The sequence below is a fragment of the Ectorhizobium quercum genome (assembly GCF_026552795.1).
GTDB lineage: Bacteria > Pseudomonadota > Alphaproteobacteria > Rhizobiales > Rhizobiaceae > Ectorhizobium > Ectorhizobium quercum.
This window is the reverse complement of record NZ_JANFPI010000005.1, coordinates 55720-110327: the sequence shown is the minus strand read 5'-3', so window position 1 is coordinate 110327 and position 54608 is coordinate 55720. Positions and strand designations below refer to the sequence as shown.

Below are 54608 nucleotides of genomic sequence, written 5' to 3'. Positions count from 1 at the left end.
TGCGAGGCGCGCCGCCGACAGGGGCTTCCGGCCATGCCGCCCGGCCGCGTGATGGGACATAACCGTCATGTTGGCAAGGAAGGCAAGGACGTTGCCCATCTCAGCGTCGGCGATATGCTGGGCGCACACAATCCGGGCACGGCACACGGCTGACCCGTACAAACCTTGTCATAAAAGTTTCATTTAAGCCTAAGAGATTTTTGAGAAATCGATCTCTACTCTCCGTTCGCGCCCGTCGACGAAGAGGTTTTCGCATATGCCTGTCCATACTGTTCCACAGCGTGTTCCTGCGTCCACGCCTGGAGCAGCGGATGACGGTCTGTTCCAGCGTCTCGCCCATGTGACGCTCGAAACGGCCTTCCAGCCGATCGTCGAGGCGACGTCGGGACGTCTTGCCGCGTGGGAAGCCCTGATGCGCAATCATGAGCGCGCAGGCTTCGCCTCGCCGCTGGCGCTTCTCGACTTCGCCGACTCGATCGGCGCCCTGCTGCCGCTGGAAAAGCTGATGGTGCGCACGGCGCTGGAAAAATTCGTCGCGCAGCCGGATCGCGGCGGCCTCCAGCTCTTTCTCAACCTCGACTCGCGCCTGATCGGCGAGGGCGAGGGCCTCGTCCCGCGCCTTTGTGATCATCTGGACGATGCGGGGCTGGCACCATCCTTTCTCTGTTTCGAACTGTCGGAACGCTTCGACCTGACGCAGCATCCCGATTTCCGCCCGCTGATGGAGCGGATGCGGCAGGCCGGCTTCCGCTTCGCCATCGACGATTTCGGCGCCGGCGTCGGCGAAATGAAGCTGCTGTGCGACTATCCGGTCGATTACGTCAAGATCGACCGCTACTTCGTCTCGGGCATCGGTGGCTCCGCCCCGCGCCGCCATATCGTCGGGAATCTGGTCGCCACCGCGCACCGGCTCGGCGTCGCGGTCGTGGCCGAGGGCGTGGAAACCGCCGAGGAAGCCGAGGCGTGCCGCGATCTCGGCGTCGATTTCCTGCAAGGCTGGTTCATCGGCCGGCCGGAGATCGAGGTGCCGCAGGCCCGGACCTTCTCCCACCTGCGCCGCCGCGAGCCGCCGGCGTCGCCGACTGCCGGCTTCGATCGCGGCCTGATCCTCGCGCGCATCGAGCATCCGCAAAGCCTCGTCGAGGACGAGGGCGTCGAGCGCGCCTTCGACATCTTCCGCGCCAGCCCGGGGCAGGGCTACCTGCCGATTCTGGGCCGCGACGGCGCGCCGCGCGGCATCCTGAAGGAAGAGCGGCTCAAGGAATACATCTACCAGCCCTTCGGGCGCGATCTCCTGAAAAACCGGATCTACAGCCGCACCGTGTCGCATTTCACCGACCGCGCGCCGGTGGCGGAGCTGGACATGGCCTCGGAAACCATGCTCGGCGCCTTCGCCGGCGTCGAGGACAGCCCCTGCCTGATCCTGACGGACGGCGGCGCCTATGCGGGGGTCGTCTCGGCGGCCTCGCTGCTGCGCGTCATGCACGAGAAGAGCCTGCGCGCGGCACAGGACCAGAACCCGCTGACGGGGCTGCCCGGCAACCGCGCCATCAGCGACTATCTGGCCGCCGCCGCCGGCGAGGCGGGCGGGGCGCGGTATTTCTGCTATTGCGATTTCGATCACTTCAAGCCGTTCAACGACATTTACGGCTTCCAGAAGGGCGACCACGCGATCATGCTCTTCGCGGCCCTGATGCGCCGCTATTTCTTCGTCGAGGGAACGTTTCTCGGCCATGTCGGCGGCGACGACTTCTTCATCGGCCTCAGCCAGCTGCCGCGCGAGGACGTGCTGGACATGCTTTCGCGCCTGAGCCGCGATTTCCACAACGAGGTGGCGGGCCTTTATTCGCCGCAGGCGCGCCTGGCCGGTTCGGTGAAGGGTCGCGACCGGTCGGGCGCGGAAAAGGACTATCCGCTGATGCGCTGCTCGGTCGGCATCCTCGAGCTTCCCGCAGGCCGCAAGGCTGCCTCGGTGGACGACCTGGCCGTGGAAATCACAGCCCTCAAGGCCGACGCCAAGAAAAGCGAAACGGGCCTCGTCCTGCGCCGGTTCTGAACATCGGCTTGCCGGCGGCGGCAGGCGACAAAGCCCGCTCAGGATCGCGGCCGGCTGCGGCGCGCGCGGCCCCGCGTCAACACACCTCCTTTTCAAAGCCGGGCGGCTGTTCTATCCCTTGGCCCGAAGTCGTCTGATCACGCTCAAGGGAGATCGCCCATGTCTTTGCCCGCCGCAATGCGTTTCGTGGACCTGCCGTCCTTCGGGGCACCGGACGTCATGACGGTTTCCAGCGGACCGCTGCCGGCCGTCGGGCCGGGCGAGATTCTCGTTCGCGTCGAAGCTGCCGGCATCAACCGCCCGGACGTTGCCCAGCGCGAAGGCTCCTATCCGCCGCCGAAGGATGCGAGCCCGATCCTCGGCCTTGAAATCGCCGGCGAGGTCGCGGCCCTCGGCGCGGGCGTGAGCGACCACAAGGTCGGCGACAAGGTGTGCGCGCTGGCCAATGGCGGCGGCTATGCCGAGTATTGCGCCGTGCCCGCCGGTCAGGCATTGCCCTGGCCGAAGGGTTATGACTCCGTGCGCGCCGCCGCCCTGCCGGAAACCTTCTTCACCGTCTGGGCCAACCTCTTCCAGATGGCCGGCCTGACGGAAGGCGAAACCGTGCTGATCCACGGCGGAACCTCCGGCATCGGCACGACCGCCATCCAGCTCGCCAGCGCCTTCGGCGCCCGGGTCTTCGCCACCGCCGGCTCGAAGGAGAAATGCGAGGCCTGCGTGAAGCTCGGCGCAGCGCGCGCCATCAACTATCGCGAGGAGGATTTCGTCTCCGTCATCAAGGAGGAGACGGGCAAGAAAGGCGTCGATGCGATCCTCGACATGATCGGCGCCGCCTATTTCGAGAAGAACCTCGCGGCGCTCGCAAAGGACGGCTGCCTGTCGATCATCGCCTTCCTCGGCGGCTTCCGGGCCGAGAATGTCAACCTGACGCCGATCATGGTCAAGCGCCTGACGGTGACGGGCTCGACGATGCGTCCGCGCACCGCCGAGGAAAAGCGCGGCATCCGCGACGAACTTCTGGCCGAGGTCTGGCCGCTGCTCGAAAGCGGCAAGGTCGCGCCGGTCATTCACACGGTTCTGCCGCTGGAAGAGGTCGTCGAGGCGCACCGCCTGATGGAATCGAGCAGCCACATCGGCAAGATCGTCCTGACGCTCCGAAGCAATTCCAGGAAAAGTGCGTAGCGGTTTTCCGTCCGGAATTGCATGAGAACAAAGAGCTGGAGCATTTTCGCCGTTCGGAGAAAAGCGGAAACGCTCTGAGCCGGGTCACAACGTGTCGTCCTGCGCCATGCCGATACGGCCGACGCCCGGCACCTTCAGCGCCGGGCGCAGGATGTCGACGCCCGCCACGAGGCCGAGCAGGTTGATCTCCAGGCCGCTGCGCTCGCCCGCCGAAAGCCCGGCAAAGCCGCCGAGCGACAGATGCAGGTCGCGCCCGTCGGGATCGATGCTGAACAGGCCGCCATTGGCCAGATAGTCGCGCCCCACGGCGTCCGGCGGCAGGACCGCGCCGATCTCCGGCACTTCCCGCAGCACATGGGCGACGAAGGTGTTGGAGTTCGGCCCCGGCCAGATGCGATAGCCGCCGGGCTGCGAATAGGGATAGGCGGCGATCGCCTGCTCGATTTTCGGGATCAGCCGCTCCGCCTCCGCGCCGTGCAGGCTGCGGACGAGGCGCGGCGGGTTCGAATACCAGAAGGCGTCGGCCGGGCGGTGGTTCTTGCGGATCGGGCTGCCCCAGCCGACCTTGTCGTAGCGGTTGTAGTGCGCCGCACCTTTCTCCTTGGTGACGATCCAGGCATGGCTGGCGATCGCGCCCTTCATGCCGCCGGTCATCGCCGAGAAGATGTAGACGGCGGCCTCGGGGTCGCCGGCCGCCTGCGGCAGAAGCCCGGAGGACGACCAGCGCGCCTGGTTCCAGTTGCGGGGCCGCTCCTCCAGCAGCCAGACGCCGACTGCGCCGGCGACCGGCAGCAGGAAGACGAGGAGAAAGGCGATCAGCAGGCGTTTCAAAATTCGCATTCGCTACCGTGCATCTTGGTGAGTGTTGTGATTTAAAACGCAAAACAGAATGTCTTCTTTGAGGTTGCCAATGCACAATCCCGTTACCGTCGAAGTGACCCGCGGGCCGCTCGTCGAAAGCCGCCATCGCGGCCTGATCGCCGTCGTCGATGCCGATGGCTCGCTGGTCTGGTCGGCGGGCGATGTCGAGGCCGCCGTTTTCCCGCGTTCGGCCTGCAAGGCGATGCAGGCGCTGCCGCTGGTCGAGAGCGGCGCGGCAGAGGCCTACGGCTTCGGCGACAGGGAACTGGCGCTCGCCTGCTCCTCCCATAACGGCGAGGAAGGCCACGCCGACCTTGCCGCCGCCATGCTGGCGCGGGCCGGGCGCGATGTCGAGACGCTGGAATGCGGCGCCCACTGGTCCTTCGACCAGGCGACGCTCATTCAACAGGCCCGCGCGATGGCGAAGCCGACGGCGCTTCACAATAACTGTTCGGGCAAGCATGCCGGCTTCGTCTGCGCCTGCTGCCATCAGGGCATCGAGCCGGCCGGCTATGTCGGCCACGGCCACGACTTGCAGCGCCAGATCCGCGCGGCGATGGAGGACCTGACCGGAGCCGTGCTCGGCACGGACAATTGCGGCACCGACGGCTGCTCCATTCCCACCTATGCGGTGCCGCTGAAAGGGCTCGCCCACGGCTTCGCCAAGATGGCGACGGGCATCGGCCTCGCCCCCGGCCGGGCCCGGGCGGCCCGCCGTCTGGTCGACGCCTGCATGGCCGAGCCGTGGTATGTCGCCGGCACCGGGCGCGCCTGCACGCGGCTGATGGAAATCGCGCCGGGCCGCATTTTCGTGAAGACCGGGGCGGAAGGCGTGTTCTGCGCCGCCATTCCCGAACGCGGTCTCGGCATCGCGCTGAAATGCGAGGATGGCACGACGCGCGCGGCCGAAGCGATGGTAGCGGCCGTCCTTGCCCGTTTCCTCGGGGACGAGCCCGAAGTGGCGGCGATGCTGGCGGCCTTTTCCCGCCGTTCGATGCGCAACTGGAACGGCATTCATGTCGGTGACGTCCGCGTCACCGACGCGCTTTTTACGTAACCGGCAGGAAATGCCACGGGAGGACTGACCATGCTGACGCTTTACACCGCACCGGGAAGCTGCGGCCGCGCGAGCCACATCGCCCTCGAGGAAAGCGGGCTGCCCTTCGAGGTCCGGCTGCTCGACCTTTCGGCCGGCGACCAGCGCAGGCCGGATTATATCCGCATCAATCCGAAAGGCCGCGTGCCGGCGCTGATCACCGCCAGCGGCGTGTTGACGGAAAGCCCGGCGATCCTCTCCTATATCGCCAGCATGGCCACCGCCGTCCAGCTCGCCCCGTGCGACGATCCGTTCGCGCTTGCCGCCCTGCATGCCTTCAATGCCTATCTCGCCTCGACCGTCCACGTCGCCCATGCCCACGGCCGCCGTGCTTCGCGCTGGGCCGATGCGCCGGACGCCATCGCCGCCATGCAGGCGAAAGTCGCCGAAAACATGCGCGCCTGCTTCTTGCTGATCGAGGAGGAATATCTCAGGGGCGAATGGGCGATGGGCTCGGCCTACACCATTGCCGATCCGTATCTTTTTACCATGACGGGCTGGTTGCAGGGCGACGGCGTCGATCTCGCCGACTTTCCGAAGGTGGCGGACCATTATGGCCGCATGCTGGAGCGGCCCGCCGTCCGCCGGGCGCTGGCGGCGGAAAAGGGATAAGGCGTTCCGCCACCCGCCGATGTTCCCGCTTCAATCGGTGGTTTTGCGACTGGATAAATACCATTATCCGGCGTGTTGTCGGGTTGTATTTTCTTTTCGCTAAAATTCATTGAAAACAAGGAGTTGTTTCAATGTTTCTCGCATTTTGCGCGCGCGGCAATCCTTAGCTGCGCGTTAACTGCCGCACATTATTAATGTGATCCATTCACAACCGTGCGGGAACCGACCCCGTACATTTTCCGATAATGATGGGGCACAGATGTTCGCAATCGAAGAGAAGATAAAGCCGTGGCATGGTGAGCAGAAAGCGGTGGGCGAAATCGTCTACCAGCGCATCGTGAAGCACCTCGACGACGTTCTTCTGAAGGCTTACCAGAGCCTCGATCCTTCCACGGTTTCCATGCCCCCGGATGCGCTGGCCGCGGAACGGAAGAAGTTCACCTGCGTGGCGAAGGGCGAGTTTTCGCCGGATTACTTCGAATCGCAGGCGAGGGTCATCGCCGAGATCAGCAGGAAGTCCGACTTCTGCGACTACCTGACCGCCGGTTATGCGCCCTATGCCGCGGGGCTGGTGTCCGCGCTGGTCAAGGAAACCGGCTGGATGGGCAGCAAGCAGCGGGACCGGCTGATCTTCAGCCTGATGAAGTCCGTGTTCTCCGAGGCGAGCGTCGTGATGTATTACTACTTCGACGGGCTCAACAAGATCGCCGAGGCGGAGCGCGCGAAGGCCGAGGCCGAGCGCGAGAAGGTCGCCGCGGAAGACAAGGCCGTCGTCGACGTGCTTGCGCAGGCGCTGGAGGCGCTTGCGAACGGCGACCTGACCTATCGGATCACCACCGATGTTCCGGCCAAGAGCGAGATGCTCAGGCAGAACTTCAACGACGCGCTCGCCCGGTTGCAGGGCACGATGAACGAGGTTTCCGACAGCACCGCGACGATCCGCTCCGGCACCGCCGAGATTTCGGCGGCATCCGACGATCTCTCGCGCCGCACCGAACAGCAGGCGGCCAGCCTCGAGCAAACCGCCGCCGCGCTCAACGAAATCACCTCGACGGTCAAGAGCACCGCCGATTCCGCCCGTCATGCCCGCGAGGTCGTTTCGAACGCCAAGCAGGATGCGGAACATTCCGGCAAGATCATGCAGCAGGCCGAGCAGGCGATGGGCGCGATCGAGACATCGTCCGGCCAGATCAGCCAGATCATCGGCGTCATCGACGAAATCGCCTTCCAGACCAATCTTCTGGCACTCAACGCGGGCGTCGAGGCGGCGCGGGCCGGTGACGCAGGCAAGGGCTTCGCCGTCGTCGCCCAGGAAGTCCGCGAACTGGCGCAGCGCTCGGCAAAGGCCGCCAAGGAGATCAAGGGATTGATCCAGGCATCCGAGGAGCAGGTCGGGCAGGGCGTCGATCTGGTCGCGGACACCGGCAAGGCGCTGGCGCGGATCGTTTCGCGGGTCGCGGAGATCGATGCGATCGTCTCCGACATCGCCGCCTCCGCGCAGGAACAGTCGGTCGGCATCAACGAGGTCAACACGGCGGTGAACCAGATGGACCAGTTCACCCAGCAGAACGCCGCGATGGTGGAGGAATCCACCGCCGCCAGCCATAATCTCTCGAAGGAGACCGAGGAGTTGAACCGGCTCGTCAGCCGTTTCCGCACCGGCAGCGCCGATGCCGCCGGCCGGAGCGTCGATCCGGCAGCCTCCAGGCGGCGTCTTTCCTCCGGCAGGGCGGCCGCCTGACCGGGCGGCGATCCCGAAGCGGATCGTCTGAAACCGCAGCCCGCTTCCGTTGCGAAGCGGGCTTGCGTCTCGTCGGGGCCTCAGGCCGCTTCGGCGGCCCGCACCTCCCACATTTTCCGGAAGGCTGGGCGCGCCTGCGCGGCGTCCAGCCATGCCGTGATGTTCGGGAACGCGTCGAAAAGCGCGGTCGCCGGCTGCGCGTAGCGGACGATTTCCGCGACGTTGATATCGGCGACGGTGAAGCGGTCGGCGGCGATGAAGCCGGCCTTGCCGAGATGGGCGTCGAGAACCTTGAACGGCCGTTCCAGAAGCCGGCTGGCCGCGGCGATGACGGCCTTGCCGTCGTCGGTGTCGAGCGTGCCGGAAGCTGCCGCCGAGGAGATGCGCAGGGCCTCGGTTTCGATCGAGGTGACGGCGAAGAAGGACCACATGGTCGCCAGCGTGTCTTCCTCCAGCGTTGCCGGAGCCAGCGGCCCGCCATGCTTTTTGGCGAGGTGAAGATTGATGGCGAGCGATTCGAACACCACGAAACCGTCGTCGTCGATGGCCGGAATCTGGCCCATCGGATTCACCTTCAGGAAGTCCGGCGACAGCGTGTTGACCGGCGCATCCGCGGCCAGCGGATTGTCGAGGCGGCGGGCCTGGAGCACCGGCACCGATTTGAAATCGAGGCCAAGCTCGTAAGCGAGCCAGTAGGTGCGGGTGGCGCGCGAGCGATAGGCGCCGTAGATCGTCAGCATGGCAGGTTCTCCTCATATGGACCGGAGCATGTCGCCTGAACGCGCAAGGCGGTTTTGCGATGCGACATGCGAAAGCTCGATGCGCGGCAGCCACCCCGAAGGGGCGGGCGGCGCCTCGAAGGCGAAGGCTTCAACGATTCGCGAGGAAAGGGAAAGCCGTTTCAGACGGAACGGTTGCCGGAGACGGTGATGTGGCGGTATGGGCCGGCGTTCTCCAGCAGGTCGCCGCTCGCCTGCCTGTTCCACAGGAAGCCGGCGATCGCGCCGCCGGGCGTCGCCTCGAACATGTTGTTGGTGATGGCGGCGGCCCCGGCACCCTCCGCGACGGACACGGCGATGCCGACCGGCGCCTTGCGGACCATGTTGCCGATGGCGGTCACGTTGCGCAGGTAGGGGCCCCAGCCGATCAGCATGCCCCATTTCGGCACGTTCTCGACCACGTTTCCCGAAATGACCGCGTCGGCCTCCGCCGAAATGCCGGTGCCGAAACCGTTCTCGGCCGCATAGGGACCGTCGGCGACGAGGTTGCGGACGATGTTGTTGGAAATCGTCGCCAGCCGCCCGCCCTCGTTGAAATTGACGACGGCGATGCCGTTGGCGGCCCCGTCGACGATGTTTCCGGAAATGACCGCGCCCTCGAAGCCGAACTCGGCATAGATCGCCATCTCTCCCAGGTTCAGGCACTGGTTGCCGGTGACGAGCACGTTGGAGGACGCATTGGCCCGCATGGCCGAGAAGGCGCAATCGCTGACATGGTTGCCGGAAACGAGCGCCCCGTCCGCCCGGAAGAGATTGATGCCGTTGCCGTATTGGCCGGTGCCGCCGCTGCGCGCGCGGATGCGCTCGATGCGGTTCGACTGCACCATCGTATTGTCGGCTCCCTTGGTCCAGCGATGGACGAGAATGCCGCCGTCGCCGCAGTCGGACACCGTATTGCCGGTGATGGAAAGCCCGGTGCTTTCAACGGCATAGAGCCCGTAGGACAGGGCGCCGGACAGGCGTGAACGCTCGATGCGGCCGCCGCAGCGCTCCATCTGCACGCCGCTCCGGCGCGAGCCGGCGATGTCGCAATTGTCGATGGATACGTTCTTCACGGCCCGCAGATGGACGAGAGCCGGGGCGTCGTCGGCCAGCCAGCCGTTGGCGCCGTCGATGGAGAGGTTGGACAGGGTTATGGTATCGACCGTGTCGGCGCGGAACAGGAAGCCGCCGCCGTCGTAGAGGATGCGGGATGCGCCCGGCACGCCGGTGACATGCGCGCCGGCGGGCAGGGTGATGTTGGACACGCGGTAGGTGCCCGGCGGCAGGAACACAGGCACCCTCGCTTCCGCCGCCCTGTCGATGATCGATTGCAGCGTGCGGCTCTGGCTGCCGGTCGCTTCCGGGGCCATGCCGAGCTTGCCCGCGTCGAGCGAGCCGCGCAGGTCGACCGGCGTAATGACGGCGCGTTCCGGCGCGGCGAAAGGCCGTCCGGCCGCAGCGGTTGCCGTCATGCCGGCAAGCAGACCCAGTGTGCGCCGTCTCGAAATCATCCACGTCTCCGTCTTGCCGGAAGGATAAAGCAGGTTCCGTGCCATCCTCGACCCCCTTGAAACACGGGGCTTTACGATAAGCTTTCGGGATTCCATTAAAAGGAAATAAGGATTCGTATCTTAATATTGCGACTTCGAACGGATTGACTGTCGCCGTTGAAAAGTAACGGTGGGGCTGGGCGCACATGGACGACTTCAAGAAGCAGGCGGGCGAGCTTTCGCATACCGGCGGGCCTGTGCCGGAGGCGGATGCCGTGGCGGTGCGCCTGCGCGCGATTCTGGAGGGCGCCTGCCGCCCGGATTTCAGGCCGGGCAGCCCGGTGCTGGCGTTTATCGACCAGATTCCCTTCGCTTTTTTCGTCAAGGACCGGTTCGGGCGCATCCTTCTCGCCAACCGCAAGACGCTGGACATGGTCGGGGTGGCGGACAGGAGCGATCTCGACGGCAAGACGACCGAGGCCTTCTTCTCGGGCGAGAACCTGAGGAAGATCAACGCGCTGGAAGAAACCATCCTGGAGGGCAGGGCGCCGGTCGTCGAAGCCGAGGTGGAAAAGCCGGAAACCGGCAACAGTCCGGGCTGGATGATGGTCGCCTATTCGCCGCTGCTCGACGAGAACGGCGCGATTGCCGGCGTCATTTGCTTCGGCCGTGACATTACGACGCACAAGCGCGCCGAGTTCATGAGAAAGGGACATGCCGTCCTTCTGGAACAGATCGCCCGCGGCTATCCACTGGGCGGCATTCTCGACGGGCTGGTGCATCTGGTCGAAGCGCAGCTCACCGATATACAGGCCTCGATCCTGTTCTACGAGGAGGAGACCGGCCAGTTGCTGCACGGCGCCGCCCCGACGCTGCCGCGTGAATATTCGGCGCTGATCGACGGCGTGACCATCGGCGAGAATGTCGGCTCCTGCGGCACCGCGGCCTGGCGCCGCGCGCCGGTCATGGTGTCCGACACGCTGACCGACCGCCGGTGGACCGATTTTGCCGCCATCGCCCGCCGGTTCAATCTGCGCTCGTGCTGGTCGACGCCGATCATCGATGCCTCCGGCACCTTGTACGGCACGTTCGCGCTCTACTCGCCGACGGTGCGCGAGCCGAGCGGGCTGGAAATGGAAATCACGGCGATGGCCACCGACCTCGCCGCCATCGCCATCAACCGCGCCCGGGCCGAGGAGCGGATATGGCGCCTTGCCAATCACGATGCCCTGACCGGCCTGCCGAACCGCCGGCATTTCCTCGAGCGCTTCGCCGCGGTTATCGAGGAAACGCAGCGCAGCGGCCATCATCTGGTCATCGCCTATTTCGATCTCGACAATTTCAAGCAGATCAACGACACGATGGGCCACGGCGTCGGCGACGACGTGCTGCGCGAGGTGGCCGACCGCCTCAGGCAGCGGGTGAGGGAGACCGACCTTTCCGTGCGGCTTGGCGGCGACGAGTTCGCCGTCGTGATGGTCTGCGAGCCGGGCGAGGGCGACTACCTGACCGCCCGGCTGGAGGAACTGCGCCGGGCGCTTTCCGAGCCGATGCGGATCGGCGGGCGCACGATCGCCTGTAGCGGCAGCATGGGGGTGGCCGTCTTCCCGCGTGACGGCGACACGCCGGATGCGCTGCTCGCCCGTGCCGACACCGGCATGTATGCCGCCAAGAAGCGGGTGCGCAGCGAAGTGCCGGCCGATCCGCGCCGGATGTGAGATCCCGCCTGCGTCAAAATGCGCAGTCTCGCCGCCGAGGCGGTTTGTTCCAGATCAATGAGGGCCGCCCCACCGCGGCTAGACTGCCCCTCGAAAGCAAATCGGAGGGTTCGATGCTTCGTCTCGCTGCGGTCATCTACGTCCTTGTCGCCACGGTTCTGGCCGGGTCGGCGGTCACGGCCATGCTGGCGTTGAAGCTTTCGGAAGGCTGGCAGATCGCCGCCGCCTTCGCGGTGGGGCTGGTCGTCGCGGCGCCGGTGGCGCTCCTGCTCGGCAGGAAGATCTACACGGCCATCGCCGCGCCGGCTGCCGGAAGCACGATCCGTCACGCCTGACGGAAGCGGAGGCGGGGGCACGAACCGCCCGAGGAAACGAGGCCGGCGCGAACACGGGGTTGGCGCGCCGGTTTTCAAAGCGGATTCCCTGCCGCGCGGCATGGCGGGGAGGGGAATGCGGGTGCCGCAGACTTTGCGATGGCGGACGTTTTGGCGGGGTCCGAACATCGGTATCGGTTTGCGCATCCGATCTGGCCGTCCGGTGAACGATCCAAACGTTCCCGGACGGTCTTTTTTTATGAGCAATTCCAGGAAAAGTGCGCAGCGGTTTTCCGTCCGGAATTGCGTGAAAAAAATGATATAGAACGGTTCCGCGGTTCCGTGAAACGCGGAACCGTTCTATGGAGCCGGCCCGCCTTTGGAGCGGCAGCCTTCGGCGCGGCGCTGGTTGTCGGTCAGAAGCGCGTCGAAACGGCACACGAAACGGGCATAGAGCGCGGCGAAGACCTCGATGTCCTCTTCCGGCCAGTCGGCCACCGCCTGCCGGATGACGCTGTCCTTGATGTCGCGCATTTCCTTCAGCAGCCGTTCGCCCAGTTCGGTGAGTTCGATGACCGACCGGCGCCCGTCCTCCTGCGAGGCGAGGCGGTAGAGAACGCCGCCGGCGACCATGTCCGCCACCAGGCGGCTGCCCCGCGAGGGATCGATCCGCAACTGCTCGGCAATGGCGCCGACAGTCGCTTCGCCGTCGATGCGGCGAATCGCGTCCAGAACGTCCACGTGGCTGAGTTCAAGACCGGGCGTGACGTTGGCAAGCGCCAGCCGGCTGATGATCCGCCGGCCGATCAGAACGCGCAGGCGAGATATGGTCCGGCTGATCGCCTCGATCGCCGCCTCCGTGGCCTGCCCGTCGTCGTCGCACCGTTTCGTCATTCCCGCATCCCGATCTCCGTTGAGCGTATGCTTTAGCGCAATCCTAGTTTTGTGTCATTGACATTTATATGCTAAAAGCACATGAATTGCCCGATCTCATACGGAACCCGCCTCATGGATATGAAAAACACCGATGCCGGCCCCCTCGTTGCGGACAAGGGGCGCAGGATCGTCGTTTTCCTTTTTCTTCTGACGGCGATGTTCATGGCGACGCTCGACAACCAGATCGTTTCCACGGCATTGCCCACCATCGTTGCCGAATTCGGCGAGATGGAGCGTTTCGGCTGGATCGGCTCGTCCTACCTGCTGGCCACCAGCGCCGTCATGCCGGTCTATGGCAAGCTGGGCGACCTGTTCGGGCGCAAATATGTGATGATCGCGGCGATTTCGATCTTCGTGGCCGGGTCGCTGGCCTGCGGCGTCGCGTCGTCGATGAACCTGCTGATTGCCGCCCGCGTGCTTCAGGGGCTGGGCGGCGGCGGCATCATGGTGTCGATCTTCTCCATCAATGCCGACCTGTTCGAGCCGCGCGAGCGCGCCCGCTACCAGAGCTATTCCAGTCTCGTCATCATGGCGTCGGGCGCCGTCGGCCCGATCCTCGGCGGCACGATCAGCGATCTTTTCGGCTGGCGGGCGATCTTCCTCATCAACCTGCCGATCGGCATCGCGGTCGTCACGGCGCTGATGGTGCTGCTGCCCTATCGCCGTCCGCACCGGCAGCCGAAGATCGACTATGCGGGCGCGGCTCTGCTGGCTGCCTTCGTGTCGAGCATCGTGCTGTGGACGGATTCGATCTCCATCTTCGGCTCGCTGGCCGCACCGCCGGCGCTCGCCATCGTCGCTGCGGGCTTCATCTGCCTTGCGCTGTGGGTCCGGGTGGAGCGCCGCGCGCAGGAGCCCGTCATGCCGATCTATCTGTTCCGCGATCCGGCCTTTCCGCTGCTGCTGGCCGTCTCCACCCTCAGCGGCGCGCTCGGCATCGGCCTCGTCAACTATTTCGCGCTGTTCCTCCAGACGACCACCGGCCTTGCGCCGGTCGAGGCCGGGGCCTTCTTCATTCCGCTGACCGTCGGCATCGTCTTCGGCGCGCTGCTCGCGGGCCGGCTGATTTCCCGCACCGGGCGTTACCGCATCTTCGCGATCATCGGCCTCGGCATCGGCATCTGCGTCTTCCTGGCCTTCGCCTTCGTCACGCCGCAGACGCCGCTGGCGCTGATCGCGGTCCTGTTCGCCCTGCACGGCATCGGGGTCGGCCTCGGCCAGCAGGTGCCGATCACCGGCGTCCAGAACGCCGTTCCGAAGCGCGATATCGGCACCGCGACCGGCGCCGTCACGCTGACGCGCATGTCCGGTGCCGCCATCGGCATCTCGATCTACGGGGCGATCGTTTCCTACGGCATCGCCCATCATCCGCCGAAGATCGACGGGGTCGCCGATCCGGCGGCGCTGTCGCCGTCCGAGATCGCCGCGCTGCCGGATGCCGCCCGCGAGGCCGTCGCCGCTGCCTACAGCGCCGCCTTCATGCCGCTGTTCCTCACCTGCATGGCAACCGCCGCCCTCGGCCTCCTGGCCGCGCTGCTGCTCAAGCCCGTGGCGCTGCCGGTCGCGAGCCGTGTGCAGACGGAAAAACAGGCCTGATCCGCCGCCGGCCTCTGGCCGGGTGTGGAGTCGGGGGATGCCGGCGCCGAACCCTCTTGCGGCTTGGCCGTATCGGATGGTTTGGTATCTTCGCAACAGTAGCCTTGGAGCATGGGAGTTCGCCGCACGTGCTGAAGCTCGACCACCTTACCGTCATAGCCCCGACGTTGATCGAGGGTGTTTCCCATGTCCGGAATTGCCTCGACCTCGACGTGCCTTTCGGGACCCGTCACGATTATATGGGTACGCACAATCACCGGCTTCAGCTCGGCAACTCTGTCTATCTGGAGATTGTGGCGCTCGACCCGGAGGGCGAAGAACCGGGACGGCCGCGTTGGTTCGGTCTCGACAATCAGGAGAAAGTCAGGTCGGACTGGAACGAGGGACGCCGATTGAGAGGCTGGGTTGCCAACACGGATGCGATTGATTCCGTTGTTTCAGCCCACGGCGCAATCGTCGGCAACAAGGTTTCCCTTCCGGCCGGAAGCCCCACTTTCGACTTTGCCATCCCCGAGGATGGTTCGCTTCCCCTGGATGGAGTGGCGCCTTCCATCATCGATCACCGGGGCGACTCGGCCTATGTGAAATCGATTCCCGATCTGGGTGCGCGCCTCCGGTCGCTCATTCTCGACCATCCGAACCCGTCAGCAATCGAGGCGCTTTATCGTGAACTTGCCGTCGAGCATCCGCCTGTGATCGTTCAGGCGCCTGAAATCCGCTACCGGGCGCTCATCGAAACACCAGCCGGATTGAAAGAGCTGACCTGAACCAGAAACAATGTCCGGTTCAGAATCCGCCGTCTTTTCTTTCGCGGCGGCAGACTTATCTATGGGGCATGAAACCTGAAGCACTGCTCCACCCGACCCCGGCGGGTCTTTATTGCCCGCCCGGCGATTTTTACATCGATCCGGTGCGTCCGGTGGAGCGGGCGCTCATCACCCACGGCCATTCGGACCATGCCCGCCCCGGCCACGGCAGCGTGCTCGCCACGCGCCGCACGCTCGATATCATGCGCATTCGCATGGGCGAGGGCTTCTGCGGCGCGGAACAGGCGGCCGCTTTCGGCGAGGTGCTTGAGGTGGGCGGCGTTCGCGTCTCCTATCATCCGGCGGGCCATGTGCTGGGCTCGGCCCAGATCGCCGTCGAGGCGGGCGGCCTGCGGATCGTCGTTTCGGGCGATTACAAGCGCGGACGCGATGCCACCGCCGAGCCTTTCGAGCCGGTGCCCTGTGACGTCTTCATCACCGAGGCGACCTTCGGCCTGCCGGTGTTCAAGCATCCCGCCGCCGCGCAGGAGATCGGCAAGGTGCTGGAATCGCTGACGGTCTTTCCCGAGCGCACGCATATGATCGGCGCCTATTCGCTCGGCAAGGCGCAGCGGGTGATACGGCTTCTGCGCGATGCGGGCTACGATCGCCCGATCTACCTGCACGGCGCGATGGAGTGGCTGTGCGCCTATTACGAGGCCGAGGGCGTGGTGCTGGGCGACCTGCGGCCGGCGACGGTGGAGAAGGCGAAGGCGCCCGATTTCCGCGGCGCGGTGGTGATCGCCCCGCCCGCGGCGCTTCAGGACCGCTGGACGCGGCGCTTCTTCGATCCGCTGCCGGCCTATGCGTCGGGCTGGATGACAGTGAGGAACCGCGCCCGCCAGATGGGCGCGGAACTGCCGCTCGTCATTTCCGACCATTGCGACTGGGGCGAACTGACCGGCACGATCCGCGAGCTTGCCCCCTCCGAGGTCTGGGTGACGCATGGCCGCGAGGAGGCGCTGGTGCGTTGGTGCGGCCTGAACGGCGTGGCCGCCAAGCCGCTGCATCTGGTGGGCTATGACGAGGAGGGCGAGTGATGCGCCGCTTCGCCCGCCTTCTCGACCGTCTTCTCGTCACCCCGTCGCGCAACGGCAAGCTGGCGCTGCTCGCCGATTACTTCCGCACCGCGCCCGATCCGGATCGCGGCTACGGCCTTGCGGCGCTCGCCGGAACGCTGACGCTGAAAAGCGTCAAGCCGGCGCTGATCCGTGAACTCGTCGCCGAGCGCATGGACCCGATCCTGTTCCAGTGGTCCTACGATTATGTCGGCGACCTTGCCGAAACCGTGTCTCTGGTCTGGGAGCCGCAGGGCGAGCTGTATGACGTGCATCTGGGCGAAACCGTCGAGGCGATGAACGCACTCGGCCGCACCGAGGTGCGCGGCTTCGTGCGCGCGACGCTCGACCGGCTCGACACCTCGGCCCGCTTCGCCTTCATCAAGCTCGTCACCGGGGGCTTGCGCATCGGCATTTCCGGACGGCTGGCGCGGCAGGCGCTGGCCGATGCCTTCGCCCGGCCCGTCGACGAGATCGAGGGCGTATGGCATGGCGTGAGCCCGCCCTATCGCGACCTCTTCGCGTGGCTGGAGGGACGCAGCCCGACGCTCGAATTCGCCAGCCCCGCCGTCTTCCGCTCGCCGATGCTGGCGACGCCGGTGGGCGAGGGCGATCTGGAAAAGCTCGACCCGGCCGATTTCGCCGCCGAATGGAAATGGGACGGCATCCGCATCCAGCTCGTGCGCGCCGGCGCCACCTGCCGGCTCTATTCCCGCTCGGGCGACGACATTTCCGCTGCCTTCCCGGAGGTGATCGCCGACGACACGTTCGAGGGCGTCATCGACGGCGAGCTGCTGGTCGGCGGCACGAGCCGCGGCAATGCCGCGACCCGCACCTTTTCCGATCTTCAGCAGCGGCTGAACCGCAAGACGGTGAACCGCAGGCTGATCGACGAATATCCGGCCTTCATCCGCGCCTACGACCTGTTGGACGAGGCCGGCGAGGACCGGCGCACCCTGCCGTTCGCGCAGCGGCGCATGCGGCTGGAAGAGGCCGTCCACCGCCTGCCGCACGACCGGTTCGACCTGTCGCCGCTCGTGCCCTTCTCGTCCTGGGAGGAACTGGACCGGCTGCGTTCTGTGCCGCCCGAGCCGGTGATCGAGGGCGTGATGATCAAGCGCCGCGACAGCGTCTATCAGGCGGGCCGCGCCAAGGGGCCGTGGTTCAAGTGGAAGCGCGATCCCTACAATGTCGATGCCGTGCTGCTCTACGCCCAGCGCGGCCACGGCAAGCGCTCCGGCTATTATTCGGATTTCACCTTCGGCCTGTGGCGCGACGGCGAGGCGGGACAGGAACTGGTGCCGGTCGGCAAGGCCTATTTCGGCTTCACCGATGCCGAGCTGGAGGTGCTGGACCGCTTCGTGCGCGAAAACACCATCGAGCGATTCGGGCCGGTCCGCTCCGTGCGGGCCGAAGCGGGCTTCGGCTTCGTGGTGGAACTCGCCTTCGAAGGCATCGCCCGCTCGGCCCGCCACCGCTCCGGCGTGGCGCTCCGCTTTCCGCGCATCGCCCGGCTGCGGCCCGACAAGCTCCCGGCGGACGCCGACCGGCTGGAGGTGCTGGAAGCGATGCTGCCGGTCTCGGCGGAGTGAGGGACGCGAAAGGCCAGAGGGGGTGACGCGGCCGCCCGCACGCCAGCCTCGCGAAAGGCGCGTCGCGTAGGACGGCAGGGACGTCATCATGCACGAACGGTTCCCATGCAAAGTCTCCGCCACAGCCTTCGCCGCGTTCCCGGTCTTTTCGCTGGTCTCGCCGCCGTCCTTTCCCTGAGCGGCTGCCTTTTCGTCACCGATACGAGCCGCATGAACCCGGATGTCTTCGTTCAGGAGACGATGCCGGTCTTCTATTCGCCCGACGGCCGGCAGGTTGCCGTCGATCCGGCGAGGGTGGAGCCGATCCGGCCCGAGGCCCGTCCGCCGCAGAAGCGCAACCTCTACCAGACGCAGTTCCACCAGACCTATGGCCTGCCGGTGTCCAATCCGCTGCACAGGGCCATGTACGGCGTCATCGGCGATGACGGCCATACCTTGCCGGAAATTCCGATTTCGCGCGTCGATCCGCGCTTCCTGCGGCAGGAGGTGGATTACGCGACCCGCGAGCGGCCCGGCACCATCGTCGTCGATACGAAGGAGAAGTTCCTCTATCTGGTGCAGCCGGGCGGCCGGGCCATCCGCTACGGCGTCGGTCTCGGCCGCGATGGCTATGCCTGGTCGGGCCGCGGGGTGATCCAGTACAAGGCGAAATGGCCGCGCTGGACGCCGCCCGACGAGATGGTCGCGCGCCAGCCGGAGCTGCGCTCGGTTTCCGCCGCACGGGGCGGTGCGACGCCGGGCCTCAACAATCCGCTCGGCGCCCGCGCGCTCTATATCTTCAAGGACGGCAAGGACACGCTCTACCGCATCCACGGCACGCCCGACTGGCAGTCGGTCGGCAAGGCGACGTCTTCCGGTTGCGTGCGGATGTTCAACCAGGACGTCATCGATCTCTTCGACCGGGTGGGGCCGAAAGCGCAGATCGTCGTTCTGTGAATATCACACCCGTCGCAATTCGGCGTGAAAGCTCACATGCGCTATGGCGGCCAGCACGCAATGCGCGTAAAGGACAGGAAAGGGTCGGAACCATCCGGCCCTTCGCCCGTTAACGGGCATATTCCGTTCATTAGGTTTCCCGAATTTCCGATGGATCAGACTTTCTCCCACGGCCGTCGCCGTTTCCTGAGTCTTGTAGCAACCGCGTCCGCCGCCACGCTTGCCGGCTGCGTTTCGCCCGGCCAGCAAGTGGTTTATGTCGATGATGCGCGCAGGCGCATTCCGCCGCCCGAGGCCCCGGCGGCCGGGCGCACGCCGGAACTCGATCTCATGTACGGCGAGATCGTCGACGGCGGCTATGTCATTCCCGCCATTCCATACTGGCGCATCCCCTCGCGCTTCTATCGCCAGCGGGTCGTGGACCCGACCGGCCAGCGTCCCGGCACGGTCGTCGTCGATACGCCGTCGCGCTTCCTCTATCTGGTGGAGCCGGGCGGCAGCGCCATGCGCTACGGCGTCGGCATCGGCCGCGAGGGCTTCTCCTGGAGCGGCGAGGGCGTCATCCAGTGGCGGCAGAAATGGCCGAAATGGACCCCGCCGGACGACATGATCGCCCGCCAGCCGGAACTGGAGCAATATTCGGTGCGCAACGGCGGCATGCCGCCCGGCCTGATGAACCCGCTCGGCGCCCGCGCCCTGTATATCTTCCAGAATGGTGAGGACACGCTCTACCGTCTCCACGGCAACCCGGAATGGAACTCCATCGGCAAGGCCGTGTCGTCCGGTTGCGTGCGCCTGCTGAACCATGACGTGATCGATCTTTACGAGCGCGTTCCGTCGAGGGCCCGCATCGTCGTCTGGCAATAGAGCATGTCCAGCAAAAGTGCGAAGCGGTTTTGCGTCCGGAAATGCGCAAACAAAGAGTTAGGGCATTCCAGCGTTTCCGTGAAACGCTGATGAAATGCTTTAGACTTCAAAGATCAGCCCTGCGCGGCCTGGAGCCGGTCGCGCAGGGCTTGCAGCCGGTCGCGAAGCGCGGCCATCTCCTCGAGGCTGCATCCCGTCGCCACACCGATGGCGGCCATCACCTCAACCGCCTTCGCCTTCAGCGCCGCGCCCGCCGGTGTCAGTGAAACCGTCACCTGCCGCTCGTCGGCGCGATCGCGCTGGCGTGTCACGTATCCGGCCTGTTCCAGACGCTTGAGAAGCGGCGAAAGCGTGCCGGAATCGAGGCCGAGCCGCTCGCCCAGCGCCTTGACCGGAACCCCGTCGGTTTCCCACAACACCAGCATGGCGAGATATCGCGGATAGGTGAGCCCGAGCGGCTCCAGAAGCGGCTTGTAGGTGCGCGTCAGCGCCAGCGATGCGCCGTAAAGCGCGAAGCAGAGCTGGCGGTCGAGCCGCAATTCTTTCGCCAGTGCCTCTTTATCTTCCATGAAACTGTCCTAGTTTCCTTATGACACAAGGTGTCGGCGCAGGCGCGGAAAAAGCGCGCTGCCGACGGTTCGACTCTCTCAACATCGGCATTTGATTGCAATGTGCAAAAATGTATTGTGCGCAATTAAATTGTTCGATATATAAATGATACCGGAAAGCCGGCGAAGTCCGGCGCCACCAGCAAGGAGCAAGATCATGCCAATTCTCTATACGACCGAAGCGACGGCGAGCGGCGGCGGACGTTCGGGCCGTTCCGTGACCGCGGACGGCGTTCTCGACGTCCAGTTCACCGTTCCGAAGGAACTGGGCGGCGACGGCGCGCGCGGCACCAATCCGGAACAGCTTTTCGCCACCGGCTATTCCGCCTGCTTCCTCGGCGCGCTGCGCGTGGTTGCCGGCCAGAAGAAGGTGAAGCTTCCCGATGACACCACTGTGACGGCGAAGGTCGGCATCGGCCCGCGCGACGATGGGCAGGGCTTCGGCATCGAGGCGGCGTTGACCGTCGACATTCCGGGCCTCGACCGCGATCTGGCCGAGGCGCTGGTGGCGCAGGCCCACATCGTCTGCCCCTACAGCCACGCCATGCGCACCGCGACGGAAGTGCCGGTTTCGGTTGCGTGACAACGATAAGGACGGCGAAGAAGCGCCGCCCGCCATCGTCCCGTCCTCTCCTCGGTCATGGTCGGTCCTCGGGGCGGACCCGAGGGTACGGAGACGTGGGCGGACGGACGGAAGCCGTCCTTTCGCGTTTCAGCCGTGGCAGCAGGAGGAGCCGCTTTCCGGCTTCGAGGCGCCGCAGCATTCGCCCCGGTCGCGGTTGTCGCGGCTGTGGGCGTTCTTCTCGGCCGGAATGTCCATCGCGATATTCGAGGCGAAGAAGCCATTCGGCTTCATGGTGAAGCCCGCATATTCGACCGGCATGATCGGGAAATCCTCCGGCTTGCAGATATGGGTGTGGCCGAAGGAGTGCCAGACGACCAGATCGGCGTTTTCGATATTGCGGTTCTGCGCGACATATTTCGGCAGGCCGTCGCCGCCGGCATTGTTGTTGGGATAGTCGCCGGAGGCGTATTTCTCCGCCGGGTCGAAGGCCGTGACCCAGATGTGCTTGGTGGCGAAGGCGCCGCGCTGGGCGACCGTCGCGTCCGGCTGGGCGAGCATGACCGGCGTTGGCATCACGGAAATCTTGTAGCCCGGCGCCTTGCCGACCGCGTTCTTCACATTCGGGTTGATCACCTTCCAGTAACGGCCGGTTTCGCCGCTGGCGATCTCGGGGCTGTCCAGCTCGCGCTTCAGCGTGCGGATCTGGGTCTCGAAGACGTTGCCGTAGGGATTGTCATCGCCCCAGGGGCGGGGCACGAAATCGGTCTGCGTGACGGTGTTGCCGCCGCCGTCGATATCCATGTGCAGGCGGGCATTGAAGAAATGCTGGTGGGTCGGCCCGCCGAGGTTGTCGTCCACCATGCCACCCCAGCGATAGTCCTCGCCATCGGCGACGGCCTGCGTCTGGATGATGCCGGTGAGCTTGGCCTCGAGCTGGATCGTGCCGTCCTGGTAGAGATACCAGTAGAAGCCGTAGTCGTAGTTGCCGACGGTGGCGAAGAAGGAGATCACCAGACGGCGCGAGCGGCGCACCTCGTAGATGCCGTTGCGGAATTCGTAGTGTTTCCAGAGGATGCCGTAATCCTCCTCGTGCATGCAGATGGCGTTCTTCATCACGAAGGGCTGGCCGAAATCGTCGGCTGACGGCACGTCGAAATAATGGATGTGGCCGAGGCAGTCGCAGCCCAGTTCGAGGCAGTTGGCCAGCCGTCCGAGGCCGTATTCGCCGGCGTCGAAGGCGCTCTTCCAGTAATGGTTTTCCGAGGGGTCGGAATAGGGCACGACCATTTCCGTCACCGAGGCGCGGAAAATGACGGGGCGCTGCCTGTCGCCGTCCCGGATCGACAGTTCGTGCAGCACGAGGCCCTCGCGCGGCGTGAAACCGACGCGGAAGCTCCAGCCCTGCCACGTCACCTTCCAGCCCTCGACGGTGAAGCTCGCGCCCTCCGGCTGGACGATGTCGAGCGGCTTCAGGTCGGTGCGGGTCTCGGGAAAGGCCTCGCGGCCGTAATTGCGCTTCTTCTTCGGCACCGGCACGACCTTTTCGGTGTCGACCAGATCGACCACCTTGCCCTGGGTGAGGTCGACGACCGCCACCACGCCGTCGATCGGGTGGGCATAGGCATTGTCGCGCATGTCCTCGCGCCAGAAGGAAATGGCGCGCACGATGCGCCTGCCTTTTTCGAATGGGCGGCCGAAATAGCCGGAGGAGAAGGGGTCGATCTGCACGAGCGCGATCTCCTCATCCGTCACGCCGCGCTTCTTCACGGCGGCGACCCAGCGCGGATCGGCCTTGACGATGGTGTCGATCTGCTCGAACTCGCACAGCATGATCGGCGGCTGGCCGTAGGGCGCCGCCTCGAGCGGCAGCCGGGTGAGGCTTTTCACCGTTGCGGCGGAAAGATCGACGATGGCCTCGCTGGTTTCGGAAGTGACGAGGTTCATCGTCAGGATGAAGGCGAGGCGCGGCAGGGCCTCGCCGTCGCGATGGGCGGCGATGTCGGCCTTGGTCGGCTCCTCCAGCCGCACGATGGGAAAGCGCACCGTTTCCGGCAGGTTTTCCGCGTCCTTGAGGATGCTGACCGCGGTGGCGATCTCGTTGAGGCTCAGCGGATCGAGCGGATGGGTGACGGTGACGGAGGCGTCCATGATGGCTGTTCCCTTGGTTCGTGACGGTTATGCGCGGCCGGAGCAGATCTCGCCGATCATCGCCATGCCGTGGATGCAGAAGAAATCGCAGATCACGTGCGCCTCTGCGGCGAGGACGAGCGTTGCGGCGCAAAGAGTTGCGAAGGCGAGGCCGAGCATGCGGTCGGCGGCGGTGAGGGAAGCGATCGCGTTCATTCGAAGACCTTTCCGAGAGAGGCGTAGAGTTCGGGACGGCTGCGTTTCAGGCGCAGGGCGAAGGCGGCTCCGGCAAGGCCGGTGAGGAGCATGAAATAGGGGAAGGCCGCCACGACCGGGCTTTCGCTGCCGGACAGAAGCGAAAGATTGGCCGAGACGAGGACGAGCGCGCCGGTGAGGCCGAGGAACGCGAGCGCAGGGGCGATCAGCGTCGTCCACGGGCCGTAGCCGGTCGCCGTCTTGCGGAAAAAGGCGATGATGGCCACGCAAACCAGCGCCTGCACGGCCAGGATGCCGATGACGGCAAGCGCTGCCATCCATGAGAAGACGACCGTATAGGGATCGAGGCCGGCGGCGGTGAAGACGCCGAGGATGACGGCGGCGATCGCGCTCTGCACCAGGCCGGCGACATGCGGCGAGCCGTGCTTGGGATGCACCTTGCCGAGGCCGGCGGCGGCCAGCCCCTCGCGGCCCAGCGCGAAGAAATAGCGGTTCAGCGTATTGTGGAAGGAGAGCACGCAGGCGAACAGGCTGGTGATGAGCAGCACGTTCAGCACCTGCGTCGACCAGGAGCCGAGCACGGCGTCGGAGGCGGTGAAATAGAAGGTTTCGAGACCGGCCTCGGCGGAGGATTGCACGGCGGAGGGGCCGTAATATTGCGTGATCGCCCAGGTCGAGAAGGCGTAGAACAGGGTGATCAGCAGCACGGCGGCATAGGTGGCGCGCGGGATCGTGATTTCGGGATTTTCCGCCTCCTCGCCGAAGATCGCGGTGGCCTCGAAACCGATGAAGGAGCCGATGACGAAGACGAGCGCCACGCCGAGGCCGGGCGTGAAGACGGTGGAGGGGAAAAACGAGGAAAAGCCGATCCCGTCCGGCCCGCCGCCGGCCAGAAGGATGCCGATGTCGAGCAGGAGCAGGATGACGATTTCGGCGACCATGCAGACGCCGAGGATCGCGCCGGAAAAGGCGATGTTGCGCTGGCCGCAGACACAGACGACGAGAAGGGCCGCGAACGACCAGACCCACCACGGCAGATCGAGGCCGAGCGGGGCGATGGCGCCCGCCATGAACACGCCGAACAGGGCGTAGATGGCGATCTGCACGGCGGAATAGGTGACGAGCGCCATCAGCGCCCCGCCGACGCCCGCCGGCTTGCCGATGCCGCGGGTGATGTAGGTGTAGAAGGCGCCGGCGCCGCCCACATGCCGGCTCATGGCCGTGAAGCCGACCGAAAACAGGAGGTAGAGCAGGCCCGCCAGCACGAAGGCGCCGGGAACGCCGGCCCCGTTGCCGAAGGCGAAGGCGGCCGGAGACGCGCCGACCACCGCCGTCAAAGGGGCCGCGGCGGCGACCACGAAGAAAACGATATGGGCAAGCCCGACCGAATTGCGCGCGAGCCGCGCCGCGGGGACCGTTGCACCTGCTTCGACTGTCATGCGAACCCCTCTTGCTTGATCGGGGGCAAGAGTAGGTGCGACAAATTGGCGCCGAAATTGCTCGATGCGCCATAGATTCGATCTTTTGCGCCACGCGGTTCCGGGGAAGCTTGATAAATGGCAATTGCACCGCATTTGACCACGAAGATGCCCGCGATTGCGTCAATCCGGGCTTCGGTGCTGAAGCCGCTCGTGAATTATGTCGAGCGGAAAACCGGCAAGGTCGACATCCTTCTGGCTGAACACGGCCTTTTGCGCTCGCAGATGGAGGACCTCTACGCCACGGTGCCGATGGCGCGCTACATCGCCTTCTTCGAGGCGGCGGCGGAGGTGGTGCGCGATCCCTTTCTCGGCGCGCGCATGGGGCAGGCCATGACGCCGGGCGATCTTGGCCCCATCGGCATTCTCTATTCGCTGTCGCCCACGCTGCGGACGGCCTTCCAGCGCCTGTCGAAATATGTCAACGCGCTTCAGGGCGGAACCGCGTCCGGCCTGTTCGAGGAAAACGGCGATGTCGTGTGGACCTACCGGTTGCTCGATCCCGCGCTGTGGCCGCGCCGGCAGGACAACGAGTTTTCGCTGGCCGTCGCCTGCCAGATCGCCCGCGCCTGCTTCGGCAAGGGCTGGCGGCCGCTGGAGGTGCATTTCGAGCATGCCGCGCCGCGCGGCGCCGAAACCCTTCAGCGCATCCTGCGCGCGCCGGTCCTGTTCGGCCAGTCCGGCAACCGGCTGGTGATCGCCCGCGACGATGCCGACCGCCCGCACCGGCCGGAGGACCGGTCGCTGACCGCGATCCTCGAACGGCATGTCGCGGACCTTTCGCCGGAGACCGATCTGTCGCCCAGCCTGACGGAAAAGGTCATGGCGCTGATCGGCATCTATCTCGGGCACAAGCCGGTCACGCTGGCGGTCGTCGCGGCGGAACTGAAGACCTCGCCGCGCACGCTTCAGCGCCGGCTGGCGGAGGAGGGTGTGTCGCTGCGCCAGCTCGTGCAGCGGCACCGCCGGCAGATGGCCGAACTCCATCTCGGCCACGGCGCATCGAGCCGGCAGTTCGTGGCGCAATCGCTGGGCTATGCGGATACGACCGTTCTATGGCGCGCCCGCCGCCGCTGGGACAGGCAGGACGGCAGGGCGTGAAAGACCCTTCTAAGGGCCGCGGTGGGGCGGGTTGGAGATTTCCACAAGGCCCCGGCGCAGGCTGTCGGCGTCGATGGCCGTCAGGGCGTCCTCGACCTCGGCGTGCAGCCGCACCCAGACCGGCAGGGCGGCGGAAAGCGCGGCCATGCCCGCATCCGTCAGGCTGAGCCGCTTGCCCCGCTTGTCCTTCGTGTCCGGCTCCACCGAAACCCAGCCCCGCCGCTCAAGCGGCTTCAGCGCCGCCGTCAGCGTCGTGCGGTCCATCGCCAGCAGGGACGCCACCGGGCCGATGGTCGGCGGCTCCGGCCTGTTCAGCGCCATCATCAGCGAAAACTGCTGGTTGGTCATGCCGTGCGGCTTCAACGCGGCGTCGAACCGGCGCGCCAAGGCCCGCGCCGCCCGCTGCGCATGCAGGCACAGGCACGTATCCTTGACATGAAGCGTTGTGGAAAAGGGAATCACTGCCGTGTTTGACATGCTCAATATATGTTGATATCAACGTTAAAAGTCAAGCACGGAGAACCCGAGGCATCGCCAGCGGGAATGCTCCAACCGAGCGAGGAGGCAAGGGCATGCAGGGCACTTTCATCTGGTACGAATTGTTGACGGCGGATACGGTCGCCGCTTCCGCCTTTTACGGCAAGGTGGCGGGCTGGGAGGCGAAACCCGCCGGAGAGGGCGACGACTACACGCTTTTCAACGTTCCGGGTTTCGAAATGGGCGTGGCGGGCATGATGGCGATCACGCCGGAGATGGCCTGCTCCGATGCCAGGCCGGGCTGGATCGGCTATATCGCGGTGGAGGATGTCGACGCGAAATCCGCGGAGATCGCCAGGGCCGGCGGCACCGTGTTCCGCGCGCCGGAGGACATTCCCGGCATCGGCCGTTTTTCGGTGGCCGGCGATCCGCACGGCGCGGTCTTCTGCCTGTTCGGTCCCAACATGCCGGAAGGGCCGCTGCCGCCGGAACCTGCCCCGAACACGCCCGGCACCTTCGGCTGGCACGAGCTTTATGCCGGCGCCTGGGAGGAGGATTTCGCCTTCTATTCCCGCCTGTTCGGCTGGGAGAAGAGCCTTGCCGTCGATATGGGGCCGCTCGGAGTCTACCAGTGCTTCGGCAAGGACGGTGAGGACCTTGGCGGCATGATGACGGCGACGCCGGAGATGGGGCCGCCCACCTGGAACTATTATATCAATGTCGAGGCGATCGACGCTGCCGCGGCCCGCGTCATGGAAGCCGGGGGCAAGGTCCTGCATGGCCCGCAGCAGGTGCCGGGCAATGCCTGGATCGTCAATTGCCTCGATCCGGAAGGGGCGCTGTTTTCGCTGGCTTCCATGAAGCGTTGATCCCCGAAACGGTCTTTCCGGTTGCGAAACGGGCGCTTTCATGGCCCAATGGTTCCTGCGCCCGCACGCCATGCGGGCCGAGGAGGCGCGCATGCCGGAGGATTTCGGTCAATTCATCTGGTACGAACTGATGACCACGGATGTGGAGGCCGCGGCGCGTTTTTACACCGCGCTTACCGGCTGGAGCGCCAAGACCCTCAGCATGCCGTCGATGGACTACACGATACTGGAACTGCCCGGCCAGCCGGTCGGCGTCGGCGGCATCATGGAGTTGCAGGCCATCCACAAGGCCGAGGGCATTCCCCCGAACTGGAGCGGCTATATTTCCGTCGACGACGTCGACCTGTGCGCGGCCGAGCTTGTCATGCTCGGCGGCTCCATCCGCCGCCAGCCGGAGGATATTCCCGGCGTCGGGCGCCTCGCGGTGGCTGCCGATCCGCATGGCGCGGTCTTCATCCTTTTCGCGCTGGTGCCGGAGGCGGACGCGCCGCCCTGCGCGACGCCCGGTGTTGCCGGCACGATCGGCTGGCACGAGCTCCTGTCCGGCCCGCCGGAGGAAGCCTTCCCCTTCTATGAGAAACTGTTCGGCTGGAAGAAGGCGGATACTATCGACATGGGCGAGATGGGCGCCTACCAGCTCTTCGCCATCGGCGACAAGGTGTCCGGAGGCATGATGCAGAAGCCCGCGGATGCGCCGATGGCCTATTGGGCCTTCTACATCAGCGTTCCCGCGCTCGATGCCGCCGTCGAGACGCTGACGGCCGGCGGCGGCACGGTGGTGTTCGGCCCGCAGGAGGTGCCGGGCGGCGATTTCATCGTTCAGGCCACCGATCCGCAGGGCGCGTACTTCTGCCTTGTCGCGCCGAAGCGGTAAGGCTCGCCGGTTGCCATCCGCCGGACAATTGACACCGGGTTCACGGCTCCCGCTCCTTCTCTCCATTGGGGAGAAGATGACGGGAGCCGGATGAGGGGGCTTCGAGGCAGGACCTTTGCGCTTCGCGCTCCCCCTCATCCGCCCTTCGGGCACCTTCTCCCCGCGGGGAGAAGGGAGAAGCCGCGCCGTCGGCATGACAGGACAGCAAGCTCGCGGTTCCTGCCCCTTCTCCCCGTCGGGGAGAAGGTGGCGGCAGCCGGATGAGGGGGCCGCAGCGTCCCTGTGTTCCTGCGATAGCCCTTGCGGGCGGTGGGTCAGATGGCGTTCGCCAGCCGGTCCTCGATGTAGAGATCGCGGATGCGGGCGGTCAGCGGGCCCGGCTTGCCGTTGCCGACCGGCTGTCCGTCGATGGCGACGACCGGCATGACGAAGGCGCTCGCCGAGGTCAGGAAGACCTCCGCCGCGTTCTTCGCCTCATCGACGGTGAAGCCGCGCTCCTCGACCCTGATCTGCGCCGCGCGGGCAAGATCGAGAATGGAGGCGCGGGTGATGCCGTGCAGCAGCGCGTTGGAAAGCGCGCGCGTCACCAGCGTTCCGTCCTTGGTGACGATATGGGCGTTGGAGGAACCGGCCTCGGTGATCACGCCGTCTTCGGTGAACAGAACGTCGTCGGCGCCCTGGCGCTTCGCCTCCATCTTGGCGAGCGAGGAATAGAGAAGCTGGACGGTCTTGATCTGGCGGTTGACCCAGCGGCCCTCCGGCATGGTGACGACGAAAATGCCGGTCTTCCATTTCGGATTGTCGAGCACGGCGCGTGCCTGCGTGAACATCACGAAGGTTGGCCGGAGCGCGTCGGAATAGAGGAAGTCGCGATCTTCGGCGCCGCGCGAGATCTGGAGATAGACGCCGCCGTCGGACAGCGCGTTGCGGGCGACGATTTCGCGGTGCAGGGTAAGAAGCGCCTCCTCGCTCACCGGCATCGGAATGTCGAGGGCGGCAAGCGAGCGCTTCAGGCGGGCGGCGTGGCCGGCATAATCCACCAGCTTGCCGCCGACGACCGCCGTCACCTCGTAGATGGCGTCCGCGAACAGGAAGCCGCGGTCGAAAATGGAAACGCGCGCCTCGGTCTCGTCGACCCAGTCGCCATTGAGGTAGACGGTTCTCGTCATCGGATGCTCCGCAACGCCCTGATTGTCCGGGCCCTGATCTGTCTGGCGTCGCGCGATCCGGCGCGGCGTTTCTGAGTAGCGGCGAAACGTGCCGCGATTGTGGAGATCAGCGTTTCAGGCCGCCGAGGATGCCGCGCACGATGGCCCGGCCGAGCTGGTTGGCGACCGTGCGGGTCACGCTCTTCATCGCCGTCTCGATCACGGTCTCGCGCTGATAGCCGGAGCGCGCCTTCGGCCGCGTGCCGGACGTCGTGCGGCTGTCGGCAGGCTTGTCGCCGAAGCCGGGCAGGGACCAGCGCCCGCCGGCCGAGCCTTCCTGCGCGCCGGTTCTCGCCCGCTCTTCCTCCTGCTTCTTCGCCGCCTCGGCTTCCGCCGCCTGCCGGGCGCGCTCGGAGAGAATTTCGAAGGCGGATTCGCGGTCGATATCCTTGTCGTACAGGCCGGCGAGCGGGCTGGTGGCGATCACGCCGGCGCGCTCCTGGTCGGTCAGCGGCCCGACGCGGGCCGAGGGCGGGCGAACCAGCGTGCGCTCCACGATGGAGGGCGCGCCCTTGCCCTCCAGCGTCGAGACGAGGGCCTCGCCGGTGCCGAGCGTGGTGATCGCCGCGGCGGCGTTGAAGGCGGGGTTGGGGCGGAACGTGTCGGCGGCGGTCTTCACCGCCTTCTGCTCGCGCGGCGTATAGGCGCGCAATGCGTGCTGCACGCGGTTGCCGAGCTGGGCGAGAACCGTCTCCGGCACGTCAAGCGGGTTCTGCGTGACGAAATAGACGCCGACGCCCTTCGAACGGATCAGGCGCACCACCTGCTCGACGCGCTCGACCAGCACCTTCGGCGCGTCGTTGAACAGAAGATGGGCCTCGTCGAAGAAGAACACGAGGCGCGGCTTTTCCGGGTCGCCGATTTCCGGCAACTGCTCGAAGAGTTCCGACAGCAGCCACAGCAGGAAAGTCGCATAAAGGCGCGGGTTCATCATCAGCTTGTCGGCGGCCAGCACCGAGATCATGCCCTTGCCGTCATGCGAGGTCCGCATGATGTCCCTGATTTCGAGGGCCGGCTCGCCGAAGAAATGCTCGGCGCCCTGCTGTTCGAGAACGAGAAGGCCGCGCTGGAGCGAGCCGACGGAGGCTTTCGAGATCAGGCCGAACTGGCTGGAAAGCTCGCTCGCATGCTCGCCCATGTAGTTCAGCATCGCCTGAAGGTCCTTCAGGTCGAGCAGTGGCAGGTTGGCCTGGTCGGCGATCTTGAAGGCGATGTTGAGAACGCCTTCCTGCGCCTCGGAGGCGTTCATCAGCCGGGCGAGGAGCAGCGGCCCCATCTCGGCAATGGTGGTGCGGACGCGGTGGCCCTTCTCGCCGTAGAGATCCCAGAAGATCACCGGAAACTGCGTGTAGCCGTGGTCGGTGAAGCCGATCTGCTCGGCGCGCGCCGTCACCCAGTCCTTCGGCTCGCCCTTGGCGGCGATGCCGGAAAGGTCGCCCTTGATGTCGGCGCAGAACACCGGCACCCCGGCGCTGGAAAAGCTTTCGGCCAGAACCTGGAGCGTCACCGTCTTGCCGGTGCCGGTCGCGCCGGTCACGAGACCGTGGCGGTTGCCGAACTTCAGCTCCAGATATTCGCCCTTGTTGAGGCTGTCGTCGGGATTGCGGCTGGTGCCGATATAGAGCTTTCCGTCCTGGAGCATGCTGCTGCTGGCCTCCTCATGGGCGGTTCCGGCAGCGTGCCAACGCCTTTGCCCGGTGTCGCCTGAACAAACTGGAGGAGCGTGCCGGCATCCTCGGGATCGCCGGGTCCGCTCCGGGGATGATGCTTTGCCGGAAGCCTCTTGCGTCCGGCGGCATCTTTTCATTGAATCATCTTATCGATCTTATAAGGACAGTCGTCGATGGCGACAACGGGCGCGTGAGTCGCAAAATGCGGCACGGCGGGTCGCTTGCCATGCCCGGGGCGGTCGATTCCGGGCGCTTGTGTTCAAAGAAAAGTTGTTTTACCTTGACGTTAACGTCAAATATGGCAGGAGGAAGTTCATGAACGAAGTCGTTTCCAAAATCGCCGGTCAGGTGGGCATCAGCCCGGAACTGACGGAAAAGGCGCTGGGCATGATGCTTGGCTTCCTCCAGCGCGAAGGCGAGGACGGCCCCGTCGCCAAGATGATCGAATCATTGCCGGGCGCCATCGAACTGGTCGCCAAGTATAATGGCGAAGGTCAGGGCAAGGGCCTTCTCGGCGGCCTGATGAGCGCCATCGGCGGCGGCGGCATCATGGGCCTCGGCCAGCAATTGATGGCAGAAGGGCTCGGCATGAGCGAGATCACCGCGCTCGCCAAGGAAACGATGGCCACCGCCCGCGAATATGCCGGCGACGAGGTGGTCGACAACGTGATCGCCTCCGTACCCGGGCTGAAGCAGTTCGTCTGATTGGGTCTTGCCGGGAAGGGAAGCCGGACGGGCAGGGTGCCGCCCGGCTTCGTTGACCGGCGCTGGCGCATTTCCGGCAAAACCGGTTTCCACTCTTGCTGGAATTGCCTACATCGCCTGGCCGACGTCGATGCGGTTTCCGTCCGGGTCCTCGAAGACGAAGGCCCGCAGCCCGTAGTCTTTGTCTTGCAGGCTCTTGATGATCCGAGACCCGGATCGCTTGCAGACGGTGTGCAGCGCGTCGACGTCGTCCACCATCAGGTGGGCGACATTGAAGGCGGCGGCCTTGTGGCCCGGCTGCAAGGTCAGGTGCAATTCAGCCCCACCGCGCTTCAGGATCATGAAGCCGACGGGATGTCCGTTCTCGAAGATTTTCTCGAAACCGAGGACTCTGGTGTAAAAGTCATGGGCCCTGCCCATGTTCCTGACGGGGAGCGTGGCGGCAATTCGTCCGAAACGGACACCGTGATCGGCGATATCGTTCATCGCGGAACCTCTGCTTGCAAAGTCGCAATCCCTCGCCGGACGGTGCCGGTCGGCAGGATGCGCTTCGGAGTGTGAATCAGCAGGACGGTGCCTACGAAGCAGAGTTTATCGCCTGACCGTTTTCAAGAAAACAGGCAGGCTGAATCATTCGGGACGAGCATCGACCCGGCTTTAGAGCGTTTCCGCTTTTCTCCGAATCGCGAAAACGCTCCAACTCTTTGTTTTTACGCATTTCCAGACGCAAAACCGCTACACACTTTTGCTGGAAATACTTTAGAACTTCACGCCGACGCCCACCGTCACACGGTTGTCCTTCATGTCGAAGGTCGAGGGGCCGATGTCCTTCTTGCCGTAATCGTTGAAGCGGTATTCGACGCGGCCGAACATGCCGTCGGTGATGGCGTAGTCGACGCCCGCGCCGACGGTATAGCCGTTCATCGTGCCGCTTTCCTTCGTCACGCCGGGAATGTCGGTATAGCCGCTGGCGGCGGTCCAGCCCGCCGCGCCGTAGATCAGGGCACGATCGACGGCATAGCCGAGGCGGGCGCGCACCGCGCCGGACACGTCGCTGCCCGCGTCGCCGAGGCCCTGCACGTCGCTTTCGTTCCAGGTGTAGCCAATGTCGCCTTCAATGCCGGCGACGAAATTATTGTCGAACTGGTGGTTGAACCCGGCAAATGCGCCGAGAACGCCGCCGTCGAAGCTTTCCCGGCTGCGCACCCCGCCCAGCGTGAAATCGCCGGAAAGCCAGCTTCCGCCGCCCTGCACGCCCAGATAGGGGCCGGACCACGTGAAGGGCACGGGGGCGGGGTTGTCCACGGGCAGGGGGGCTTCCGGCGGTGCGCTCACGGCATCCGCAGCCATTGCCGGCAGCGCGAACGCAGCGGTCACAACGGTGGCGAGAAGCATCGTCTTCATGACAGTCTCCCTTGTCCTTCCCTGGAACATCCGGGCCTTATGTCCTTTCAATGCGCGGGCGGCGATTTCGATCCCGCCCGAAGCGCTTTTTCAGGCATTATAGCATCATGCACTGCGAAAGTGCCGGAAAAATGTCAGTCGTCCCACGCCTCGGCGAGTTCGGCCGGATCGACGATCCTGCCGTCCGGCTGCGCCATCGCGTGGATCGCCTGCATTTCGTGGTCGGTCAGCGCGAAGTCGAAAATGTCGAAATTCTCCTTCAGGCGGGATTCGGTGGCGGTCTTGGAAAGGGCAACAAGCCCCTCCTGCTGCACCACCCAGCGCAATGCCACCTGCGCGGCGGTCTTGCCGTGGGCGGCGCCGATCTCGCGCAGAAGCTGGTCCTTCGGCACGCGCCCGTCGGCCATCACGTAATAGGCGGTCACGGAAAGCCCGTGCTTGCGCGCCGCGCCGATCACTTTCGTCTGGTCGAGATAGGGGTGATATTCGACCTGGTTCGTCGCCAGCGGTACGTCGGACAGGCTGACGGCCTCCTCGGTCATCGCCGCGTTGAAGTTCGAAATGCCGATATGGCGTGCCTTGCCGGCCTTCACTACCTCGTTCAGCGCGCCGATGCGCTCGGCCAGCGGCACGTCGCTCTTCGGCCAGTGGAGCAGCAGCAGGTCGACATAATCCGTCTTCAGCTTCTTCAGGCTCTCGTCCACCGAGGCGATCAGGTCCGCGCGGCGGAAACGGTCGACCCAGACTTTCGTCGTCAGGAAGATGTCCGGACGCGGAACGCGGCTCTGGGCGATGGCGGTGCCGACCGCCGCCTCGTTCCCGTAGATCTGCGCCGTGTCGATATGGCGAAATCCCAGCGCGATGGCCTTGGGCAGGATGGCGAGAACCTCGTCCTCCGGCATGCGGAAGGTTCCGAAACCGAGCGCCGGAATGTTGGCGCCATTGGATGGGACGACGTGCATGGCTGGTCCTTTCGAATAGTCGTATTCAATCGTTCTCAGATAGGTTGTCGCAGGCGGCGGTCAAGCCCTGACCGCCACGACGAACAGGCGCGGAAAGCGCAGAAGCCGCCGTCCATCGGCCATCGGCGGATAGGAGCGGTCGATGCGGGCGGTGTAATCGGCGAGGAAGGCGTCGCGGTGCCCGGGGCCGGCTGCGTCGAGATAGGGGCGAAGCCCCGTGCCCTTCACCCATTCGACGATCGCTTCGGCATCCGCCATCGGATGATTGTAGACCGTATGCCAGACGTCGATGCGGGCCGCCTTCGGGCCGAGGCGGTCGAAATAGGCGTCGGGCGCAGGAAGCCCGGGACGGCGCATGCGTCCGCCGGCGAAGGCCGGGCTCCAGGGGCCGGCGCCTCCGGTTTCCTCCATCGCCAGATGTGAGGGCTCGCCGAGATTGTCGGGCATCTGCATGGCCAGCACGCCGCCCGGCCGCAGGCCGTCCATCAGCCGCACGAGCACGTCGAGATGATCCGGCACCCACTGGAAGACGGCGTTGGCATAGAGGAGATCGACCGGCCCCGCCGGCTGCCATGCGGCAAGGTCGGCCTTTTCGAAGGCGATGCCGGGCAGGCGCCTGCGGGCGGCGTCGAGCATGTCGTCGTCGCTGTCGAGGCCGCTGACCGCGGCCTGGCCGAATCGTTCGGCGAGAAGCTCCGTCGAGTTGCCCGGCCCGCAGCCGAGATCGACGGCGCGCGCGGCGTCGGTCAGCGGCACCTGGGCCAGCAGGTCGCGCGCCGGACGGGTGCGCTCGTCCTCGAATTTCAGGTATTGTCCGGCAGACCATGCCATTCCCGGTGTCCTCCCGTCGTCTGGCCCGCATCGTGGCACGGCGGGCGCCGCCTGCAAAGCCGCTTCGTCGTCCATCATTTTTTGTGATGGACGCTGCACGACAACGTGTTGATTCGGTAAAAAATTCCCCCCCGTCCTGTGGCGCCGGCAACGCCTTTTCCGTGAAATACGCGGCAGGCGGCAATTTCCGCTTGACCTCGCCCGCGGCCTTGGCCTTGAGTGCCTCCGGCCCGTGCGCCGGATACCGTGGCGCCTTGCGAAGGAGATGAGAAATGGCTGTCGATACCAACCCGCGATCCACGACCTGGACCTATGTCGAAGGCGAATGGCTGCCGGGGAATCCGCCGCTCATCGGCCCCACCTCGCATGCGATGTGGCTGGCCTCGACGGTGTTCGACGGCGCCCGCTGGTTCGACGGCGTGGCGCCCGATCTCGACCTGCATTGCCAGCGCGTCAACCGCTCCGCCGTCAACATGGGCATGAAGCCGCTTCGCTCCGCCGAGGAAATCGCCGCGCTTGCACTGGAAGGCGTCACGAAGTTCGATGGCAAGACTGCCATCTACATCAAGCCGATGTACTGGGCCGAGCATGGCCGCCCGGGCTCCGTCGTCGCCCCGGACCCGGAATCGACCCGCTTCGCGCTTTGCCTGTTCGAAGCGCCGATGGACGCCGGCGTGGCGCTGACCCTGACCGTTTCGCCCTATCGCCGTCCCTCGCCGGAAACCGCGATGACCGACGCCAAGGCCGGCAGCCTTTATCCGAACAGCGGCCGGGCCATCATCGAGGCGCGCGCGCGCGGCTTTGACAACGCCCTGATGCGCGACATGAACGGCAATGTCGTGGAGACGGCGGCGTCCAACGTCTTTCTCGTCAAGGACGGCGTGGTGATGACCCCCGTGGCCAACCGCACCTTCCTGGCCGGCATCACCCGCTCGCGCGTGATGGGGCTTCTGCGCCAGAACGGCTTCGAGGTGCGTGAGGCGACGCTTTCGGTCGAGGATTTCATGGATGCCGACGAAATCTTCTGCTCGGGCAACTACTCCAAGGTCTCGCCGGTGACGAAGCTCGACGGGCGCGATCTCCAGGCCGGTCCCGTCGCGGCCAAGGCGCTCGACCTCTACATGGACTGGGCCCGCTCGACCTCGGACCGCTGAGACCGGGAAGCGCTGCCGCCGCCTCGTTAGGGCGGCGGAAATTCCTGCTCGCCCGGCAAAGAAATTGAGTAAACAGTTTCGGGGACTTGGCTGTCTTTTTGACGATTTGCAGGTTGCCTATGACGGGTCCCGCTCCTATGTTCCAAGGCATGCGTTTTTCCATTTTCGAAAAGCCCAAGGAGGATTGACCAATGGCTTTTGAACTTCCCGCACTCCCCTACGCCTACGACGCTCTCGCGCCCTATATGTCGGCCGAGACGCTGGAATATCATCACGACAAGCACCACAACGCCTATGTGACGACCGGTAACAAGCTTGCGGCCGAAGCGGGGCTCGACGGCCTCTCCGTCGAGGAGATCGTGAAGAAGTCCTACGGCACCAACCAGCCGCTGTTCAACAACGCCGCCCAGCACTACAACCACGTCCATTTCTGGAAGTGGCTGAAGAAGGACGGCGGCGGCACCAAGCTGCCGGGCAAGCTGGAAGCCGCGTTCGCCTCCGATCTCGGCGGTTACGACAAGTTCAAGGCCGATTTCATCGCCGCCGGCACGACGCAGTTCGGTTCCGGCTGGGCCTGGGTGTCCGTCAAGGACGGCAAGCTTGAAATCTCCAAGACGCCGAACGGCGAGAACCCGCTGGTTCACGGCGCCGTGCCGATCCTCGGCGTCGACGTGTGGGAACACTCCTACTACATCGACTACCGCAATCTGCGTCCGAAGTACCTCGAAGCCTTCGTCGACAGCCTGATCAACTGGGATTACGTGCTGGAGCTTTACGAAGCCGCGGCCAAGTAAGACAGGCCGCCCCTGCCTCGTACGATTGGAGACCCCCGGCGTTAAAACCGGGGGTTTTGTTTTGAAACTCAACAGATTGTGACTTTGCAGCCGCCGTCCGGAACGGGCAAGAATGGAGCCGTGCCGCGACTTCCGGCACCCGTGCCGCATCCTATGGAGACGTTACCCATGACCATGAAACCCGCTTTCGCCGTCATCCTCGCCGCCGCGCTCTGTTCCACCGCCGCTCTTGCCGCGGAGCCGCAGGAGATTCGCCAGCAGCAGATGAAGGAAACCGGGGCGGCCTTCGGGGCGCTCAACGCGATCGCCCGGGGCCAGCGGCCGTTCGATGAAGCCACCGTCAAGGCGTCACTCGACAAGCTTGCCGAAATCAGCAAGGATTTCCGCAACCACTTCCCGAGGGGATCGGAAACCGGTTTCGAATCGGAGGCCGGCATCCGGATCTGGCAGGACGAGGCAGGCTTTGCCGCCGCCAACGACAAGTTCGCTGCCGATGTCGAGGCCGTTCTCGCCCATGCGCCGGCCGATCAGGACGGCGTTCGCGCGGCCGTCGGCACCATCGGCGCCAATTGCGGCGCCTGCCACGAAAGCTTCCGCGTCAGGCGCTGATCGCGTCCGGGCATCGGCGACGAATGGGGGCGGGCCGGGACGCCTGCCGCCCGCCGTCGTGCCCAGGGGGCTAGCGGGCGAACGTTTCGGCAGGGGGGAAGCGAATGAGATTGGGAAAAGCCGTTGCGGCCCTGGCCGTCATCGTCGCTGCCGGCGCGGGCGCCGGTCTTTGGCTGACGGCGCCTGCGCCGCTGCCGGACGAACACTGGGAAAGCCTCGAGGCGCCGGACATCGCAAACGGCAGGACGCTCTTTTATGCCGGCGGCTGCGCAAGCTGCCATGCCGCAGCCGGCGCGGAAGGCGACGCGAAGCTCGTCCTGTCCGGCGGGCTGGCGCTGCCGAGCCCGTTCGGCACGTTTCATGTTCCCAACATCTCGCCGGACGTTTCTGCCGGCATCGGCGGCTGGACGCTGGCCGACTTCGGCAATGCGATGAAGCGAGGCGTCGGCAAGCAGGGCGAGCATCTCTATCCGTCCTTCCCCTACGGTTCCTATGCGCGCATGCAGGATCAGGATATCGCCGACCTGTTCGGCTTCCTGCTGACGCTGCCGGCGAGCGCCAACGTCGCCCCGCCGCATGACCTGCCGTTTCCGTTCAACATCCGCCTGGCCGTCGGCGGCTGGAAGCTGCTCTATCTGGACGACGGGCCGCGGGTGGATCTGGCCGGCGCCGGCGAGGCCGTGCTGCGCGGGCAATATCTGGTCGAGGGGCCGGGACATTGCGGCGAATGCCACACGCCGCGCAACGCGCTCGGCGGTTTCGTCAGCGGCCAATGGCTTGCCGGCGGGCCGAACCCGGAGGGCGAGGGCCGTGTGCCGAACATCACCCCCGGCGCGCAGGACATGGCCTCGTGGAGCGAGGAGGATATCGCCGCCTATCTCGAAACGGGGTTCACGCCGGACTACGATTCCGTCGGCGGCTCGATGGTCGCCGTCCAGCAGAACATGGCGCACCTGACGGCGGAAGACCGCGCCGCGATCGCCGCCTATCTCAAGGCTATCCCGGCAAGGTAGGGTTCACAGGAGCGCCGGAGAATGGCCCGCCGGCGCGATGCACACGCAAAGGCCGGTCGATCTATAAGGCACCCCGCTCACGGCTCTTGCCCCTTCTCCCCGCCGGGGAGAAGGTGGCGGCAGCCGGATGAGGGGGCGATCCCCGTTCGCCTTACGAAGCCTTGCGATAGGCGGCCGGGCAATGCTCCTCGGCGAAATGCGCGAAGTGCTCGCTGGCTTCCGGCGTCATGACGCCCAGCGCGGCCAGCATCTCGCGGGCGAAGCTGAGCGGCGCCATGCCCGACGCGGTGACGATATGGCCGTCGCGAACCGCAAAGGGCACGTCCAGATAGCTTGAATGGCCGTGATAGTGCTCGCTCTGCGCCAGAAAGGCCAGCGAATTGCCGGTGTGGGTGATGCCGCGCAGGATGCCGGTGCGGGCGATCGCCAGCGTTCCGGCGCAAATGCCGCCGACGGCGCGGTCCATCCGGCGGAAGGCGCGCACGGCGGGGCCGATATCCGGCGCGTTTTCCGTTTCCCAGATCATGCCGCCGATGATGGCGAGGCCGTCGAAGCGTTCCGGCACGAGATCGTCCAGCGCCATGTCCGGGGTGACGCGCAGCCCGCCCATCGAGGTGACGGGCGTGCCGCCCGGCGAGGCGGTGACGGTCTCGACGCCGAGATAGGCCCGGGCGAACGCCATCAGCGGGGCGGCTTCCCAGTCGGCAAAAGCATCGGTCAGAAGCACGGCAAGTTTGGGCATGTGTTCATCCTCCCCTTGATCATCATGGCGATATAGGCGCGGTTGCCGTTCAGGCAAGGGCCTGGAGGAAGCGCATGCCGGTGACGGGCCGCGGCTTGAAATCCATGTGCTCGTAGAAGCGGTGGGCGGCGAAATTGCCGGTTGCGGCGCTGACCGACAGGAAGTCGCAGCCGGCCTTCAGCGCATGGTCGCGGGCGCAATCGACGAGGTGCTGGCCGATGCCGTTGCCGCGATGGCCGTCCGCCACGAACAGATGGTGGAGATCCATGCCGCGCTTGCCTTCCTGGGCGCGGTACATCGGCACCATGATCGCGTAGCCGATCAGCGCGTCTGCGGCCTCGGCGACGAGCGCGGCGATCCACGGATGCGGCCCGAACAGGTCGCGTTCCAGTTGCGCGGGTGTGGTTTCGGCGGCATCGCCGTGGTGGGCGGCAAGCGCCGCGATCATGTCGGCAAGCTGCGGCAGGTCGGCGGCGCGCGGCGTCCGGATTGTCACCACCGGCGGGCGGGGAAGGGTCGTTGCGGTGTCTTCGGTCATTTCGGCATCCTTGGATGAGCCGTCAGGATGCTTGTGAAACAACAAAGCCGCCTGACGGCGGCTTTGTTGACAAAGTGATCTGTCGAGCCGCCCGTTACCGGTAGGCCCAAAAATACGTGCAGGAGATGGTTGCGCGTGCGTCGATCATGGCGCGGATAGTTGCGCCCGATTTGTTCGCCTGTCAAGTGCGATCTTGCAGATGCTGGACCGGCAAGGCGACGAGGCTTCGAATGGCCTCAATGCTCGCTTTCGCACAGGCCGTGATCGGACAGCGAGCGGATCACCTGGCATTCGCCGAGCGTGTGGTTGCCGTCGCACAAGGAGACCACGCGCTCCAGCTCGTGTTCCAGCCGTTTCAGCCGTGCGATCTTCTCGCGCACGTCGGCGAGATGCTCGGCGGCGATGCGGTCGGCATCGGCGCAGGGGCGCTCGGGATGGGCGGCGAGCGCGATCAGCTCGCGGATCGCCTCGATGGACAGGCCGAGATCGCGCGCATGGCGGATGAAGCTCAGCCGTTCCAGATCGGACGCCTCGTAGCGCCGCTGGTTTCCCACGGTGCGGTCCGGCGCGGTCATGAGGCCGGTCTGCTCGTAATAGCGGATCGTCGGAACCTTGACGCCGGTCCGCCTGGAAAGATCGCCGATGGAATACATGGCCGTCTCGCCTCCCCACTGTCCGGAACCATCGATAGAGCCTTCCGCCTTTCTCCAAAGCGCGAAAATTCTCTAACGACTTGTTTTTATGCATTCCCGCATGCAAAGCCGTCGCGCAGTTTTGCTGGAAACGCTCCATCCGAATAGATAGGAGCCGGCGCGGACAAAAAAAGGGCGCCGCATGATGCGCCGCCGAGCTTCAGGGGAACGTGAGAGACTACGCGACCAACACCCTATGCGCCTTTGCGAAGCGACCCTCGACTGATTCGCCCGGCCGCCGGATTTGAAAAGCCTAGTGGAACTCGTCGGCGGAGGAAACCTCGAATTCGAGATAGAGGTTGAGAACGCCGCCGTTCGGCCCCTTGTCGGCCTCTTCGGCGAAGGCGGTCTTGCTGGCGGCGAATTTGCGGTCGCGCTCGATCGTCCAGAGCGCATTGGCGAGCGAGGGCGAAAGCGGCGTGCGGCTGACCGACAGCGAAAGCCGGTTGCTGGCAGCGGCGTTTTCCGCGGCTTCCGCCTCATCGGCCTCGCGGCGGGCATAGTAGGCGGGGCCGGAATAACCGTAACCGCCTGAACCGACATCGATCTTCATGGCACGCCACTCCAGTTTCTCCGTGGCGCCGGAACAGGCGCAAGCGACGCACTCGTTCGGCGCGCTTCCATGTCTGTCCTTTTGTCCGGCAATCTTGGCGACTCGCGGCTTTCGCGCCGCTTCTATTAAGCATTTGTTAACTTTTGAAGCTTGCGCGAAGCTTGCGCCCGATGGCGAAAAGCCCGCAAATGCGGGGTTCCGGCGGTGCGGTGCGGCAGTTTCCCGCGCGCTTGCGGGGCCGGTTGATTGAGGGCCCTAGAAGGAAAGCGGCGTGACGCGGCCTGTCCGCGACATCTTCACCGCGGGCAGCCGCGCTATGCCGAACCGGCGGCGGATGTCGTCGGCGATCGTGGCTTCCAGGGCGTCGCGTTCGCTGCCCGGCAGGGCACCGAGGGTCGCCTCGGTGTGGCCGAGCCGGCGCAGCGCGTCGCGGCGCATTCTTTCCGGCGCGGGCACGTCGGTCCAGCGGTGAAGCGAATGGCGAAGCTTCGCCATCGCATGCTCGGGCTGGTTTTCCATCAGCCGCACCAGCCGCATGATCTCGGCAAGCGTGGGCCCGCCGGCCTCGCCCGCCTTCAACATCGCGAGCGCCTGGCCGAGCGCGTCGATACGGGCATCCGCGGCGTCATCGCCGGCGGGGTCGGGTAAAGGCTGTTCGGATGTGCTGTCGGTCATGAATTGCTCCCGGGATCACGTCCGGCGAGGGGCAGGGGCCTTGCCCGCAGGACATGCGCGAATCGGCGAATCTTGGACGCATGACAGATATATTGCAGCACGATGACACGCCCGGACTGCGCGAAGCTTGCGCAATCCGGGCCTTTTCGATGTTTTGTATGGTTCGGGAGGTTTTTCAGGCCTTGCCGGCCACCTTCAGGGCGAAGGCATATTCGAAGGCCACTTCCTCCAGCCGCTGGAAGCGACCCGACTTGCCGCCGTGGCCCGCCGCCATGTTCGTTTTCAAAAGGACGGGCTGGCCGCTGGTGGAATGGGCGCGCAGCTTCGCCACCCACTTCGCCGGCTCCCAGTAGGTGACGCGCGGATCGGTCAGCCCGGCCAGCGCCAGGATTGGCGGATAGGGCTTCTCCGCCACGTTGTCATAGGGGCTGTAGGCGGCGATCCAGCCGTATTCCTCCGCCGATTCGATGGGGTTGCCCCATTCGGGCCATTCCGGCGGGGTCAGCGGCAGCGTGTCGTCCAGCATGGTGTTCAGCACGTCCACGAACGGCACGGCGGCGATGATGCCGGCGAATTTCTCCGGCGCCATGTTTGCGACCGCCCCCATCAGCATGCCTCCCGCCGAACCGCCTTCTGCGACGATCCGGTCGTAGGCCGTATAGCCCTTCGCGACGAGATGGTCGGCGGCGGCGATGAAATCGCGGAAGGTGTTGGCCTTGTGCGCCATCTTGCCGTTTTCGTACCAGGAAAAGCCCTTGTCCTTGCCGCCGCGGATATGGGCGATGGCATAGACGAAGCCGCGGTCGGCGAGCGACAGGCAGGTCGTGCTGAAGCCGGCGGGAATGGTGATGCCGTAGGCGCCGTAGCCGTAGAGCAGGCAGGGGGCGGAACCGTCGAGCGCCGTTCCCTTGCGGTAGAGCAGCGAGACCGGCACCAGCTCGCCGTCCTGGGCGGGAGCGAAGACGCGCTCGGTGACGTAATCCTCCGGGTCGTGGCCGGAGGGCACTTCCTGCGTCTTGAGCAGGGTGCGCTCGCGCGTCGCCATGTCGTAGTCGTAGAGCTGCGAGGGTGTCGTCATCGAGGAATAGCTAAAGCGGATGACGTCGGTGTCGTATTCCGCCGCGCCCGAAAGGCCGAGCGAATAGGCCTGCTCGTCGAAGGCGATGGCGTGTTCCTCGCCGGTCCTGCGGTCGCGGATGACGATGCGCGGCAGGCCGTCCAGCCGTTCCAGCCAGACGAGATGGCGGGCATAGGCCATGTGCGAGAGGATGAGGCGGCCCGGCTGGTGCGGCACGACTTCCCGCCAGTTCTCCTTGCCCGGCGCGGAAACCGGAGCTTCCACGATCCTGAAATCCTTCGCGCCGCCGTCATTGGTCAGGATGTAGAAGACGTCGCCGCCCTCCGTCATCGAATATTCGACGCCTTCCTCGCGCGCCGCCACCAGCTTCGGCTCGGCCGTCAGGTCCTTCGTGGACAGGATGCGGTATTCCGAGGTCTCGTGGTCGTGGATGTCGATGAAGATGAAGTCGTCGAGCAGCGAGCCGCCGACGCCCATGAAGAAGCCCGGGTCCTTTTCCTCGTAGACCAGCCGGTCCTCGGTCTGCGGCGTGCCGACGATGTGATGAAAGACCTTCGAGGGGCGGTGGTTCTCGTCCTGAAGCGTGTAGAAATAGCTCTTGCCGTCCGGCGCGAAGGCCCCGCCGCCGCCGGTGTTTTCCACGATGTCGTCCAGATCCTTCGCCGTGTTCAGATCGCGCACCTTGAGCGTGAAATATTCCGAACCCTTGTCGTCATAGCCCCAGATGCCGAACGCGTGGTCGGTGGAATGCGACAGGCCGGCGAGGCGGAAGTAGTCCTTGCCTTCGGCTTCGGCGTCGCCGTCGAGCAGGACGGTGCGGTTGCCGCCCGTGCGGTCCTCGCGGAAATAATGCGGCTGCTCGCCGCCGGTCACGAACAGCGAGCCGTAGGCATAGGCGCCGTCCTTCACGGGAACGGAACTGTCGTCCTGCTTGATGCGCCCCTTCATTTCCTCGAACAGCGTTTTGCGCAGCGCCTCGGTGTCGGCCATCGCGGCGTTCACATAGTCGTTCTCGGCCTCGAGAACCGCGCGGATGTCCGGGTCGAGCAGGGAGGTGTCGTGGAACACGGCCTGCCAGTTGTCCGCCCTCAGCCAGGCGTAGTCGTCGGTGCGGGTGATGCCGTGGCGCGTGTCGCTGACCGGCCTGCGCGGCGTCACCGGGGCGGCGGGAAGGGGGCCGAAGGCGGAGAGGGAAGGTGTGGTCAATGCGGGAACTCCGGAATTTGCTGGTGTTCCAGAGATAGGCCGCGCCGCCGCGGCCTGCAAGGCGTCATCCCGGCAGGCTCGGCCGGTGTTTTTCCTCGATCAGCAGTTCGTCGACGATTGTCATGGCGATGAGCGAGACCGGCAGCGCCAGCATCGCGCCCGCCGCGCCCCACATCCAGGTCCAGAACAGGATGGCGAGGAAGATCAGGAACGGATTGATTTCCAGCCGCTTGCCCATGACGGAGGGAACGACGAGGTTTTCCGCGATCATGTGGATGACGAAGAAGGCGAGCGCCGGCAGGATCGCCAGCACGATCGTGTCATGCGTCAGGAAGCCGGCCAGCGCCAGCGCCAGCGTGATGATGGCGAACCCCAGAAACGGAACGAAGCTGGACAGGAAGGCGAGGAAGCCCCACAGCACCGGCATGGCGAAGCCGGCGGCAAACGCGATGATCGCGACCGTGATGCCGATGCCGCCATAGATCAGGCAGGCGGTGGCGAAATAGAAGCCGAGCACTTCCTCGACGGCGTTGAAGACGCGGATGGCCGTCAGCCGCTTTTCCCGGCGGCGGAACATCATGATGAGGCCCTGCCGAAGCTGCACGCGGCCGGCGAGGAAAAGGGCCAGCGCCGCGAAGAAGATCAGCGTCTGGATGAGCAGCGGCACGATGTTGCTGCGGGCGACGGACAGCAGGCTGCCGGCATTGTCGATGATGCTTTCGACGGACACCTGCCGGCTGAAGGTCTGCGGGGTGAAGTTCAGCCATTCGTAGCGGCCGAGAATGGGCAGCAGGCGGTCGCGCGCCTGCGCCAGCAGGTCGGGGGCCTGGTCGATGACGTTGCCGAGCGGCTCGACCAGCGCGTTGACGGTGAAGAACGATACGACGAAGAAGCCCGCCGACAGGATCAGCCCGGTGACGACCGGCGGAATGCCGGACTTGCCGAGCCGTGCGGCGGCGCGGCTGAGAATGAGGCCGACGACGATCGCGAACGTCACCGGCATCAGGATGAGCGAAAGCGTCTCGATCACGGTGAAGAGGGCGATGACGAACAGACCGATGATCGACCAGATCATCGCCAGTTGCAGGGCGTCCCTGCGCGGCCGCTCTCGCGTGTCCGCTGCCTGAACCGTTTCGTCGACCCGCTCGTCCATGCGCCAATGTCCCCGGCAGCCCCCCGCTTCATAACACGAAAGGCTTCGGTTGGTTCCGTAGATGGTTTCGTGGCGTCAGTATAGTAACAAACGCTCTTCCGCGACATCCTCGGCGCCAGGCCGGTCATGCCGAGGGAGAGCGGCCCGCGCCGGCGTCATGCGGAAAGGCGCACGCCGATGCCGAACGGATCGGTCATCGACCACGCGCCGTTTTCCTGCGCGGTCTTCACGCCCAGCCTGTCGGCGGCGGCGAGCGCGGCCTCGAGGCCGGCCCTGTCGTTGAAGGTCAGCTTGTAGTCCTGAAGGCCCGTCAGGTCGGGCTCGCGCGGCGCGGCGCGGCGGGAGTTCCAGACATTGGCCGCCACATGGTGGTGGTAGGAGCCGGTCGCATAGAAATGCGCGCCCGGATAGACCGACATCAGCTTCAGGCCGAGGACGTCGCGATAGAAGGTGTCCGCCGCCGGGATGTCGCTGACCTGGAGATGGATGTGGCCGAGGCCGGTGCCATCCGCCATGCCCTGCCAGATCTCCTCCGGTGCCGTGTCGTAAAGGGCCTGGAGGTCGAGCCGGCCGGTGGTCATTTCGACCATGCCGTCCGCATGGTAGGTCCATTCCGCCGGCGACCGGTCGCGATAGATCTCGATGCCGTTGCCTTCCGGGTCCGACAGGTAGATGGCCTCGGAGACCAGATGGTCGGAGGCGCCGTCGAGAACGACGCCGTTATGGGCGGCATGCTTCAGCCAGCGGGCAAGCTCCAGCCGGTCGGGCACGAGGAAGGCGTTGTGGAACAGGCCGGTGCTGGCGCGCGGCGCGCGGCGCAGGTTCCTGCCGGTGGTGAGGTGCAGGAACGGACGCCCGCCCGCGCCGAGCAGGACGCCGGAGGCGCTCTTCTCGAACACTTTCAGGCCGAGCATCGTGCGGTAGAAGGCCGACGTGGCGTCAAGGTCGCCGACGGCAAGATGCGCCTGGCCGACGAAGGCCGGACGGGTGAGGGCGAAGGACGCGGACTTCTCGGTCATTCTGGTTGCTCCTGCGCTGCCTTTTCCCGCGGAAGATGCGGAAACAGCGCGCCTGTCGGTGGACGGTCGGGAAATGTCTCTTGCCTTTACTATGGCGTCCGTTCATCGTTCACAAAAGATGGTCTTTATTTGATTTATCGTCAACGTAATGAAGACGGAAGAAGCCTCCGAATTGATCTTGATCAATGCGAAAATGAGGCGAAAGATAAAAAGTGCCTATAGCAATCACGGGAGGCGCGGTTCACCGCCCCGGAAATCAGGAGAATAGCCATGTTCAAGAAGATTATCGTCCCGGTCGATGTCGGTGCGCTGGAAAAAGGCGAGAAGATTCTCGCAAAGGCGACGTCGCTGCTCGATCCCGGCGGCGAGGTCGTCCTTCTCAACGTTCTGGAGGACATGCCCGGCTATCTCGCCATCGACCTGCCGGTCGATCTCATGGAGAATGCGCTGAACGAGAACAAGGCGAAGCTCGTGCAGATCAAGGAAAAGGTCGGCGTGCCCGCCAAGGTGGAAATCCGCTCGGGCGCCGCTGCGCGGGAAATCCTGACCTCGGCCGAGGAGAACGGTGCCGACCTGATCATCGTCGCCTCGCACACGCCGGATATCAGCAACTACTTCATCGGCGCGACCGCCGACCGCGTGGTGCGCCACGCCAAATGCTCGGTTCTCGTCGACCGGTGAGCCGGAAGGGGGAAGGCCGCCCTGCGGTCTTCCCGGTTTCCGACGGACAACAACAACCTGGCCGCAGACCCGGACGACCGGATCGCGAGCCGGGAAGAGAGGATAAACCCATGACCGCCAATGCCTATGAGGATATCCTGCGCACGCGGCAGCGGGAACTCTATCGTCGCCTGCACAAGATCGAGGCCGATTTCGAGCAGCCGCGCAATCCCGACGACGCCGACCGCGCGCTGGAGCGCAGCAACGACGAGGTTCTCGACGAACTCGGTCAGGTCGGACAGGAGGAGCTGAAGGCCATCGACGCAGCCCTCGACCGCATTGCCGCCGGCACGTTCGGAACCTGCACGCGCTGCGGCAAGCCGATTTCCGCCGAGCGTCTGGATGCGGTGCCCTACACGCCTTTCTGCCAGACCTGCGCGGGCGAACTGCGTTCCGGCGGCTGATGACGCTTCATCGGTCAGGGACTCTATTCCGGAGCAGGGGGCAGCCAGCGCCGTAAGGCCGCAGGCTTTGTTTCCGGAATATGTGGACGGCGAAAGCAGGGATTGCCTTGCTTTCGCCGTTTCGCGTTTGCAGGCTCCATGTTGCCCCGCACAATCATGGACGCCCGGGCAAGGACATGTCATGATGCAAGCCTCGACCCGGAAAATGGAGCACCCCTTGGATACAGGCAGGGTGAAATGGGCCTACGACCGGCATGAGCTCGTCGCCGACGGCATCGTTCACGGCGTCGGCATCGTGTTCGCCCTGATCGGCGTCACGGCGCTGATCTTCTATGCCACGGTGTGGGCCAGCCCCGGCCAGCTGGCTGCGGCCTGGATCTACGGCATCGGGCTGGTGCTCTGTCTCTCGGTCTCCTTCAGCTACAATCTCTGGCCCGCGTCGCGCACCAAGTGGTTCCTGCGCCGGCTCGACCATTCGGCGATCTTCATCCTGATCGCGGCGACCTATACGCCCTTTCTCCAGCGGGCCACGCACGAACCCGTGGTGATGACCATGCTGGTCGCCATATGGGCGGCGGCCATCGGCGGCGTGGTGTTGAAATGCGCCTTTCCGCATCGCTACGACCGGCTGGCGATCCTGCTCTATCTCGTCATGGGGTGGAGCGGCGTTCTGGTCGTGGCGCCGCTCTCGCGCATCCTGCCGCCGGAAACGCTGCTGCTGATCCTGGCCGGCGGCGTGGTCTATTCCGTCGGCGTCATCTTCCACGTCTGGGAAAAGCTGCGCTTCCAGAACGCCATATGGCACGGTTTCGTGGTGACGGCGGCCGCCGTCCACTATTCCGCCGTGGTGATGGCTATGGCGGGGACGTGAGGCGCCTGTTTTCCCGGCCGTGAAATGATCGGCCGTTCCGCGTCGTACCCCCCCCTTGAAAGCCGGCCGGCCGCCACTATGATCAGTCGTTGAGAGGACGACCTCTCCCATCATGGACAGAATGCCTGGACGGCCCGGCTTTTCAGGGGTTTCCATGTCCTGGGTCTATCTCGTCTCCGCCGGTCTTCTCGAAATCGTCTGGGCCTATGCGATGAAGCAGTCGCAGGGGTTCACGCGGCTTTTCCCGACCGCCGTCATGCTCGCGACCATGATCGGCAGTTTCGGCCTGCTGTCGCTATCGCTGAAGACGCTGCCGCTCGGAACGGCCTATACGATCTGGACCGGCATCGGCGCCGTCGGGGCTTTCCTCGTCGGCATCATCGTGCTCGGCGAGGCCGTCAGCCTGCTGCGTGTCGTCGCCGCCATCCTGCTCGTCTCCGGCCTCGTGCTGATGAAGCTGTCCGCCCCTGCGTGAGCGAAGGCGCCCCGCGCCGCTCTCTTGCGCTTCACCAATATACCGATATATTGGTGAAAAAAAGAGGTGGAACATGAACGCGAATATGCTGCTGGTCCTCGTTGCCCTTGCCGTCGGCGCCTTTGCGCTCGGCGCGGATTCCTTCATCATGATCGGCATGCTGAGCGACATTGCCGCCGATCTCGGCGTCAGCCAGTCGGTCGCCGGCCAGCTCGTGACCGTGTTCTCGCTGTGCTACGCGCTGTTCGCGCCGCTCGGGGCCACGGTTTCGGCCAGGCTCGGCGGGCGGCGCACGCTGCTTGCGGCGATGGCGATCTTCACCTTCGGCAACGTTCTTTGCGCTGTTGCGGACACCTATGCGACGATGCTGGCCGGGCGGATGATCGCCGCCTTCGGGGCCGGGGCCTTCCTGCCGGTCGCCACCGCCACGGCGTCGGCCCTGGTTGGCCCGCAGCGCCGCGGCGTGGCGCTGTCGGTGATTTTCGGCGGCATGACCATCGCCACCGCCTTCGGCGCGCCGCTCGGCACCTGGAGCGGCCAGATGTTCGGCTGGCGCTTCGCCTTCATGGCGATCGTCGCGGTCGGCCTGCTGACGATGGCGACTTTGTTCCTGCTGGTGCCGAAAGGCGAGGCCGCGTCCGTGGCCTCGCTGAAGGAGCGTCTTTCGGCGGCGCGCAACCCCAGGGTTCTGGCCACACTTTCGGTGACGTTTCTGGTCGTCATGTCGGAATATGTCGTCTTCGCCTATCTTTCCGTGGTGCTCGGGGGAAGCGGCGCCGGCATTCTGCCGCTTTCCATGCTGATCTTCGGTTTCGGGGCGATTCTCGGCAATGTCATCACGGGGTTCGCCACCGACCGCTTCGGCCCGGCACGGGTGCTCCTGACGGCGATTGCCGCGCAGGCGGCCTGCATCGCCACGGTGGTGATCTTCCGCCAGGCGCCGCTCGTCGTCCTGCCCGTCGCCTTCGTCTGGGGCGTGTTCAGCTACATGTATCTGGTGCCGATCCAGCATCGCCTGCTGACACTGGCAAGCGAGGCTGGCGCCTTCACCGTGTCGCTGAACAGTTCGGTGATCTACCTCGCCATCGCGGCGGGGGGCGCCGTGGGTGGCCTGATCCTCGCCTATGCCTCCCTTTCCGTCCTGCTGGTCTTCTCGCTCTGCGCGGGAGCCGCCGGTTTCGCGGTGGCGCTGGCGGTCTTTCCGGCAAGGCGCCCGCGCGGGGCCGACCGTCCGCTCACGCCGGCTTGACCACCAGAACCGCATAGCGGCAGGCGGTGTCGCCGCGATTGTCGAACACGCAGTCCGCGGGCGGGCCGAGAGCCAGGCAATCGCCGGCCGCAAGCCGGTGGACCGCCGCGCCCTCGGTGAAGGTCAGCTCGCCGTCGAGAACCCAGATCATCTGGCGCACGAAGGTGAAATTGTCCGCGCCATAGGCGACCCGCGCACCGGCGGGAAGCTCGACCGAAACGATGTCAAGCGGAATGTCGGTGGCCGGGGAAATCTCCGTGCGGCGATAGCCGGTTTCGGGATCGACCCAGACGGGTCGTCCGGCGGCGCGCGAAACGCGCCCGCCGCCGCCTTCCGCCCGCGCCATCAGGGTCGAAACGCTGAGCGAGAAGGCGCCGCACAGCCGGCCGAGCAGGGCGGCGGTCGGGCTGCTCTCACCCCGCTCGACCTTGTGAATCATGGCGCGCGACACGCCGGCGCGCTCCGACAGGTCCGTCAGCGACCAGTTGCGCGCTTCCCGCTCGATGCGGATCCGATCCCCTAGACAGCGGTCGAGATTGTCTGATAAAGTGGACATAATGAAATTATAGTGGATGATCGACCGATGACGCAAGCCGTTTTCGTCCGCCCCGCCGCCGAGGCGGATTTGCCCGCCATTCTGGCCATCTATAACGACGCGGTTCTCAACACCACGGCGATCTGGAACGAGACGCCCGTCGATCTCGACAACCGCCGGGTCTGGTTCGCGGGCCGCGCCGCCCGCAACCAGCCGGTTCTGGTGGCGGAAAGCGACGGCGAGGTGATCGGTTACGCCTCCTACGGCGACTGGCGGGCCTTCGAGGGCTTCCGTCACACGATGGAGCATTCGGTCTATGTGCGCAGCGACCGCAAGGGGGCGGGCACCGGCGCCAAGCTGATGGAAGCGCTGATCGCCGTCGCCGCCGAACGCGGCGTGCATGTGCTGATCGGCTGCATCGAGGCGGAAAACGCCGCTTCGATCCGCCTGCACGAGAAACTCGGCTTCCGGTTGGTCGGACGGTTCGGCGAGGTCGGGCAGAAGTTCGGCCGCTGGCTCGACCTCACCTGCATGGAACTGCGCCTGCCGTCCGCCTGAGGCGTCAGCCGGCAGCCTCGAAATTCAGGGCGTGGCCGTTGATGCAGAACCGCAGCCCGGTCGGCGGCGGGCCGTCCGGGAAGACGTGGCCGAGATGGGCGTCGCATTGCGTGCAGCGGATTTCCGTGCGGGTCATGCCGTGCGAGGTGTCGCGATAGGCCGTGATCGCCTCGGGCGACACCGGCTCGAAATAGCTCGGCCAGCCGCAGCCGGCGTCGAACTTGGTGTCCGAATAGAAAAGCGGGCTGTCGCAACAGACGCAGCGGTAGAGTCCTTTTTCGTCGGAATCCCAGTAGGGGCCGGTGAATGGCCGTTCCGTTCCGTGCTGGCGGGTGACGCGGTATTGCTCGGGAGTGAGCTGTTCCAGCCATTCGGCGTCGGTCTTGACGATCTTCGGTCTGCCGTCTGCGCTCATGTCCAGTCTCCCTGATGGTTTCGCCGTGTATGCCGGGGCGATCGGCCTCGTTGCCGGCCGTTTTCACCAGATAATGCTCGAAACCCGTGCCGACAATAGAGGCCGGTCCATTCGCGCAACATTCAACCTGCGGGTGATTTCTTAGGGTTGCTTTACGGTGTCGCCGTGGAGTTACCTGCGAATCCCGAACGAATTTAAAGCGGGTTTATTGCCGTTGCCGCCAGCAATTCTGATGCCGGCTTCGATGTTCATGTTCTGTCGAGTGGATGTAACTGTGTATAATTCGAACTAGACTTTTGTAAGTGAAAATTCGAATTGGATTTCGTTATTTTTCCTGCTATCGTCTTGGAATTGAGATTGTTCGATTACAATTTGATTCCATGAATAGTGTCCGGAGCTTTTGTACTTTACCTGTTGTGGGAATTGTGCGCGAACCGGAAAGGAAAAGAACAAGTCGGCAGCCTCAAGGCATTCGAAGGCGCTGCCTGTCCTGACATCTAGGGGTGGATCGAGGGATTGCCTCGTCCGGTGATTTTCCGGGCGCGGGTATGCGTAGCCGCCGGAGAGTGTCTGCCTTTGGCGTCAAAGCGTTTTGACGCCACTGACGGTCTAAAGGAGACATGGATGACAGACTCTGCATTTGAACACACGCCGGACCTTCTGGTGGAACTGACGGCCGATATCGTTGCGGCCTATGTAAGCAACCATGTGGTTCCGGTAAGCGAACTTCCCGGTCTTATCGCCGATGTACATGCGGCGCTCAACGTCACGTCCGCGCCCGCTCCGGCGGTGATCGCGGCCGAGAAGCAGAAGCCGGCCGTCGCCGTCCGCAAGTCGGTTCAGGACGACCAGATCATTTGCCTCGAATGCGGCGGGGCCTTCAAGTCGCTGAAGCGTCACCTGATGACGCATCACAGCCTGAGCCCGGAAGAATACCGCGAAAAGTGGGATCTGCCGGTGGATTACCCGATGGTTGCCCCGGCCTATGCCGAAGCCCGTTCGCGTCTCGCGAAGGAAATGGGCCTCGGCCAGCGCCGCCGCCGCGAGAGGTAGGAGCGCTGCGGCGGTGCCGCAACGTTTCGGCGTCCTCAACCCTTTCCTTCGTCACCCTCGGGCCTGATCCGAGGGGCCATGTTTCAAAGATTTATGGATGGTCGGGTTTGCCCCGACCATGACGAAGGAGAGGTTGGCCCACTTTGTCAGTTATCTGAGCCCTGCCGCAATCGCGGCAGGGCTTTTTTGCATTTCGCCGGTTGGCATGTCCCCCGGCAGGGCGCCGGCGTAGGGACGATCGTTCCCGGACGGGAAGGCCGACCGCCGCGCTGCCTGCTAGAGCCATTCCAGCAAAAGCGGGGGCCGGTCTCGCGTCCGGAGTTGCGTAAAAACAGACAGATGGAGCATTGGAGGTGATCCACCGGAAATGCTTCAGGAGCGCGTAATACCCTGTGTGCATCGGGAAAGGCGGGCCGTAACGCAAGACGCGGCGGACAGGCGCACAGGATTGCGGCACGCTTCAAGCGATTGCTTTTCCAGCCTTTCCGGCAAGATCGCAGCGCAGTTTCGCACGCTATGCCGATGCGCGAATGCGGGTCGAACGCGCGGAGTGGCTTTACGACGGTTTTTCTTTATGAGAGGAAAATAATCCTATATTATCCACAATTGGCCAATTTATCGTGCAAAATCAGGAGAGTTTTCGGCGCGGCCGCTTTCGGTCGTTCGCAGGGCGGTTTACAGGTGTAAGAAATAATTCCTATTTCTGTTCGAGGCCTATTCCTTTTCGGGGGGTGACATGCCGAAAAAGCCTGACCGTTCCACTCTCGACAGCCGTGCTGCCAACACCGTTCCTGTCGCCGGTGCGGCCGTTTCGCCGACGGGCGATGCCTGCCGTCTGGTCCAGATTCTCGCCGCGGAAATGGCGGCGATTGCCGGAGACCGGTCGCCGCTGCGGCGCGATCGGCGTCGCTCGCTCTGCCATACGCGCCAGATCGCCATGTATGTCTGCCATGTCGCCCTGCAAATTCCGCAGGCGGATGTCGGGGCGGCGTTCGGCAAGGACCGTTCCACGGTGGGCTATGCCTGCGGCGTGGTGGAGGACCGCCGCGACAACCGCGCCTTCGACGATTTCGTCTCCGCGCTGGAAAGGATCGCCCGGGAAATGTTCGTGCAGGAAGGAGACCGTCATGGCTGAGGCTGTCGGCACCGGTTTTACGCCGGCGGAAGCGCGCCGGCTCGCCCGGCTCCTGAAGCGGCTCGCGCCGGACGCCCCGCCCGCGAATGCCGGGGAGGAGCGCTTGCTGCGGCGGGCGGTGGCGGCAGGGCTTGCGGAGTGGAGCGACGGCGCATTCCACCCCCGGCCGGAAGCGCGCAACTTTCTGCGCCGCATCTTCGCGGCGGATGGCGAGGCCGCCTTTGCCAGCCAGCACGGCGAACGCGTCGCGGCGCAGATGCCGGGGCCGGAGGGGCGGCGCGTGACTGTCACCCGCAATCTGGACGAATCGCCGTTGTCGCACCTGTCGCGGCTTCGCGGACGCGACGGCCATGCCTTTCTGCCGGAGGATGCCGTCGCGGCCGGCGAGAGGCTGCTTGCCGATTTCACGCGCGGGCAGTTGCAGCCGCGCGTCACCGCCTCCTGGGAGCCGCGGCTTGCGCAGCGCGGCAGGGGCGCGCCCGGCGGGCAGGCGGAGTTGAAGGACGCGGCGCTGGCCGCCCGCGCCCGCTTCACCCGTGCCGTGGAGGCGATGGGGCCGGAACTGTGCGGCGTGGCGCTCGACATATGCTGTTTCCACAAGGGGCTGGAAACGGTGGAACGCGAACGGCAATGGCCGGCCCGCTCGGCCAAGCTGATGTTGCGCACGGCGTTGATGGTGCTCGCTCGCCACTACGCCCCGCCGCTGCGCCGCGCGTCCGCCACGCGCCATTGGGGCGCCGACGATTATCGCCCGGGCATGGAGGGGCGGGGAGCGTGACGGCGCCGTCGCGCCGCATCCCCCCGGGGGGCGGTTCAGGCGGTGAGCGCCCGCGCGGCTTCGTCGCGGATGCGGTTGACCATCGAGCGCAGCCCGTTGGCGCGCTGGGAAGAGAGATGCTCGACGAGGCCGATGCTGTTGAAGATGTCGAGCGCGTCGGTTCGGGCGATCTCGGAGGCCTTGTGGTCGGAATAGACGGCCAGCACGATGGCGACCAGACCGCGGACGATATGGGCGTCGGAATCGCCGCGGAAGGTGATGACCGGATCGTCCCCGTCGCCGGTTTCGGAAACCAGCCACACCTGGCTGGCGCAGCCCTGCACCTTGTGTTCCGCGGTCTTTTCGCTCTCGGGCAGGTCGGGCAATTGCTTGCCGAGTTCGATCACGTAGCGGTAACGGTCCTCCCATTCGTCGAGATAGGCGAAATCGTCGATGATCTGCTGAAGGGAAGGCATGGGGCTGGCTCCGCGCA

At 65.3% G+C, this 54608-nt stretch carries 58 protein-coding genes (1 of these 58 running past the window's edge); 32 read left to right on the top strand and 26 right to left on the bottom strand.

The annotated features are described in order from the left end of the window. From NOF55_RS15630 to NOF55_RS15620, 3 genes are all read left to right on the top strand, one after another. Positions 1–153: the 3' portion of a ribbon-helix-helix domain-containing protein gene (locus NOF55_RS15630; protein ID WP_306412332.1), read on the top strand. The gene continues 117 nt to the left of window position 1, outside the view; the window shows 153 of its 270 coding nt (coding positions 118–270); the start codon falls outside the window, past its left edge; it ends in the stop codon at positions 151–153. 103 nt (positions 154–256) lie between these two features. Then, positions 257–2056 (top strand): GGDEF domain-containing protein, encoded by a 1800-nt coding sequence (locus tag NOF55_RS15625; RefSeq protein ID WP_306412331.1) that lies wholly within the window; start codon positions 257–259, stop codon positions 2054–2056. Positions 2057–2215: 159 nt separating this feature from the next. Continuing rightward, the gene (locus tag NOF55_RS15620; protein WP_306412330.1) at positions 2216–3238 is read left to right on the top strand and encodes an NAD(P)H-quinone oxidoreductase; all 1023 of its coding nucleotides are present in this window, start codon (positions 2216–2218) and stop codon (positions 3236–3238) included. Positions 3239–3322: 84 nt separating this feature from the next. Here NOF55_RS15620 and NOF55_RS15615 read toward each other — a convergent pair whose 3' ends face one another. Further along, positions 3323–4078: a DUF3750 domain-containing protein gene (locus NOF55_RS15615; protein WP_306412329.1), complete on the bottom strand. Its 756-nt coding sequence runs from the start codon at positions 4076–4078 to the stop codon at positions 3323–3325. Positions 4079–4148: 70 nt separating this feature from the next. On the opposite strand from NOF55_RS15615, the gene NOF55_RS15610 reads away from it, so the two are divergent. From NOF55_RS15610 to NOF55_RS15600, 3 genes are all read left to right on the top strand, one after another. After that, complete coding sequence (locus tag NOF55_RS15610; RefSeq protein ID WP_306412328.1) at positions 4149–5156, top strand: asparaginase; 1008 nt, start codon at positions 4149–4151, stop codon at positions 5154–5156. A gap of 30 nt (positions 5157–5186) precedes the next feature. Then, a complete protein-coding gene (locus NOF55_RS15605) occupies positions 5187–5807 on the top strand; it encodes a glutathione S-transferase family protein (RefSeq protein WP_306412327.1) in 621 nt (206 codons plus the stop codon). A gap of 259 nt (positions 5808–6066) precedes the next feature. Continuing rightward, complete coding sequence (locus NOF55_RS15600; protein WP_306412326.1) at positions 6067–7548, top strand: methyl-accepting chemotaxis protein; 1482 nt, start codon at positions 6067–6069, stop codon at positions 7546–7548. Between the two features lie 80 nt (positions 7549–7628). Here the strand turns inward: NOF55_RS15600 and NOF55_RS15595 are convergent, their stop codons facing one another. Together NOF55_RS15595 and NOF55_RS15590 are read right to left on the bottom strand one after the other, a co-directional pair. Further along, entirely contained in the window at positions 7629–8288 is a 660-nt protein-coding gene (locus tag NOF55_RS15595; RefSeq protein ID WP_306412325.1) for a glutathione S-transferase family protein, read from the bottom strand. A 161-nt stretch (positions 8289–8449) separates the two neighbouring features. Then, a complete protein-coding gene (locus NOF55_RS15590) occupies positions 8450–9820 on the bottom strand; it encodes a TIGR03808 family TAT-translocated repetitive protein (RefSeq protein ID WP_370868993.1) in 1371 nt (456 codons plus the stop codon). A 185-nt stretch (positions 9821–10005) separates the two neighbouring features. On the opposite strand from NOF55_RS15590, the gene NOF55_RS15585 reads away from it, so the two are divergent. Both NOF55_RS15585 and NOF55_RS15580 read left to right on the top strand, forming a co-directional pair. Beyond that, the gene (locus tag NOF55_RS15585) at positions 10006–11517 is read left to right on the top strand and encodes a diguanylate cyclase domain-containing protein (RefSeq protein ID WP_306412323.1); all 1512 of its coding nucleotides are present in this window, start codon (positions 10006–10008) and stop codon (positions 11515–11517) included. A 113-nt stretch (positions 11518–11630) separates the two neighbouring features. Then, on the top strand, positions 11631–11852 hold the full coding sequence (locus NOF55_RS15580) for a hypothetical protein (protein ID WP_306412322.1): 222 nt from the start codon (positions 11631–11633) through the stop codon (positions 11850–11852). Positions 11853–12191: 339 nt separating this feature from the next. On the opposite strand, the gene NOF55_RS15575 is transcribed toward NOF55_RS15580, so the two are convergent. Further along, entirely contained in the window at positions 12192–12725 is a 534-nt protein-coding gene (locus tag NOF55_RS15575) for a MarR family winged helix-turn-helix transcriptional regulator (protein ID WP_306412321.1), read from the bottom strand. Between the two features lie 114 nt (positions 12726–12839). Between NOF55_RS15575 and NOF55_RS15570 the strand changes: the two genes are divergently transcribed. The 6 genes from NOF55_RS15570 to NOF55_RS15545 all read left to right on the top strand — a co-directional run bounded on the left by NOF55_RS15570 (position 12840) and on the right by NOF55_RS15545 (position 19622). Continuing rightward, the gene (locus NOF55_RS15570) at positions 12840–14363 is read left to right on the top strand and encodes an MDR family MFS transporter (RefSeq protein WP_306412320.1); all 1524 of its coding nucleotides are present in this window, start codon (positions 12840–12842) and stop codon (positions 14361–14363) included. A 128-nt stretch (positions 14364–14491) separates the two neighbouring features. After that, the gene (locus tag NOF55_RS15565; protein WP_306412319.1) at positions 14492–15130 is read left to right on the top strand and encodes a VOC family protein; all 639 of its coding nucleotides are present in this window, start codon (positions 14492–14494) and stop codon (positions 15128–15130) included. A 68-nt stretch (positions 15131–15198) separates the two neighbouring features. Then, positions 15199–16209 carry a ligase-associated DNA damage response exonuclease gene (locus NOF55_RS15560; protein WP_306412318.1) on the top strand — a complete coding sequence of 337 codons (1011 nt, stop codon included), beginning with the start codon at positions 15199–15201 and terminating at the stop codon, positions 16207–16209. After that, positions 16209–17819, top strand: coding sequence for a cisplatin damage response ATP-dependent DNA ligase (locus NOF55_RS15555; RefSeq protein WP_306412317.1), 1611 nt, complete (start codon positions 16209–16211; stop codon positions 17817–17819). Before NOF55_RS15560 ends, NOF55_RS15555 begins: the two co-directional genes overlap by 1 nt. Before the next feature lie 105 nt (positions 17820–17924). Then, positions 17925–18755, top strand: coding sequence for a L,D-transpeptidase (locus NOF55_RS15550; RefSeq protein ID WP_306412316.1), 831 nt, complete (start codon positions 17925–17927; stop codon positions 18753–18755). 150 nt (positions 18756–18905) lie between these two features. Then, the gene (locus NOF55_RS15545; protein ID WP_306412315.1) at positions 18906–19622 is read left to right on the top strand and encodes a L,D-transpeptidase; all 717 of its coding nucleotides are present in this window, start codon (positions 18906–18908) and stop codon (positions 19620–19622) included. 113 nt (positions 19623–19735) lie between these two features. On the opposite strand, the gene NOF55_RS15540 is transcribed toward NOF55_RS15545, so the two are convergent. Further along, the gene (locus tag NOF55_RS15540) at positions 19736–20191 is read right to left on the bottom strand and encodes a MarR family winged helix-turn-helix transcriptional regulator (protein ID WP_306412314.1); all 456 of its coding nucleotides are present in this window, start codon (positions 20189–20191) and stop codon (positions 19736–19738) included. Positions 20192–20387: 196 nt separating this feature from the next. On the opposite strand from NOF55_RS15540, the gene NOF55_RS15535 reads away from it, so the two are divergent. Next, complete coding sequence (locus NOF55_RS15535) at positions 20388–20813, top strand: organic hydroperoxide resistance protein (protein WP_306412313.1); 426 nt, start codon at positions 20388–20390, stop codon at positions 20811–20813. Between the two features lie 129 nt (positions 20814–20942). Here NOF55_RS15535 and NOF55_RS15530 read toward each other — a convergent pair whose 3' ends face one another. The 3 genes from NOF55_RS15530 to NOF55_RS15520 are packed head-to-tail and all read right to left on the bottom strand — an operon-like array spanning position 20943 to position 24577. Next, on the bottom strand, positions 20943–22943 hold the full coding sequence (locus tag NOF55_RS15530) for a primary-amine oxidase (protein ID WP_306412312.1): 2001 nt from the start codon (positions 22941–22943) through the stop codon (positions 20943–20945). A gap of 27 nt (positions 22944–22970) precedes the next feature. After that, a complete protein-coding gene (locus tag NOF55_RS15525; protein ID WP_306412311.1) occupies positions 22971–23138 on the bottom strand; it encodes a hypothetical protein in 168 nt (55 codons plus the stop codon). Beyond that, positions 23135–24577 (bottom strand): APC family permease, encoded by a 1443-nt coding sequence (locus NOF55_RS15520; protein WP_306412310.1) that lies wholly within the window; start codon positions 24575–24577, stop codon positions 23135–23137. The genes NOF55_RS15525 and NOF55_RS15520 overlap by 4 nt, the downstream gene beginning before the upstream one ends. A gap of 117 nt (positions 24578–24694) precedes the next feature. On the opposite strand from NOF55_RS15520, the gene NOF55_RS15515 reads away from it, so the two are divergent. Beyond that, complete coding sequence (locus NOF55_RS15515; protein WP_306412309.1) at positions 24695–25717, top strand: AraC family transcriptional regulator; 1023 nt, start codon at positions 24695–24697, stop codon at positions 25715–25717. A 9-nt stretch (positions 25718–25726) separates the two neighbouring features. On the opposite strand, the gene NOF55_RS15510 is transcribed toward NOF55_RS15515, so the two are convergent. Then, positions 25727–26194 (bottom strand): MarR family winged helix-turn-helix transcriptional regulator, encoded by a 468-nt coding sequence (locus tag NOF55_RS15510; protein ID WP_306412308.1) that lies wholly within the window; start codon positions 26192–26194, stop codon positions 25727–25729. A 95-nt stretch (positions 26195–26289) separates the two neighbouring features. On the opposite strand from NOF55_RS15510, the gene NOF55_RS15505 reads away from it, so the two are divergent. Both NOF55_RS15505 and NOF55_RS15500 read left to right on the top strand, forming a co-directional pair. After that, a complete protein-coding gene (locus NOF55_RS15505; RefSeq protein WP_306412307.1) occupies positions 26290–27063 on the top strand; it encodes a VOC family protein in 774 nt (257 codons plus the stop codon). A gap of 91 nt (positions 27064–27154) precedes the next feature. After that, entirely contained in the window at positions 27155–27937 is a 783-nt protein-coding gene (locus NOF55_RS15500; RefSeq protein WP_306412350.1) for a VOC family protein, read from the top strand. A 314-nt stretch (positions 27938–28251) separates the two neighbouring features. Here NOF55_RS15500 and NOF55_RS15495 read toward each other — a convergent pair whose 3' ends face one another. Beyond that, positions 28252–29106 (bottom strand): D-amino-acid transaminase, encoded by an 855-nt coding sequence (locus NOF55_RS15495; protein ID WP_306412306.1) that lies wholly within the window; start codon positions 29104–29106, stop codon positions 28252–28254. 106 nt (positions 29107–29212) lie between these two features. Next, positions 29213–30787: a helicase HerA-like C-terminal domain-containing protein gene (locus NOF55_RS15490; RefSeq protein WP_306412305.1), complete on the bottom strand. Its 1575-nt coding sequence runs from the start codon at positions 30785–30787 to the stop codon at positions 29213–29215. A 343-nt stretch (positions 30788–31130) separates the two neighbouring features. Here NOF55_RS15490 and NOF55_RS15485 point away from each other — a divergent pair, with 343 nt between their 5' ends. After that, positions 31131–31520, top strand: a complete 390-nt coding sequence (locus tag NOF55_RS15485; protein WP_306412304.1) for a hypothetical protein — start codon at positions 31131–31133, stop codon at positions 31518–31520. Between the two features lie 108 nt (positions 31521–31628). Here the strand turns inward: NOF55_RS15485 and NOF55_RS15480 are convergent, their stop codons facing one another. The 4 genes from NOF55_RS15480 to tam all read right to left on the bottom strand — a co-directional run bounded on the left by NOF55_RS15480 (position 31629) and on the right by tam (position 34717). Next, positions 31629–32006 carry a bleomycin resistance protein gene (locus tag NOF55_RS15480; protein WP_306412303.1) on the bottom strand — a complete coding sequence of 126 codons (378 nt, stop codon included), beginning with the start codon at positions 32004–32006 and terminating at the stop codon, positions 31629–31631. Between the two features lie 273 nt (positions 32007–32279). Next, entirely contained in the window at positions 32280–32924 is a 645-nt protein-coding gene (locus NOF55_RS15475; protein WP_306412302.1) for an outer membrane protein, read from the bottom strand. Positions 32925–33058: 134 nt separating this feature from the next. Beyond that, the gene (locus tag NOF55_RS15470; protein ID WP_306412301.1) at positions 33059–33886 is read right to left on the bottom strand and encodes an aldo/keto reductase; all 828 of its coding nucleotides are present in this window, start codon (positions 33884–33886) and stop codon (positions 33059–33061) included. A gap of 60 nt (positions 33887–33946) precedes the next feature. Then, on the bottom strand, positions 33947–34717 hold the full coding sequence (gene tam, locus NOF55_RS15465) for a trans-aconitate 2-methyltransferase (RefSeq protein WP_306412300.1): 771 nt from the start codon (positions 34715–34717) through the stop codon (positions 33947–33949). 272 nt (positions 34718–34989) lie between these two features. Here tam and NOF55_RS15460 point away from each other — a divergent pair, with 272 nt between their 5' ends. From NOF55_RS15460 to NOF55_RS15445, 4 genes are all read left to right on the top strand, one after another. Further along, the gene (locus tag NOF55_RS15460; protein ID WP_306412299.1) at positions 34990–35871 is read left to right on the top strand and encodes a branched-chain amino acid aminotransferase; all 882 of its coding nucleotides are present in this window, start codon (positions 34990–34992) and stop codon (positions 35869–35871) included. A gap of 191 nt (positions 35872–36062) precedes the next feature. Continuing rightward, positions 36063–36665: a superoxide dismutase gene (locus NOF55_RS15455; protein WP_306412298.1), complete on the top strand. Its 603-nt coding sequence runs from the start codon at positions 36063–36065 to the stop codon at positions 36663–36665. Between the two features lie 168 nt (positions 36666–36833). After that, a complete protein-coding gene (locus tag NOF55_RS15450) occupies positions 36834–37274 on the top strand; it encodes a c-type cytochrome (RefSeq protein WP_306412297.1) in 441 nt (146 codons plus the stop codon). Positions 37275–37378: 104 nt separating this feature from the next. After that, the gene (locus NOF55_RS15445; protein WP_306412296.1) at positions 37379–38287 is read left to right on the top strand and encodes a c-type cytochrome; all 909 of its coding nucleotides are present in this window, start codon (positions 37379–37381) and stop codon (positions 38285–38287) included. A 151-nt stretch (positions 38288–38438) separates the two neighbouring features. Here the strand turns inward: NOF55_RS15445 and NOF55_RS15440 are convergent, their stop codons facing one another. The 8 genes from NOF55_RS15440 to NOF55_RS15405 all read right to left on the bottom strand — a co-directional run bounded on the left by NOF55_RS15440 (position 38439) and on the right by NOF55_RS15405 (position 45943). Beyond that, positions 38439–39029 (bottom strand): type 1 glutamine amidotransferase family protein, encoded by a 591-nt coding sequence (locus NOF55_RS15440; RefSeq protein WP_306412295.1) that lies wholly within the window; start codon positions 39027–39029, stop codon positions 38439–38441. 49 nt (positions 39030–39078) lie between these two features. Next, complete coding sequence (locus NOF55_RS15435) at positions 39079–39567, bottom strand: GNAT family N-acetyltransferase (RefSeq protein ID WP_306412294.1); 489 nt, start codon at positions 39565–39567, stop codon at positions 39079–39081. A gap of 236 nt (positions 39568–39803) precedes the next feature. Beyond that, positions 39804–40220: a MerR family transcriptional regulator gene (locus NOF55_RS15430; RefSeq protein WP_306412293.1), complete on the bottom strand. Its 417-nt coding sequence runs from the start codon at positions 40218–40220 to the stop codon at positions 39804–39806. 292 nt (positions 40221–40512) lie between these two features. Further along, positions 40513–40812 carry a hypothetical protein gene (locus tag NOF55_RS15425; protein ID WP_306412292.1) on the bottom strand — a complete coding sequence of 100 codons (300 nt, stop codon included), beginning with the start codon at positions 40810–40812 and terminating at the stop codon, positions 40513–40515. A gap of 255 nt (positions 40813–41067) precedes the next feature. After that, positions 41068–41487, bottom strand: a complete 420-nt coding sequence (locus NOF55_RS15420; protein ID WP_306412291.1) for a hypothetical protein — start codon at positions 41485–41487, stop codon at positions 41068–41070. 175 nt (positions 41488–41662) lie between these two features. Further along, a complete protein-coding gene (locus NOF55_RS15415) occupies positions 41663–43771 on the bottom strand; it encodes a S9 family peptidase (protein ID WP_306412290.1) in 2109 nt (702 codons plus the stop codon). Between the two features lie 64 nt (positions 43772–43835). Then, the gene (locus NOF55_RS15410) at positions 43836–44924 is read right to left on the bottom strand and encodes an AI-2E family transporter (protein WP_306412289.1); all 1089 of its coding nucleotides are present in this window, start codon (positions 44922–44924) and stop codon (positions 43836–43838) included. A 155-nt stretch (positions 44925–45079) separates the two neighbouring features. Further along, a complete protein-coding gene (locus tag NOF55_RS15405) occupies positions 45080–45943 on the bottom strand; it encodes a VOC family protein (protein ID WP_306412288.1) in 864 nt (287 codons plus the stop codon). Between the two features lie 270 nt (positions 45944–46213). On the opposite strand from NOF55_RS15405, the gene NOF55_RS15400 reads away from it, so the two are divergent. The 5 genes from NOF55_RS15400 to NOF55_RS15380 all read left to right on the top strand — a co-directional run bounded on the left by NOF55_RS15400 (position 46214) and on the right by NOF55_RS15380 (position 49662). Further along, a complete protein-coding gene (locus NOF55_RS15400) occupies positions 46214–46624 on the top strand; it encodes a universal stress protein (RefSeq protein WP_306412287.1) in 411 nt (136 codons plus the stop codon). A 110-nt stretch (positions 46625–46734) separates the two neighbouring features. Further along, entirely contained in the window at positions 46735–47067 is a 333-nt protein-coding gene (locus NOF55_RS15395; RefSeq protein WP_306412286.1) for a TraR/DksA family transcriptional regulator, read from the top strand. 217 nt (positions 47068–47284) lie between these two features. Then, positions 47285–47938: a PAQR family membrane homeostasis protein TrhA gene (gene trhA, locus NOF55_RS15390; RefSeq protein WP_306412285.1), complete on the top strand. Its 654-nt coding sequence runs from the start codon at positions 47285–47287 to the stop codon at positions 47936–47938. A gap of 154 nt (positions 47939–48092) precedes the next feature. Beyond that, positions 48093–48413, top strand: a complete 321-nt coding sequence (locus tag NOF55_RS15385; protein WP_306412349.1) for a DMT family transporter — start codon at positions 48093–48095, stop codon at positions 48411–48413. Positions 48414–48486: 73 nt separating this feature from the next. Further along, a complete protein-coding gene (locus NOF55_RS15380; protein ID WP_306412284.1) occupies positions 48487–49662 on the top strand; it encodes an MFS transporter in 1176 nt (391 codons plus the stop codon). Here the strand turns inward: NOF55_RS15380 and NOF55_RS15375 are convergent. After that, complete coding sequence (locus tag NOF55_RS15375; RefSeq protein WP_306412283.1) at positions 49649–50218, bottom strand: helix-turn-helix domain-containing protein; 570 nt, start codon at positions 50216–50218, stop codon at positions 49649–49651. The two genes, NOF55_RS15380 and NOF55_RS15375, sit on opposite strands and share 14 nt — an antisense overlap. A 27-nt stretch (positions 50219–50245) precedes the next feature. Here NOF55_RS15375 and NOF55_RS15370 point away from each other — a divergent pair, with 27 nt between their 5' ends. Further along, complete coding sequence (locus NOF55_RS15370; RefSeq protein WP_306412282.1) at positions 50246–50755, top strand: GNAT family N-acetyltransferase; 510 nt, start codon at positions 50246–50248, stop codon at positions 50753–50755. A 4-nt stretch (positions 50756–50759) separates the two neighbouring features. On the opposite strand, the gene msrB is transcribed toward NOF55_RS15370, so the two are convergent. After that, the gene (msrB, locus tag NOF55_RS15365; protein WP_306412281.1) at positions 50760–51170 is read right to left on the bottom strand and encodes a peptide-methionine (R)-S-oxide reductase MsrB; all 411 of its coding nucleotides are present in this window, start codon (positions 51168–51170) and stop codon (positions 50760–50762) included. 624 nt (positions 51171–51794) lie between these two features. Between msrB and NOF55_RS15360 the strand changes: the two genes are divergently transcribed. The 3 genes from NOF55_RS15360 to NOF55_RS15350 all read left to right on the top strand — a co-directional run bounded on the left by NOF55_RS15360 (position 51795) and on the right by NOF55_RS15350 (position 54136). Beyond that, complete coding sequence (locus NOF55_RS15360; protein WP_306412280.1) at positions 51795–52223, top strand: Ros/MucR family transcriptional regulator; 429 nt, start codon at positions 51795–51797, stop codon at positions 52221–52223. Positions 52224–52959: 736 nt separating this feature from the next. Further along, complete coding sequence (locus NOF55_RS15355; protein ID WP_370868991.1) at positions 52960–53358, top strand: helix-turn-helix domain-containing protein; 399 nt, start codon at positions 52960–52962, stop codon at positions 53356–53358. Further along, positions 53351–54136: a DUF6456 domain-containing protein gene (locus tag NOF55_RS15350; RefSeq protein ID WP_306412279.1), complete on the top strand. Its 786-nt coding sequence runs from the start codon at positions 53351–53353 to the stop codon at positions 54134–54136. The genes NOF55_RS15355 and NOF55_RS15350 overlap by 8 nt, the downstream gene beginning before the upstream one ends. Positions 54137–54171: 35 nt before the next feature. Here the strand turns inward: NOF55_RS15350 and NOF55_RS15345 are convergent, their stop codons facing one another. Beyond that, positions 54172–54591 (bottom strand): SufE family protein, encoded by a 420-nt coding sequence (locus NOF55_RS15345; protein ID WP_306412278.1) that lies wholly within the window; start codon positions 54589–54591, stop codon positions 54172–54174. Between the last annotated feature and the right edge of the window lie 17 nt (positions 54592–54608).

Bases quoted from the DNA above. Each gene is read 5' to 3' on its own strand.
- NOF55_RS15625 (WP_306412331.1), top strand. From the start codon at position 257: ATGCCTGTCCATACTGTTCCACAGCGTGTTCCTGCGTCCACGCCTGGA.
- NOF55_RS15620 (WP_306412330.1), top strand. From the start codon at position 2,216: ATGTCTTTGCCCGCCGCAATGCGTTTCGTGGACCTGCCGTCCTTCGGG.
- NOF55_RS15615 (WP_306412329.1), bottom strand. From the start codon at position 4,078: ATGCGAATTTTGAAACGCCTGCTGATCGCCTTTCTCCTCGTCTTCCTG.
- NOF55_RS15610 (WP_306412328.1), top strand. From the start codon at position 4,149: ATGCACAATCCCGTTACCGTCGAAGTGACCCGCGGGCCGCTCGTCGAA.
- NOF55_RS15605 (WP_306412327.1), top strand. From the start codon at position 5,187: ATGCTGACGCTTTACACCGCACCGGGAAGCTGCGGCCGCGCGAGCCAC.
- NOF55_RS15600 (WP_306412326.1), top strand. From the start codon at position 6,067: ATGTTCGCAATCGAAGAGAAGATAAAGCCGTGGCATGGTGAGCAGAAA.
- NOF55_RS15595 (WP_306412325.1), bottom strand. From the start codon at position 8,288: ATGCTGACGATCTACGGCGCCTATCGCTCGCGCGCCACCCGCACCTAC.
- NOF55_RS15590 (WP_370868993.1), bottom strand. From the start codon at position 9,820: ATGATTTCGAGACGGCGCACACTGGGTCTGCTTGCCGGCATGACGGCA.
- NOF55_RS15585 (WP_306412323.1), top strand. From the start codon at position 10,006: ATGGACGACTTCAAGAAGCAGGCGGGCGAGCTTTCGCATACCGGCGGG.
- NOF55_RS15580 (WP_306412322.1), top strand. From the start codon at position 11,631: ATGCTTCGTCTCGCTGCGGTCATCTACGTCCTTGTCGCCACGGTTCTG.
- NOF55_RS15575 (WP_306412321.1), bottom strand. From the start codon at position 12,725: ATGACGAAACGGTGCGACGACGACGGGCAGGCCACGGAGGCGGCGATC.
- NOF55_RS15570 (WP_306412320.1), top strand. From the start codon at position 12,840: ATGGATATGAAAAACACCGATGCCGGCCCCCTCGTTGCGGACAAGGGG.
- NOF55_RS15560 (WP_306412318.1), top strand. From the start codon at position 15,199: ATGAAACCTGAAGCACTGCTCCACCCGACCCCGGCGGGTCTTTATTGC.
- NOF55_RS15555 (WP_306412317.1), top strand. From the start codon at position 16,209: ATGCGCCGCTTCGCCCGCCTTCTCGACCGTCTTCTCGTCACCCCGTCG.
- NOF55_RS15550 (WP_306412316.1), top strand. From the start codon at position 17,925: ATGCAAAGTCTCCGCCACAGCCTTCGCCGCGTTCCCGGTCTTTTCGCT.
- NOF55_RS15545 (WP_306412315.1), top strand. From the start codon at position 18,906: ATGGATCAGACTTTCTCCCACGGCCGTCGCCGTTTCCTGAGTCTTGTA.
- NOF55_RS15540 (WP_306412314.1), bottom strand. From the start codon at position 20,191: ATGGAAGATAAAGAGGCACTGGCGAAAGAATTGCGGCTCGACCGCCAG.
- NOF55_RS15535 (WP_306412313.1), top strand. From the start codon at position 20,388: ATGCCAATTCTCTATACGACCGAAGCGACGGCGAGCGGCGGCGGACGT.
- NOF55_RS15530 (WP_306412312.1), bottom strand. From the start codon at position 22,943: ATGGACGCCTCCGTCACCGTCACCCATCCGCTCGATCCGCTGAGCCTC.
- NOF55_RS15525 (WP_306412311.1), bottom strand. From the start codon at position 23,138: ATGAACGCGATCGCTTCCCTCACCGCCGCCGACCGCATGCTCGGCCTC.
- NOF55_RS15520 (WP_306412310.1), bottom strand. From the start codon at position 24,577: ATGACAGTCGAAGCAGGTGCAACGGTCCCCGCGGCGCGGCTCGCGCGC.
- NOF55_RS15515 (WP_306412309.1), top strand. From the start codon at position 24,695: ATGGCAATTGCACCGCATTTGACCACGAAGATGCCCGCGATTGCGTCA.
- NOF55_RS15510 (WP_306412308.1), bottom strand. From the start codon at position 26,194: ATGTCAAACACGGCAGTGATTCCCTTTTCCACAACGCTTCATGTCAAG.
- NOF55_RS15505 (WP_306412307.1), top strand. From the start codon at position 26,290: ATGCAGGGCACTTTCATCTGGTACGAATTGTTGACGGCGGATACGGTC.
- NOF55_RS15500 (WP_306412350.1), top strand. From the start codon at position 27,155: ATGCCGGAGGATTTCGGTCAATTCATCTGGTACGAACTGATGACCACG.
- NOF55_RS15495 (WP_306412306.1), bottom strand. From the start codon at position 29,106: ATGACGAGAACCGTCTACCTCAATGGCGACTGGGTCGACGAGACCGAG.
- NOF55_RS15490 (WP_306412305.1), bottom strand. From the start codon at position 30,787: ATGCTCCAGGACGGAAAGCTCTATATCGGCACCAGCCGCAATCCCGAC.
- NOF55_RS15485 (WP_306412304.1), top strand. From the start codon at position 31,131: ATGAACGAAGTCGTTTCCAAAATCGCCGGTCAGGTGGGCATCAGCCCG.
- NOF55_RS15480 (WP_306412303.1), bottom strand. From the start codon at position 32,006: ATGAACGATATCGCCGATCACGGTGTCCGTTTCGGACGAATTGCCGCC.
- NOF55_RS15475 (WP_306412302.1), bottom strand. From the start codon at position 32,924: ATGAAGACGATGCTTCTCGCCACCGTTGTGACCGCTGCGTTCGCGCTG.
- NOF55_RS15470 (WP_306412301.1), bottom strand. From the start codon at position 33,886: ATGCACGTCGTCCCATCCAATGGCGCCAACATTCCGGCGCTCGGTTTC.
- tam (WP_306412300.1), bottom strand. From the start codon at position 34,717: ATGGCATGGTCTGCCGGACAATACCTGAAATTCGAGGACGAGCGCACC.
- NOF55_RS15460 (WP_306412299.1), top strand. From the start codon at position 34,990: ATGGCTGTCGATACCAACCCGCGATCCACGACCTGGACCTATGTCGAA.
- NOF55_RS15455 (WP_306412298.1), top strand. From the start codon at position 36,063: ATGGCTTTTGAACTTCCCGCACTCCCCTACGCCTACGACGCTCTCGCG.
- NOF55_RS15450 (WP_306412297.1), top strand. From the start codon at position 36,834: ATGACCATGAAACCCGCTTTCGCCGTCATCCTCGCCGCCGCGCTCTGT.
- NOF55_RS15445 (WP_306412296.1), top strand. From the start codon at position 37,379: ATGAGATTGGGAAAAGCCGTTGCGGCCCTGGCCGTCATCGTCGCTGCC.
- NOF55_RS15440 (WP_306412295.1), bottom strand. From the start codon at position 39,029: ATGCCCAAACTTGCCGTGCTTCTGACCGATGCTTTTGCCGACTGGGAA.
- NOF55_RS15435 (WP_306412294.1), bottom strand. From the start codon at position 39,567: ATGACCGAAGACACCGCAACGACCCTTCCCCGCCCGCCGGTGGTGACA.
- NOF55_RS15430 (WP_306412293.1), bottom strand. From the start codon at position 40,220: ATGTATTCCATCGGCGATCTTTCCAGGCGGACCGGCGTCAAGGTTCCG.
- NOF55_RS15425 (WP_306412292.1), bottom strand. From the start codon at position 40,812: ATGAAGATCGATGTCGGTTCAGGCGGTTACGGTTATTCCGGCCCCGCC.
- NOF55_RS15420 (WP_306412291.1), bottom strand. From the start codon at position 41,487: ATGACCGACAGCACATCCGAACAGCCTTTACCCGACCCCGCCGGCGAT.
- NOF55_RS15410 (WP_306412289.1), bottom strand. From the start codon at position 44,924: ATGGACGAGCGGGTCGACGAAACGGTTCAGGCAGCGGACACGCGAGAG.
- NOF55_RS15405 (WP_306412288.1), bottom strand. From the start codon at position 45,943: ATGACCGAGAAGTCCGCGTCCTTCGCCCTCACCCGTCCGGCCTTCGTC.
- NOF55_RS15400 (WP_306412287.1), top strand. From the start codon at position 46,214: ATGTTCAAGAAGATTATCGTCCCGGTCGATGTCGGTGCGCTGGAAAAA.
- NOF55_RS15395 (WP_306412286.1), top strand. From the start codon at position 46,735: ATGACCGCCAATGCCTATGAGGATATCCTGCGCACGCGGCAGCGGGAA.
- NOF55_RS15385 (WP_306412349.1), top strand. From the start codon at position 48,093: ATGTCCTGGGTCTATCTCGTCTCCGCCGGTCTTCTCGAAATCGTCTGG.
- NOF55_RS15380 (WP_306412284.1), top strand. From the start codon at position 48,487: ATGAACGCGAATATGCTGCTGGTCCTCGTTGCCCTTGCCGTCGGCGCC.
- NOF55_RS15375 (WP_306412283.1), bottom strand. From the start codon at position 50,218: ATGTCCACTTTATCAGACAATCTCGACCGCTGTCTAGGGGATCGGATC.
- NOF55_RS15370 (WP_306412282.1), top strand. From the start codon at position 50,246: ATGACGCAAGCCGTTTTCGTCCGCCCCGCCGCCGAGGCGGATTTGCCC.
- msrB (WP_306412281.1), bottom strand. From the start codon at position 51,170: ATGAGCGCAGACGGCAGACCGAAGATCGTCAAGACCGACGCCGAATGG.
- NOF55_RS15360 (WP_306412280.1), top strand. From the start codon at position 51,795: ATGACAGACTCTGCATTTGAACACACGCCGGACCTTCTGGTGGAACTG.
- NOF55_RS15355 (WP_370868991.1), top strand. From the start codon at position 52,960: ATGCCGAAAAAGCCTGACCGTTCCACTCTCGACAGCCGTGCTGCCAAC.
- NOF55_RS15350 (WP_306412279.1), top strand. From the start codon at position 53,351: ATGGCTGAGGCTGTCGGCACCGGTTTTACGCCGGCGGAAGCGCGCCGG.
- NOF55_RS15345 (WP_306412278.1), bottom strand. From the start codon at position 54,591: ATGCCTTCCCTTCAGCAGATCATCGACGATTTCGCCTATCTCGACGAA.